The following is a 57,671-nucleotide window of genomic DNA, read 5'->3' on the forward strand; positions in this document are numbered from 1 at the left end:
CTCAATTCCTCGGGAGAGAACCCAGGACCCTCGATATATTTGGCTTGCGGCAATGCATTTCTTGAAATATTCGATTGATTGATCCAGCTTCCCGAGTTTCAAAGCGGTATACCCAAGACATTCATAGGGACCGGACACTTCCCACTGATCCTGTACCGTTTCAAAGAGATGTACACTTTCTCTCAGCAATACGGAAGCATCATTGTATCGGTGCTGTTCCAGCCGTATTTTGCCGTATGCATGCAGAGAAGAGGCAAGATTCCATGAGTCATGAGCGCTTCTCGCCAAGTCTGCACTCTGCTGTACAACCGTTTCCGCTTCCTCGATACAATTCTGCTTAATGTGGAGAAAAGCGAGCAAACGCAGGGATGAGGCTAACAGGGAAATCTCTTGTTGTTCACGGGCAATTTCCACACTTCGTGTCGCTGCTTCCATAGCTGTTTTTGTATGGCCCTGTATAAATTGAATAATACTCAATCCATGCCACGCTTTGGCTGAATCCGTACGAAAGGCATGGCTTTCTTCTTCCGTGTACAGAAATCTCTCCAACCAAAACAACCCATCTTTCAACCTGCCTTCGTGAAGCCAGAACCAATACAGATGCGCCGCCATATGAAGACCACTAGGACGGACCTGAACACTTGAATAAGACCATTGAAGTGCAGAACGCAGATTGGCATATTCCCGTCTTACCGCCTCGATGCAGGACTCACGTTCAATGCTCCGAAATTGGGATTCAGCCTGTAGAAGGTACTTCATGTAATACCTCACATGACACTCATAGAGAGCATCTCGCTTGCGATCATCGGATTCTTCACGGAACTTGTCACTCGCATATTCCTTGATGGCCTCCAGCAGAAAATAGCGAATGGAGCCATAGTGCGAGCTGATTTGTGTGGAGACTAGAGACTTGTTAACTAGGCTCGACAAGAGATCAACCACGTCTACCACAGTTATGCGGTCTTCCCGATCGGGTATGTCTGGTTCACAGATGCAGATTCCTTCCACCGCCTCCAGTGTGAAACCTCCTTCGAATACACTAAGCCGTCTTAATAAAAGACGTTCCCTGCCCGTAAGTAGATTATAGCTCCAGTCAATTGTTGAACGTAACGTTTGGTGCCGGGGCGTGGCTGTTCGTTTGCCTACGGTCAGCAGGGTCAGCTGATTCGTCAGACGTTCTTCAATCTGTTCCAGGGTCAGCATATTCATTCGTGCCACAGCAAGCTCAATCGCTAACGGGATGCCCCCAATTTTCTTGCATATCGAAGCAATCCGTTTCAGATGGGGAAGGGAGACCGCAAAATGGGGAGCCTGAATGCTGGCTCGTTCCAGGAACAGTTGTACGGATTCATAGTTTATCAATTCCGTTTCGGAAAGTTCATCCAGTGTGACTTCATCCACGGGAAAAGAAAGCGGAGGGATTCGGTAAACATACTCTTCTGCAATGTTAAGTGGCTCTCGACTGGTCGCCAAAATGGATAACTCTGGTGCCTCTGCCAGAAGAGACTCGGCCACCGTGGCGATGACATCAATGAGATGCTCACAATTATCGAAAATAAATAGCATATTACGGTTGATTGCCGTTTCCAGTACAACTTGTACATCGGGCTGGCTCCCTTGGTTTGACAGCCCCAGCGTGGATAAAAGAAACGGACCCACGTCATGCGCTTCACTGATTGCACCAAATTCAAACATCCAGATGCCTTGCGGAAAACGTTCCGTAAGCGTCGAAGCCAGTTCGACAGCAAGGGACGTTTTGCCGATTCCACCAGATCCAATGATGGAAACTAGCGCGTGGTGAGTTAACTGCTCCGCCAAGGCATCTCTGGATTGATGTCGTCCAACAAAGGTGGATGGCATCTTCCGTAATCGGGCTGGTGCCGTGACCGCGGTACCTCGCTTTTCTTTGCCTGTCTCCGGCTGTATAGCTTTGGTTGTCATCAGCGTATCAAACCAGGCCTTATCAAAATCCTCAAACTCGCGTCTCGTGGCTGAACGCGCTTCCGATAAACGCTTTACAGCCATCCAAAGCTGTTCAGCTTCCTGGCGAGGATCTCCCTTCAGAAACAACCCTTCTTCCCAAAAAACCTGAATAATCTGCTTGAGGTTTCCGATGCTGGGTAGACGATCTCCACTTTCCCATTGCTGTACCGTCCTTGGATCAACACCAACCCGCTTCGCCAGATCCACTTGCCGCATCTTTTTTGACGTCTCTCGTCTGGAAGGTCTCGTACGAATTTTTTTGATCCATTCATGGGGCCAATCTTTTGCGTATTTACTGTCATCCATTCAATCACCTGAATTTCATAGTTTGAGCAACTTGAACACACGAACAAACACGAACTTATGTACATTCGTGCTCTGGATTGTAGCAGATAAAATAATCCATATCAACATAAACAAAACAAGGAGGTAACACTGATGCCTTTAACTCGCATTGTTACACTGAAGGGTCGTCCGAGTAAAGAGAAAACGCAGATCGGGGAAGTTGTCTTGCAAACTGTCGTGGATAAACTGCATGTACCTGCAAACGATCGGTTTTTGATTATTGAAGAACTGGATCGCGAAAATTTGAGTTTTGATCCAACGTGTCTCGACATTGAAAGAAGTGATGGATTTCTTATCATTCAAATCACTTTGAACATCGGTCGTTCTGATGAAGTGAAAAAAGATTTTTACGCGGCACTTGCCGAGCAGTTGCATCAGAAGATTGGTATTCGTAAAGAGGATGTATTCATCAATCTTATTGAGGTTACGAAAGAAAACTGGTCGTATGGCAATGGTCTTGGTCCATTCCTCGCCTAACTCATTACCCATCATAAATTTCGTTTATATAAGAAAGGAAGTCATAACCATGTCAACATTATTATATATTACTGCTCACCCTGGTAACCCGGAAGCATCCTACAGCCTTGCTGCCGGCGAACAATTTGTACAAGCTTATCGCGAAAGCCACCCACAGGATGAGGTTATTCATGTGGATCTGTATCGACGCAACATTCCGTACATTGATGCTGACGTATTGGAAGCGTGGGGCAAGCTGCAAACGGGCGGTACGTTCAATCAACTGACAGTGGAACAGCAGCAAAAAGTAACTCAGTTAAATGAACTCCTGGAGGAGTTCGTGACCGCAGACAAATATGTGTTCGTGACACCGATGTGGAATTTCTCATATCCTCCGGTGATGAAAGCATACATTGATTCCTTCTGTGTCAGAGCTAAAACATTCAAATACACCGAAAACGGCCCGGTCGGCCTGCTCAAAAACAAAAAAGCGTTCCACATCCAAGCTAGTGGCGGCGTGTACTCCGCAGGTCCTGTCGCTGATCGGGAGAACGGCAGCCGTCACCTGAAAACCGTACTGAATTTTGTGGGAATTACTGACGTGGATCATCTATACATCGAGGGTATATCTTCAGCAGGAGAGCGTGCGCCTCAGATCAAAGCCGAAGCCATTGGACAAGCACGTACAGCAGCGCAAAACTTCTAAGCAATGATGAAGCATGTATCGTAAAACATGTTTGCATACATCTCCGGCTCACGTTTGTCATTCAAAATCTGTTCGGTACGTCTCCGCAGCTATTCAGCATACTGTTTGCCCTGAACGGACTGGGACTAATCATTGCAGGTCAGATTACAGGGCGAGTGTCAGTGAGCATTAGCGGGCAAACTCTGTTTATAAGCGGAATTACGCTGGCAACTGTGAGCGGTTTAATCTTATTCATTGTGCTGATCAGTGGTGGGGGATTGTATGCCGTTTGCATACCTCTATTTTTCACCGTTTCCAGCGTCGTATCGTAACCACAACCGGTTTCTCCCTTGCGATGCAAAACTATGTACAAGCGGCACCTTTGACCGGCCTCGGTGGGGGTAAATCGGCCATACCCATGGTCCTAATTATTGTGTTATCTAACATGGTTGCAGTTGCGTGTTATATGATCTTCACCCGCAGAAAACCCGGCAACAATCAATGAATTCAAGGAGGAAGCATAATGAAGGTAACCTATCATGGACATTCTGTTGTAAAAATTGAGACCCTCGGGAAAATCATTCTGATCGATCCGTTTATTACAGGGAACGCCAATACGGACCTGGATGTATCCACGGTAAAGACGGATGTGATTCTGTTAACCCATGGGCACGGCGATCATGTGGGAGATACCGTAGAGATTGCCAAACGTAACAACGCGCTGGTTATTGCTTCGGCAGAACTGGCGGACCTGCTCGGATGGGAAGGCGTACGTACACATGCAATGAGCATCGGAGGAGCGTATACATTTGACTTTGGGAAAGTAAAATTGACACAAGCTTTTCATAGTTCAAGTTATGTATACAAAGAAACAAAAACAATTATTTATACGGGGATGCCCACGGGAATACTGTTTACCGCCGAAGGCAAAACGCTGTTTCATGCCGGGGACACAGGCCTGTTTTACGATATGAAGGTGATTGGAGAACGCAATGCAATTGACCTGGCTTTTCTACCCATCGGGGACAATCACACTATGGGTCCAGAAGACGCCGCAGTGGCTACAGAATGGCTTCAGGCCAAACAGGTTGTACCGATCCATTTCGACACGTTTCCGTTCATTAAGCAAGACCCCCATTTCTTTGTTTCGTTACTGCCGACCGGGGTAGGGGTAGTTCTTGAAGCTGGTGAGGGAATTGAACTTTAACGCTGATCATTTTGACTTTATCACGAAATAATCGGCCGAAAACAAGAAAACAAAGAAGTCCATCTTATACGATTATCAAGAGATATTTTTGAATAGCCCAGTAAGGTAGGGGGGGGATTTCAATTATCCGCTCTTTCGAACAGATTGAAGACGCGTTGCGTCATAGCACACAGCAGGATGAATATATATTGGATGGTACGCTGGTGATTGAGGAGTATATAGACGACGGGGAAGAATACAGCGTTGAGGTGCTGACGACTAATGGAAGGCACGAAGTGCTTGCAATCACAACCAAAGAGGTGGTAATGCCTTATTTCATAGAGGCTGGTCACCTGTTACCCGCACCTTTGAAAATGGAAGATCGAGAGGCTATTCAAGAAACGGTATGCAGTTTACTCACTTCCATTGGACATCTTGAAGGCCTCTCACATACAGAAATCAAGCTGCGGCGAGGCATACCGTACATTATCGAGTCTCACACACGATACGGTGGCAATCAAATTTGGGATATGGTTCGGCTAACCACAGGCGTCAACATGCAGCGTGCTACCGTGTGTCATTTGCTCGACATTCCTTATGTGAAAGAGAAGGTGAAATATCCGTTCTGCTGCATAAAATTGTTGCAGCCACAAGTGGAAGGAAAGGTCGTCATTATGAGCGTCAATGGAGTAAACGAGGCGGAGCATATGGATGGAATCCATCGAATCCAGTTTAGATGTAGGAGAACACTCGGAGCTCGTCCCGGCGACTAGCAACAAAAACTATATAGGATATTTTTTGGGAGGGGGGAGTACCCCCGAAGAAGCAGCGGCATCGGTAGAGCATGCGCTTTCATTAATCCGAATTGAAACAGCCTCCATCCAGCAGGTTCAATCTATCTGAGCACAACTTGCACGAGACTGTTCATTTGTATCGGGTCTGCCCAAGGGCAGACTCTTTTTTTGTACAAGAAAAAGTCCATCTTATAATCGTCAGCTTGGTTTTTTTTGTGAAAATATGGTCCAAAGGTCCTTTGTTCTGAACCAATTAATAAAAATATATAAAAAAGATAGAGAATTCCTTATCAAAGATATTGGATTTTGGTACTCAATTTTATTGTTTATCGCACAAATTTTAGTTGACTCGCTAGTACACAACTTTATTGTCTGAAGAGAGGTGTCATATTTAATGAAAAAAAATTCAGATTATACGAGAAAAATCATCATAATTGACAAAGAAGAAGTTATACAAATTATTGATTGTATAAATACTCATTTTTAGAGTTGTGGATATTCTCATGAAATATGAAAATTAGGGCAGATCTAATAACTTCGAGTCAATGAGTTCTCATTAATTATGAAAATGATCCTCAAATAATGCATGTATTCTGCTGTTGTTTTCTCATTAATTATGACACCACACATGTGAGTAACTATTAGAAGAGGAATTACTGAATAAAAATTATCTGCAATTATAATTAAGATTAATTGTAGTATGCACCGAGTCTAAACGGGAGAAATAGTTTGTTTAATAATTACTAGTTTGTAAGATGTCATACTTGTTGGAAACATGTGATGATATTTTCCTTGAATTTATTGGATCGCTAAAGCAGCCTCCTTTTGTTTCCGAATATTTCATAGCTCTCTATGCTGTAATCAAAACCATGCGCAGTCATTTGCGCGTGGTTTTTTACGTAAAAACATTTACAATATACATTTGATTGTTTTCCCCTGAATGATTAATATAATGGACAATGTCATAAACCTGCCGTATTAAAAATAGAGATGAGGATTGCTATGAATAAAGCAAAGATTCTTATTATTGAAGATGATGCCCCGATTGCCGACTTGCTTTCGTACGGGCTTTCTATGGAGGGGTTCCAGACACGCACAGCGGCCAGCGGAGCAGCGGGAATGCATGAGTTGCAGTCGTTTCAGCCCGATTTGCTGCTGCTGGATTGGATGCTGCCTGACCAGAGCGGTCTAGATATTTGCAAAAAGGTGACTATGGACTATAACATACCGATTTGCATGATTACGGCCAAATCGGATATTACCGATAAGATTCTCGGTCTTGAATTCGGTGCCGATGATTATATTACCAAGCCTTTTGATCTGCGCGAAGTTGTTGCACGCATTCGAACCATTTTGCGCAGAGTGGAGCAGGCGAGCAGCCCGGACAGGGAAGAAGCCGCGAAAGCCGTCATTAGGTTTGAAAATATTGAAGTGATCGAAGAAGAACGGCTTGTCCAAAAAGAGGGCCGTCCCGTTGAATTGACCCCCAAGGAATTTGACCTGCTTATGATGCTGGTTAAACATCCGGGCAGAAACTTTACACGTTCCGAACTGCTTGATCTGGTATGGGGTTATCATTTTGCCGGAGATACCCGTACGGTTGATACGCATATCCAAAGACTCCGCAAAAAGCTGGATGCCACTGGATGCATTACTACCGTCTTCGGAATCGGGTACAAATTCAAAAAAATGGGTGGATAAGCATGATACGTAAAATCAGCATCAAATTTCTGATCGGTTTTTTTCTGATTTTTTCGTTTTCTTTTGTCGTGCTTAATCAGACAGTCAAGGAATTTATCCGGACAAGCAATCAGAATTTGGTTACCTCCGAACTGATCGGACTGAAAAACAATAGCAATGTGTATGTGCGCCAGGCTTTCCTGATTAACCATTTCAGCAGCAATGAGCTGTATTTTGGAGAGATTGCCAGGGAGATAGCAACTGATCTGAACCATACCACGGACAGCAGTGTTGGCGTATATACGGTGAAAGGCAAATTGCTTTATGCCCCGGACAGCTCCTTATTTCAGCAGCAAATGCAAAGCGATCTACAGCAGGCGATTGATGGCAATACAGCGTACAGCATTACTTATGATCGTAATAAGACGACTGTCCTTTTCTCCTATCCGGTTGTTATAGACGGTTCAAAGGTGGGCATACTGCGTTTTTACAAAGATTTCAGCTCACTCTACGAACAAACCGGACAGATTCGGCAGATTACTCTCTATATTGCCTTGGCGATTTTTGCGGCAGCCTTTCTGTTTTCCTATATTCTTTCCAGGCATATTACCATCCCGCTGACCAGACTGACGCAAGCATCCACCGAGGTGAAAAACGGGAATCTGGATATCCGCCTTCATTTTAAACGCAGGGATGAAATTGGCCGATTGGCCGAAAATTTTAATGATATGATTGATCAAATTAGTAGACAGATTCATATTATTGAGAAGGACCGGGACCATTTAAAGCAGCTTCACCAGCAGGAAAAGCGCTTTTTTGACAATATTACTCACGAACTGAAAACGCCATTAACCTCCATTTTAGGATATGCAGAGCTGATCAGGCTGAACGGTGAGAAAGATCGTGTTTTTTTTGATAAAGGAATGAATCATATTATCGAGGAGAGCAGGCGCCTGCATGCGATGGTGCTAAAACTGCTGGAAGTTTCACGCAAAAATATCATGATCAATGAGCTTGATCGGGTGGATATCGGGCTGATCCTACGGGATGTGTGTGAATCGATGGTGATCCGGGCACAGCGCTATAAAAAGACCATTGAATATGAGATTAGTGAGGAATTGATCATGTTGGCCGATGGGGACAGAATCAGACAGCTGTTCATCAATTTGATAGATAATGCGATAAAATACAGTTTGCCGTTTTCGGCAGTATCGGTAAAAGCGGTGCGGTCAGAAGAAAAGATCCGCTTGATCTTCAGCAATCCAAGCGATCCGATTGAGGCAGAACATCTGTCACGCTTGTTACAACCATTTTATCCGGCTTATTCCGACAGCGCGGAAGAAGGCAGTGTAGGCTTGGGTCTCAGTATTGTGAAATCCATCGTTGAAGAATTTGCAGGTTCCATCATGATTACAAACGAGCATAATGAAACAATCGTAACGGTGGAATTTAAAGCTCTGGAAACCGCGGGGAACGGAGAATGAATAATGGGCAATAAATATAAATATTTTGTAATGCTGCTGGTCGTATCTCTTGTGGTATTACTGTTGTCAGGATGCGGTTCAGAACCAAAAACAGAGACCGTCGTCATCACCGACAGCAATGAAGTTTCCAGTGCCGATCAAAGCTCTCGGCCGTTTCAGGTCCAAAGAATATATCGGCTTCCGGATCGTTTTGTGAATACGGGGCAGCTGCTGGGCTGGTCGTCTGCAGATGCTGTCATCGCTTCGTTCGGAGCCATGACCATACTGAAGCGAGGCACGCTGGAACGTTTAACTTATCCGTATGAGCAGAGCAAGGCCATACCCGGAATCGGCAATGTAACTTCCAATACTATACTTTCTCCCGATGGTAAATATATTTGCGAATTTTCTCGTTCTTCCTCGGAGACAACCTTAAAGCTTATTTCCTTGCAGGATGGCAAAGAAAAGGAAATAGACAGGATCAGTACCAGAAACGATTCTTATGTACAATATGTTTCCTGGTCTGCCAACAGTTCGTATATCGGCTACCTGGTAGAAAACCCGGTTGATAATGGAGCTGATAGCCTGTACATCTACGATATGGGGGCTCAAACTTCCAGCAAATATCAGTTAAAAGGTATCCTAAAGGGAGACACGCTTTTGAGTGTTAACCTTGCAAATGATGGTCGCAGCGTACTGCTGCAGTTATTTCGTGCAAAACAAGGTCAGAAAAAGGTGCTAACCATGGGGAAGGTTTCCGGGAAGAATATTGAGTTTCAATACGAGCGTCAGTTTGGTGGAGATTCAGTAGCCTGGATGAATAACGACCAGTTTGTGTTTCTCGGAACGGATAGTTCATTGTACGAATATGATCAGCGAAACGGCGAGCTCTCCGTCATTCTGGAAAAAGTGCTTGATTTTGAATTCTCGCCTGACAGGAAAAATATCGCATACACCGTGTATGATCAAAATGTCACTTACGTAGGCAAGGTGCAAGGAAGAAATATACTGTACAACGAACCGGTGTATCGCGGAATTTTGCCGACGCATATGTACTGGAATCCGAACAATAAAAGTGTACTGCTTCAAGGACAAAAGCAATTGGATTCCTCGCAGACTGCGCCAACGGATTCTCCTAGCAAGGAGTCATTGATCATTGAATTGAAATAGTGATTAGGATCGCCATATTTGTATATGTCAAAAACCTTATTTCGGTTGTTCAGCCGGAATAAGGTTTTTCTTTTTGCAACCGTTGTGACAATTTGTTTACATGTTGATCAAACTTTAGCGACATCTTTTTTCTATAGTAAGTAAATGAAGCAAGATCTATTAGCCTATAAGGACAAGGAATGGACCATAGTGAATGGAAACCGGAATCTGCACCTGAATCAACCCATAAAACGTTATATGACCGGTCTGGATGGGCTAAGGGCCATCTCCGTGCTTGCTGTTATTGCTTATCATCTTCATTTCAGATGGGCAGAGGGTGGGCTGCTGGGAGTGGAGATTTTCTTCGTCCTGTCAGGATATCTGATTACGGATCAGATCCTTTTTGAATGGAGGACGCGCAGCGGTTTTTCTATTGTGCAATTCTGGATAAGACGAATGCGCAGACTACTGCCAGCAATGATCTTTATGATGACTGCAGTGGCATTGTGGTTTTTAATTACCGATTTCTCCAGACTGCAGGAATTAAGAGGGAATTTTGTATCCTCGCTTTTTTACGTAAACAACTGGTATCTCATTTTTCATCATGTTTCCTATTTTGAGAGCTTTGGCCCGCCTTCTCCAATCGGGCACCTCTGGTCGCTTTCCATTGAGGAACAGTTTTACGTAATCTGGCCGCTTGTTCTACTGATCGGTCTGTGCCTTGCACCGCGACGAGGCAGACTGATGTTATACATTCTGGGTTGCGCCGCCGTATCCGCCATAGCAATGGCCGTTATATACGAACCCGGAACAGATCCAAGTAGGGTGTATTACGGGACGGACACGCGGGCGTTTGCCATTTTAATCGGAGCGGCTCTGGCGGTAATCTGGCCCAGCTGGAGACTGAGCGACAATGTATCTTCTTCGTCCCGGACCATGCTGGATATGACTGGCGTGCTGGGCATTGTAATGCTGTTTATCCTGATCGGTCAGACCAACCAGTTTGATGATTCGCTGTATCGCGGCGGTTTTCTTTATTTATCACTCATTACTGCAGTTGTTATTGCTGTACTTGTTCATCCGGCCAATCGACTGGAACGATTGCTCGGCTGCCGGCCTCTAAGCTGGATCGGTAAGCGATCTTACAGTCTGTATATATGGCATTATCCGGTCATTATTTTATCAAGTCCCGCGGTAAGTACCGAAGATGCCAGCTATATGCGCATTGCTCTGCAGGTAATGGTCAGTTTCATAATGGCGGGTCTTTCCTACAGATACATCGAAGAGCCCATCCGCCGCGGGACCTTTGGGACCAGCCTAAAATCACTCCGCAGATCAGGCGCTGGCAGCCAACTAGGTCTTGTCGTAATTGTTATCGCCATCATTCTGGTCCTGACATCATGGAAGACGGATTCACCAGATCCTGTACCCGATGCGCCAGCAACTGTAAGCCGGGAATCCGTCCAGACAGAAACGCTGCAATCCGGCTGTTCCGCTGAAAATCATTCCGCTGAAAATACAGGCCATTCCGCAGAAGGAGAGGGGGTCACGGCGATTGGAGATTCTGTCATTCTGGATGCCGCCCCGTTTCTGGAAAAACAGCTTCCCGGTATCATCATAGATGGCAAGGTGGGACGGCAAATGTCACAGGCCGAGGATGTGCTTGATGGCCTGCGGGCACAGGGCAAACTTGGCCATAAAATTATTATTGAACTCGGCACCAACGGCGTTTTTAACCAGAGTCAACTGAAGTCCTTGCTGGCTTCACTGCAGGATTCCCGGCACATTTATCTGATAACGACCAGAGTACCGAGAGGGTGGCAGAATACCGTAAATGACAATCTACGTGAAATTGCTGGTGAATTTCAAAATGTCCGGCTTATCGACTGGTATTCGGCCAGCGAAAACCGCAACGATCTGTTTTATGACGATGGTGTTCATCTGAAACCAGAAGGCGCTCAGTATTATGCCTCGTTTTTGATTGATGCTATCAAACAAGATAAAACCTACTAGCATGTTAAAGGGAAGGATGAACTAGGTATGAACAAAAAAAATGGATGGATGGTAAAAACATTAGGGGGTTTTATGGTTATCCTTATCGCTTTAGGAGCCATCGGCCTCCATATGCACGCAAAGCAAAATTCGGATGATAACGAATCACGCAGCAAGGATTCTTCTCTATACAATCTTGATGCGATGCAGCCCGCTGCACAAAAGCGTGCGGCTTCCAGCACCAGCGGAGAACAAGCTCAACCATCCGCTTCCTTAAACGGCGAGGGCGTCACGATGATTGGAGATTCGGTTACGGTCGGAATTGAGCCTTATTTAAAAGAGCAGCTTCCGAATATGACGGTTGACGGCAAGGTTGGCCGGCAGATGTCTCAAGCTATAAAAGTCATTAATGAATTGTCCGCCCAAGGCAAACTGGGAGACCAGGTCATTATCGAACTCGGCACCAACGGTCCGTTTAGCAAAGACCAACTGCGCGACGTACTGCAATCCCTTTCTGGAGCCAGACAGGTAATCTTGGTCACCACCCGGGTGCCGAAAGGCTGGCAAGACACGGCGAATGACACGATTGCACAGGTCGCTGGTGAATACAGTAACGTCAGCGTGGTGGACTGGTATTCGGCTAGTGTAGGCAAAGATGAATATTTTTATAGAGATGGCGTCCATTTAAAACCAGATGGTAGCCGATACTACACTTCACTTCTCGTAGCAGCCTTGCAAAAATCTTAAATACAGAAAGGGGCAGGGGCGTTCATCATCCAGAAAGGAAGAATGACATGACACAGAGGAAAAAGAGGATATTGACTGTAACATTGTTACTTGTGGTCGCTGCTGTAATCTTTGTCTTTTACTATTTCTTGTCCATTTACAAAGGATTAGAAGGACTTAACAAAACACCGGCAAACTCCTCGTTCATTAAAGTAAGCACCGATAATGCCGAAGCTCTGGAAGCTCCGGAGTGGGAGGGAACCGAGCCTGTCAACATTCTGCTGATGGGTGTGGATGCCCGTGGAAGTGACAAGGGCGAGGTACCCAGATCCGACAGCATGTTGGTCGTTTCATTGAATCCTGCCAATAAGCATATTCATGTATTTTCGATTCTTCGAGACACTTATACGGATATTCCCGGGTACGGCAAAAATCGAATTAATACCGCTGTTACGCATGGGCCAGATACGGCGATGAAAGCAGTCAGCGAATTGCTGGGGGTGCCTGTTCATTTTTATGTATATACGGATTTCCAGGGGTTTATTAAACTCGTGGATGCTGTAGGCGGACTCGATTTTTATGTCGAAAAGGATATGTACTATGAGAGCAAAGCCGATCAGCATGAGTATGATATTAATTTAAAGCAGGGACAGCAGCATTTCGACGGCAAAACGGCGCTTCAATATGTCCGTTTTCGTCATGATGCCATGTCCGATTATTCCAGAACAAAAAGACAGCGGCAATTGATTACGGCATTAGCCGAGAAGGTAAAAACAACGACTTCCATTATGAAGTTTCCTTCCATTCTAGAGGAAATCAGTCCGTATATCGATACCAATTTGTCAGTCTCTGATATGTGGAATTTGGCTTCGGTAGGGTATCAAAGTACATTACAGGGAAATGAACAAATACCGCCAATGAAGCTGTTAAAAGAAACCTATGTTGGCAGAGCGGCTGTTCTGGACGTAAAAAGTCGAACGGATTTGAAGCAATTTGTGCAAAGTATCATAAACTCCGACGCTTCTAACTCGATTACAGACAATCCTTCCGAACAAAAGTAGAAAACAGATTTTGAATAGGATTGGACAATATATAAAATCATCATTTGCCGGACAATAGTCTGTTAAATGCTCTTTGTGAATAAAGAAGAGTACAACATGGTCTTTCGGTTATAAATAGGGGGAAAAAGAATGGGTACAAAACCGATAGTAAAGTTCTGCTTGGCGTTAACCATATCCGCCGCCATGCTTCTGGAGATCACTGCTCCGCACATGGCTATGGCTGATGCTGCACAGCGTGCAAAAAGCACGTTATTGAACGATAAACAGAGTCAACCAACAAAAACAATTTCAACGCAAGGTGAAAATACCAGGACACTGAAATTGGATAACAATGTAGCATCCATGACGAAGAAAAGAACAATTAAAGCTAGATTTAAACTTCCGAAGGGGACCAATATAAAGAAAATACGCTGGACATATGGTGGAAAGCCATTATCGGAATGGAAATCGTATAAGAATGGCGATTATAATGGCGCTCCCTTTATCACCGTTACTCAGGTCAAAGCAGAAAACGGAGAAGTCACTGCCAATATCAATTTCGGTCTTACTTACGGTACGGAGAATCTTGCCGAACCGAGTCTGCAGCGTCCACTGTACGCATCATTGATGGGAACCTATGAACTGGCTGCAGTAGTCAACGGAAAAACTGTTGCCCGTGCTCCCATGAAACTGGTCCCGTACGACAGCTTCCGCACGTATGACGAACTGAAGCCGGAGATTGATGCGATTACGGCACAGGCAGCTCAAAAAAACAACAGATACATTAAAACGATGTCGATCGGCAAATCCGTGGAAGGCCGCGATATTTATATGACTGTGCTTGCCAAAGATAAAGCAACGATTGACAAATATCAGAATGTAACTCATCCTGACATGCTGAATCATCCTGCAAAGCTGGAGAACGATATTAAATCCGGTGCATTCGGAGATTATCAAGTGCCCATCTGGATCAACAATATTCATCCAAATGAAGCGCCGGGCTTTGATGCGATTATCAATTATTTTAAGACCATGGCCCTCGATAAAAATGTTACGTACAAAACTACCTCGTCCAATGGAAAATCGAGTACGGTAACTCTGAATTTGGATGATGCGCTTGATCATGTATTTTTCCTGTTCCTGTATACGGAGAATCCGGATGGAAGGGTTCATACCGAACGTTCTAATGCTGAATATTTTGACTTGAATCGGGATAATTCATATCAAACTCAGCCTGAAACACGCAGTATAACAGAGCAAATCGCCAGATGGTCGCCGATTTCTTTCCTAGATCTGCATGGGTTTGATAAGAATTTTCTGATTGAGCCTACCACACCGCCTCACAATCCGAATATTGAATACGATTTGCTTATGGATAACATGGTAGAACAGGCAAAAGTGATGGGTGAAGCAGGTATTGCAAACACGAAGTATGATTACTACCATATTCCTTATGAAGAACATCGTAAAACGGCCGAAAATCCTAAATATGTTTCCAAAGGAACTGCTTCGGGATGGGACGATGCGTCTCCAGCCTATACAGCTGTCTTCGCCATGCACCATGGTGCAATGGGACATACGCTGGAAACACCTGAATCGAATGAGGAGTCGACCAAAGCATTGTACTATAGTGTCGCTGCAGCAACCGATTATGTTATGGAAAAGAAAGAAAAGTTATTTTTGAACCAGCTGAAAATATATGAACGTGGAATTAATAATATGGATGATCATGCCGTAGATCGGTATCTAGTCAATGCAAAAAATCAAGTCATTGGCCGCCCGCGTCACGGTAATAAGAATTTTTTCCCTGAATATTACGTTTTGCCGACTGATAAAAGTCTTCAAAAAAATCCGTTGGAAGCCTACCGGATGATTGAATATTTTATCCGCAATGGAGTAAAGGTTGAACGCTCGACAAAAGCTGTAAGTGCTGCTGGCAAGACCTACCCTGCAGGTTCATTTATCATAAATATGCATCAGGCCACACACGGCATTGCAAACATGGTTTTATATGATGGTATTGACGTCTCAGATTATGCTTCCGTAGCTGGCGAGATTGTACAGGACTTTCCAGTCCTACGAGGATTTGAATGTGATGCGATTAGAGAAGCCGGAGTGTTTGCGGGCAAAACTTCTCCGGTGACTTCCGTATCGATTCCGGCAACACAAATGCCGAATCATTCTGCCTATGTTTTAATCCGAAACACCAATAACGATGTCATCAAAACGGTTAATGAATTGCTTAAATCCGGCAAAGTGGTTACAATGCTATCCAAAAGCGGAACAGGATATGAAGCGGGCGACTTTGCAGTGGCTTATGATGATCTGCACCCGCTGGCCTCGAAGTATTATCTTGATGTAACGGCATTCGGCAATAATAGACCTGTTGGCAAAGTTCTTAAACCTTCTACGGTAGCCGCTCTCGGTGAACCAGCTTATGTGCTCAAAAATCTCGGTTTTAAAGTGACCGATGATCAGCAACATGCCGATGTGCTGGTGAATACATTCGATTCCGATAAACTTGTCGAGAAAGGAAAGCCTTACATTGCTTATGGAAATATGGGAATGGATAACGTGAAAAACTCAATTCCTCAATTTGCATTTGCTGGACCGACATGGGAAAGATACGAAGGGGTGTTCCTAGCGAATGTCAAACAGGATAATGTAATTACAGCCCCTTACGCTAACGAAGAATACTTCTATACCGTTACAGGTTCTTACATTACAAAACTACCTAAAGCAGCAAAAGTTCTTGCGACCATAAGTAATAAAGAAAACTTCTTCAAAGCGGGCTGGTGGCCAGGTCACGATGCCGCAAGAGGAAAGATCATGGCCTTCACCTATAAGGAAAACAAAAAGAATCTTACTGTTTTCTCCAATGATCTAACCAATGGCGCTCATTCACAGCAGCAATTCCGACTACTGGCCAATTCAATTTTTAATGCCGTCGCCGAAAAATACTGAGTGACTTTTAATAATATTGCAAACAACCTTATTCCAGTGATCAACTGCGAATAAGGTTGTTTTTTGCGATAAAACGGTTTCGCCTACTGTGACATTTTGTTTACAACTTGATCAAACTTTAGCGACATCTGCAGGATATATTGGACTATAGCGTGACATCAATCCTCTGCATAACCAGGTTGATAAAAATGTGAATTCAGTATTTTCAGGGAGGAATGCAAGTTGCTAAGCAGTATAAAGCTGATGAGCAGATTCGTCAGAGAGTATGAGGGAGAGGAAAATATTAAAAAACGGGCTTCTTCCGTAAACAGCCAGTTGAATGAAAATCAAGTAGATGAAAAGACGGTTGCTAATAAATTGGATGAAAAAGCAGTAGATACAGCAGGTATATCCAATACATCCTACGACGGTACACAAAGCGATATTCCTTCTCGAAGCTCTGTAGAAGAGTCGAGGAGAAGGCGGGGCACCGGGCGTCTTGTAGCACTTGATGCAGCACGAGGACTGGCGGTGCTGGGAATGTACTTGCAGCACTTCGGATCGAACCCAAACATTTCTGCGATTGTTTCCGGAAACACGACACTATTATTCGTATTGTGCGGGGGTATATCTTATTCCATTATGGCACAGCGCATGATGGAGCGGGGAGCGGATACGGCCGCTTTCCGTGCGCGAATGCTGGCACGCGCCGTATTTGTTGATATTATCGGGTATTTGCTTATTATGCTGAACACTCCATATGGTGTCATTTTGCCTGCCTATGCAGCTATGTTTGTGTTGGCACTAATGTTATTTCGCCGTTCGACCCGCACAATTGTTACAACAGCAGCAGTTTTGCTCGTGACGGCTCCGCCGCTAATGATTCTTGGATCAAGCATTTTCTCGAAAGCTTATCTTCTTAGTGATATCGCGGGAGGTCCGATGTCTGCTCTCGCCTTGACTCCTGCATTTGTTGCCGGCATGGCCATTGGCCGCTTTGACCTTACCAGGATACGCACAGCTCTCATACTCGCAGGCAGCGGTATTGTTATGCTTGTGATAGGCAAAACGCTGGCCACTTTTGTGCTTCCAGGTTGGAGCCTTCGTTTTGAACAATGGCTGATCAGCGCACAGGGAATTGCTCCTATGCAGCCGGATGAATACGCAATTTGGCCGCTTAACACGGAACCACCGATGTGGCATATGCTTTTGCAGTCGGCTCCGCACACCGCTTCGTCATTCCAGACGATTATAGGCCTGGGAATCTCGTTTCTGGTATTGGGACTAGCATGCTTCGTGGCGAAGAAATTTTCCGCTGTATTAATGCCTTTTGCGGCAGTCGGGCGCGTGGCGCTGACCATGTATGCCATTCAGTTTGTGGTGGTCTGGATTCTTGATCTGATAGGAATCGGGCATAGTCTCGAAGGCGTTCCGTTCGGCGACCTGATTATCGGAGTGGCGGCACTACTGCTGGGCTGGCTGATTGCGCTGCTTCCTGCCGGCCCGCTTGAAGGACTGATGCGCCGTTTTGACCGAGTATTCAGTCCTACCCAACCAGTCTCACAAACAGTAAAGTAGATAGCCTTCTTGATACTCTATATTTATAGTCATAGAAAGTGCCGGGTTATAATTAAAACGGACTGATCAAACAGGATACCAGATAAAGAGAATACAGTCCGATTTTCGGTATTCATCGGCTCTGATCATGGTGCCTAAATAAACTGAGCTATAAGATGATCAATGAACAGAATTGAAAAAGAGAAACTAATCATGAAAATAATAGAAAATATTAATATTTAATTTCTCGGAAGGGGTGGGTTCGATTGTGAACCCACCCATTTTCCATTGAACACAGCTATGGTTCCTTCTGTAAACAAAATCACTAATTTGTCCGATACATACATAAGGATGATTTACTGTTAAATATACCCTTGAAAATTATGATTTCACATATCATTAAAATTAGACTTCGGTTTAAGATAACCAACTACTTGAGACGTGCAGCCTATGTAAATGTGACGACTAGAAAGGAGATAGAGCGTGAATCGTGAAGAGGTTTTTCGACATTTTAAAAATGAGATCTATGAACCCCTAAAGCATCGAATGTTATTCGCATTGGAAGTCTATTTCCAAAATCATAAGCATGCCTTGGCTAAGGCATTTTGCAATTCACTGGAGCAGATATTTGAGAAAGTCAAGTTGATGCAGCAAGAAGGTGATAAACACGCCTTGGGATATATATCTTATTCCATGCTTCGTACCGAATTAGCAAACGGAAGGGCGACCTATTTAGTGGAGGCGATGGATAAAAGATGGTTTATGGATCTCCATACTTGTCGAGATACCTATAATGCAGATTGGGCATTTCGCTATTTGAACGAGTGGGAGATGGAATTAAGTAAGCAGGCTAAGAAATACGGTGGAAGAATCGGATCAGATGATATTCAGAGGATGAAATTGCACGTGGCAGTACATGTTCATCAATATATCATTGCTTTGGCGCGTTTTAGTATCACAGAAGAATGGTTCGATGATATTCAGTTTGCTCATGAAATAGAGTTGGAAGATGTATTCGAACTGAGAGTCGGAGAATATTTAGATCGAAGTGAAGTCATTTATAAACGAGATGTGCGTGTCAAAGATTCCATTGTGATTAAAGACTGGCTAGAGGAAAAAAAGCCCTACGACTACATACATGAAGTTTTCCGCAAGATCGATGGGTCTCAAGGAAATTATGAGAGAATACGTCTGCAATATGCCGATTTGAGTGAAAGTTCTTTTATCAATAGTGTTTTTACAGGAGGAAATTTGATTGGCTCCTGTTGGAATAAAGCATGTTTAATAGAAGCTGACTTTAGCGATTGTTTGATTCAAGAAGCACGTTTTGAAAAAGCCAACTTAAGAGGAACGTCTTTTCGAGATGCAGTAGCTGTATCTGGAATATACCAGTCTGAACGATGGGAAAGACCTGGTTTTCAACCCGTAAGTTTTGCAGGAGCAGATCTTACAGGAGCCAAATTTCAGGGCGCTTACTTACAGAATGCTGATTTCACCGGGGCTATATTGCAGGGGGCCGACTTCATTGGTGCAGCTATAGAGGGGGCCTGTTTCAAAGGGGCGGTGCTGGATGGAACCCGATTTAGTTTAGGGATGCATCCAGTTGCCCGGGATCTAACTTCATTTGGATGAAACCATGTGGGACAGACGCAATGGAAGGGACGTGGCATAGTGGAGTATTTTCTTTGTCAACATGATGATCGGATGTTGTATTCTGCTGTTCCCGTATGGGACGAAGAAGCCAATGCAGAGATGGTAAGTATAAATGATTGGACGGAATGGCCCCCTTCTTATGCCGCACAGTTTAAGGAGAAAGGTCACGATTATACGGTTTATCCTGATATTCTGATGGGTTCGAGGATGATGGTATCTGATTCTGTACATGAGTTGTTACAGGTCTATACGCCGAGCCTCTTCAGTCGTATGGCTTTGTTTCGGGATATGGAACGTTCTCAGCAAAAGTTGTACTGGATGATTCAGCCCCCTTTAGTGAACTGTGTAGGTGAGCTAAGTACATTTCATCCCGGAGGAACATTGATGAAGTTGGTAGTAGATCGAGAGCGCACCGAGGGAAGGCCCTTATTGCAAGTTCAAGGTTTGCGTGAAACCTGTACATTAGTAAATTTGGCATTAGCAGAAAGTCTGTTGCGGAGGGGAACGAGTGGTATCTCCTTTCAGGAAGTCGATATGCAGTAACGAAATGGGAGGAGATATTTGTGGAACATCTGGATAAGAAAATTGTTTCTTTGCTACATACGGTAACATCAGAAAATGACGAAAATAATCCATCCTTAACTGAGGATGGAGCTTTAAGTCACGCACACGATAAGGAGCCGTTTGGGCAAACATTACAAACATTCATGCAGCTTGAAGGGGAAAGTCTGGTTTTTGCTCAGCGGTATTTAGTGGATGAACGCATCAGTATAACAATGCCAAAGAGCTTTCGGGATATGCCAATTGATGAGCAGCTATTAAAATATCCTTCTCACCATCGCCCAGATTTTATTTTCACTAATGAGGCAGGCACGATTAACTTAACCTTCAAGCATACCGAAAGCCCGTTGCAAATAGAAGAGTTGGAGGACTTTACGGATGAGATGGCTCAGGTGGTAAAACAAACCCAGAAGTTGACCGAATGGTTTGGCCATGAAGTGTTGGAGGTAGGAGAGAATCGAATAGGATACTGCGAATTCATGACGCCAGTATGGAATGCTCGTATGTATAATTTATCTTTTTTTACAGTATTGGAAGGACGGGCGCTAATGTGTGCGTTTAACTGTACGGAAGAAGAAATAGTGAGCTGGAAGCCCGTTGCCCGCAGTATGCTGCTAACATTGAAAATCGAACCCGAGCGAAAGGAAAGTAACTCTTATGACATTAACTAACATTACATATGATCGGCTGCAAATTACACCATTTGAATTGGTGAGTATTCAGGAATTGCGTATGACCAAGCGGTTGAATGAGCATACCCGGCTCTCTTTTACAGCTATTTTACCTGAAGAATTACAGGACAGTTATGTTCAATTGATCGAAGCCGATTCCCCGGTTTGTGTATCACAATTGGATGAGGCAGGAACACCAACACCGCTATTTAACGGAACGGTACTTCATATGGAAGTCAGAGCTGTCCGAGATGTGTATTACCTGGAGGTCGAAGCTATATCACACACGTATAAACTGGATATTCGCAAAAAAGACAGGTCCTTTCAAGATAAAAATATGAAGGTAGAGGAATTGCTGCGGGCTGTAGGTGGGAATTATCCCGGTTTTGACATTATTGATTCGGCTACAGGGGGAGCAGCTTTAGGTCGCATAGCGGTCCAATATCGTGAAACAGATTGGGAGTTCCTAAAGCGGATCGCTTCGCGTTATCATACTTCACTCACGCCTGCCTCTGTGTTTGATGTGCCGAAGTGTTATTTTGGTGTTGAGGAGACCCCGTCAGGACTTGATTTAACGAATTATCATTATACCGTCAGTAAACGAGTTGCGGATTATCGTTATTTTAACGGCAATGATACAGCACATGTAAACGAGCATGATTTTATTGATTATCTGGTTGAGGCGGAGCAAGTTTTGGAGTTAGGCAGCACCGTTACCTTTAAAGGTAAAAGCTTGTACGTGTACAAGGTAGATACTCACATGCAAAAGGGTGTACTGCAGCACGTGTATACCTTAACTTCTCACAAGGGGTTGAGGCACAAGGAAGTCTTTAACGAACAGCTTATCGGTCTGTCTTTACCGGGTAAAGTCATTCAGGTAGAGCGAGATCGTATCAAATTACATTTGAATATAGATGCCGTTCAAGACCCTACGAAGGCCCACTGGTTCACGTATGTTTCTCCTTATACTGCGGAAGGACATAGCGGATGGTACGTGATGCCTGAGTTGGGAGATACCGTGCTACTCTATTTCCCTGCCCATCGGGAAGAAGAAGGCATGGCAAGTACATCTTTGCGCCAAAAGAATCAGAGTGTAGAGCAGCATGCTCTTGCAAATCCCGACATCAAATTGTTTCGGACCGCCCACGGCAAGGAAATCAAATTAACTCCCGATGAAATTGTAATCACCAGTAAGGAGGGGGCTGTGTATATTCAGTTAAATGAGAAAGATGGTATTCATATTGTAAGCGACAAACAGATTCATTTCTCCGCAGGAGGAAATATCTCCATTCATTCTGGTAGTAAAGTGAAAATCACGGCAGGGAATGAAATTCAAATGACTAGCAAAGGCAGCACCGTATCGCTGGGCGGAATGACAAATGTTCTGGGCAGTGAAGTGAAGACGAACTAGGAAAGGAATGAAAGGGGGAATAGAAGAATGGCAAATAAGCCTCATTCCGATAAGGAACCTATTCAAGCTGGACGGGGAAGTAAACAAGGATATGTTGTTGCTGGAGCGATCTTAAGCTGCAGCTTTGGTACGCAACCGACACGTCTCAAACGTCCGTTCAGTCACGGAGTATATGTAAAAGATAAAGCGCAAATGAACGTTAGAGATTACTTGCCAGGAACCAATATCAGCAATTTCGGTCGTTGCTCCTGTCCAGCTAATCCAGCGGTCAAAAGTAGTGACATGGTGGATATCTACGGGGTGAAAAAAGCGAACTGTGTTCCGGTCATCACCGGACCCTGGATCGGCGGCAAAAGTGATGTGCTTGTGGAGGGAGAACCAGCCTTGCTGGATCAATGCTCGAATGCGTGCCTATACGGGGGAATGATTCGGATTACAGACGATGGCCAGACGCTGGAGTAAGGAGGTACAAGTTGAATCACACACAAACGATGTTAACGTATACGGAGTTGGAATGTACAGGTCCATATCCTCTTCAAACAATAAGCGAACTGCGTATTGAACGAAAATTAAATGACCATGCCCGGTTAAAGATCAGTGGATGGTTAGATGAAGAGCAGAGAGATCATTACATAGAACAGGATCAGGATAACGAACCGGTCATTATCCGTACCAAAACAGAGAATGGTCAGCCTGAACGCATTTTGTTCCATGGTTTACTGGTCCATGCAGAAACACGGATGGTGCGTGGCATCTATTATGTGGAGCTTGAAGCCGTTTCTCATACGATTCAGTTGGATATCACACCTGTAACGCGGTCTTATCAGGATACCTTAATGCCCTACGGAAATTTGATCAAGCAAATCATTCAGAAGCACAATCAGGCCGATGTTATTGATAACATAACAGATAGTACTATCTTACATGAATTTACTTTACAATATCGAGAGACGGATTGGGCCTTTCTCAAACGGATGGCTTCCCGGTTTGGAACGGTGTTGATCCCAGAGATCTCATTGAATGGACCTAAATTCTGGTTTGGTATGCCTGAGGGGCAGTACGTTGAGATGAAGCATCCGGTTTACCGTACTCGACGTAGTTTTGATCCGAAAAGGATAGCGGAATTCAGCTATATGATGGAGAGTGAAACGCTTGCCAGGCCCGGAGACCTCACGAATTGGAATGGTGAGCAATGGATGGTGGCAGAAGTCACTTCTGAATTGCGGAAAGGGTTGCTATTACACGAATATGAACTGGTTCACGAACAGGGAATTCAGCAAACAGAGATTTTGTGCCCCCACCTCACAGGAGCTTCATTCGAAGGACGTGTAATAGAAGCCAAATCAGGCCGAATCCGTGTTCATCTTACAGTGGATGAAAAACAAGATCGGGATAAGGCGTGGTGGTTTCCGTATGCCAGTAGTTATACCGCCGAAGGACATAGCGGTTGGTACGTCATGCCGGAACGAGGAGATACAGTATCTGTCCGCTTCCCTACAGAGCAGGAGGCGGATGGATATGCGGCAAGTTCCATACGACAAGGGCGAAGCTCGTCCCCCAAGCTCACTGATCCAGCCACCAAGTATTGGGGGACTCCTCATGGCAAGGACATCAAGCTGAGTGCCAGTGAATTGAAGGTGACGGCTAAATCGGAACAGGTTCACATTTCAATGAATGGTTCGGGTATTCAGGTCGTCAGTGAACATGAATTGTCATTGTCGGCAGGTAAGACGCTCTCCTTGCATGCAGACGGGGAGCTGAATATTCAAGCTGCCGAGGCTATTTATTTCAAAGCGGGCAGCAGTAGCTTGGTGTTGGATGGGGAAACAGATATACGGTCCGCTAAAGTACAGCTTGAAGGCACGGTTAAAAGATCGGTTTTTGTTGCTGATTTAGCACCGATTTGGGAACCACCACTAATGTCTATGAAAGCTTATGCGGAGGCGCAGGCGGCAAAAAGTGCAGCAAACAGCAGTACAGGGGGAAGCTCCAATTCAAGCGTTACATCGAAAGATGGGGGAGCCGTTAAGTCAGCCGTAAACACTCCAAATTCACCGAAGGCTAGTCTACTCGATGGCGTATTGGGATTAGCCCAGAAAGTATGTGATGTGGCTGCGTCTATTCCTGTATTGGGTGCCATACCGAAAGCAGCAAGTCAAAAAATAGCTTCGATTCGTTCCGAAGTGGCTTCCTCTGGACCGTCATCCATAGTTAAATATGCGGCAGCAGGATTGTCCATGATTGCCAGCGTCCCTTCCCATGGTTGGGGAGTGGTGTTGGGGAAGACGGCCAAGGTTGCTGCTCAAACCTTACATGCACACGCGGAGGAACAGAGAGCCCGTGAACGGCATGCGACGATGGATTTTCTCGGCAAGGTATGGACGAGTGCCAGAGGGTATGGAGAAGTACAATCCATACATGACTTCATCAACTATGTAAAGGGAGTCAATCAGGCTTCCGTACAAGCCTATAGCGATATTCCTTCTGATATACGGGAACGCTGGTATCAAAGAAATGTGGATCAACAGTTTGAAAAGGCGCTGGATGCTTATTATAATAATCAAGATCTCTCCACAGATATAGTCGCATTAATGGAACATCAGCGGCAGACGGACAACCATTTTCGATATAGTGACAGAGCTTTGATGAGTTCCAAGTATCGGGATGATATGAAAGGATACACGACGGAACAGAAGAAATATCTAATTGATTTTCTGAATTCAATTGACGATTATAGAAAAGAGTACGGGCCGTATAGGGAAAGTCCTTTTATGAAAGACCTGAATGAGACTGAGCGGATTGTGCTCAATGAAATCAAAAAATCTGCTCATGAAAATGTAGAGGCGACATGGGAGCGAATACGTAACTTTCCTAATCTAGATATTCGTCAAATGGTGGCCGATAACTTCCAAGGAAAACAAGACGTAGCAGATAAAATAGTTAAAGTCATAACGGATCCAGATGCTGCTTATGAAAAAACGATAAACAGATCCAAACAAGAAAATGCCCATTTGTTAGTAGATACAGCATTTGCTTTTATTGTTGGAATGAAAGGAAAGAAGCATTCTAAAGATGACGGTGCTTCACCAGGAGGATCGCATAAGAAGGATGATCACACTTCTGAGGGGCCAGAATCTATACCACCTGAGAAATTATTAGGAATTAAACATGCTAATATGAAGCCCAGAGATGCACTTAATGATTTGATTTCATTAGATATAAGGATAGCTAAAAAAACACAGAATCCAGTACGTAGGCATCTTACCAGGGATGAAAAGAGAATAGCTAATCAGCACTTAAATGATCTTGTAGCCCGCAAAAATGGAGATTCAGCTGCAGCGCAAAGATTATCTGATTTTAGAGATCATCCCCGTGACGATGGATGGAATAGCCTTGATCTCGTCGAAGAAAACACAGGGTCATCGAATAAAATGAGGCTTCTTTATAAGGAAGTAAATGGTGTTATAGAGTGGAAAATTATTCAGAATCATTTATAAATTGAAGTGAAATACCCTTTGATGAAATCAGGGAAAGAGAGAGGGAAGGATATATGGTAAAAAAAATTATGGAGTTGATAACCAACGCTTCAGTAGATGGAGATGATGGTATTTTAGTAGTTGCTTTGAAGTTGCTAAAGAATCAATGTAATTTAGAAGAATTAGAAGGTGACTACTATATTCAGCTTGTTAATATGATTTCTTTAGTTAAGGTGGAAAGCACAAAGGCACTTTTAATTGAGACCATTGTTGAGTCTCCTGATTATGTCACTGGAAATGAATTCTTAGATGAATATGTAGGACTTTTATCACGAGGCGCGACTAACGTTGAGGAAGCAGCAAGATGTTTAGGTGCATTTACCGCTGCGGGCTCTACTAACAATGAAATATTTTTGCAGCTAGCTGAGAACTTAGATCATGAGTTCGCCATCGAAATATTAGTTTCAATGGGCCGCTCTAAATGGGGGGATGTACCTAGCCATCTAGAGTCATTCGCTCGACGGGTTCAAATAGCACAAAGAATAAGATATCGTTCAGCGGTAATTGGAGCTTTCTTGTTAATTGTGCATCCGTTGTGTTCAGAATATGCTCATATCAGTTCGTTATCTTTTGGATATCCATTTACTGAATCTGCTGTGAACGATTGGGCGTGGGTAACTCCAAAAAACACAGAAAAAATAGTAGCAAAGAAAATAGTAACTCCAAAGGAAGCAGATGTATTGGTGAAATTAGGTGGCTTATTACGAAGTAATGTGAATTTAAATTTAAGAGAAACTAAAAAACTTTATGCAGAATTTTTTGAAGATAAGAATCCGTTTGATGTTATTTATACTTTGCCAGAGTAGTTTCAATTTTAGGGGAGGCAGATTGGCAAATCAAGTGCAGCGAATTTTTTGAATGACTTATGAGCCGTTTTCTAAAAATCACACTAGTCTGCAAGATAGAAAGGCACACTTTTGATGACAGGTCACAGCTTTATAGTGTTACTAAAAGATACATGGGATACCTGGCCACAGGGAAGGGGAGTAGATGCTCATTCAACGGTTTTTGAATTATGGCAGTAAGGAAGATTTTTTTGTAAAGGTTAAGGTTGACATGTTATTTACTAGATCTCTTTAGAAAAGAGCGACGGTATTGACTTTGGCGTAGAATGACGCTTTCGTCGATATCGTCGCTTTTTTAGGTTAAAAAGTGGGCAGTAGAATTAAGCCAACCTCTTTTTAAACTTTTTTTTGTTTTTTTCTCCTTTTGAAAAAAACAACTTATAGCAACAAAAAGCGTATGGTATCATTACTAGTGCTTTATTCCGCAAATAAAACGGTTCTTTAGAATCAAACTTTACTTGAGAATTAAGGGAAATGTGGAATGAGGCGAGCTGCTATTAATATCTTCATTTTATGATAGTTATATACGATTAAATAAATTTATTTTTGGAAATCCCCTTTACTTTCCTCCACTTCAGAAGGCAAACTCATTTAGTGAAAACTACCTCAAGGAAATTTTTGATAAATATATGTTATGTATAGCTGAAAAAGCTGTTAATGTGAAAGGGGTGTCAGCTTGTTTAATAGGGTTTATACAAGCGGGGATTAGTGAAAAAGAAATAATTAAGAAGTTGGAGGAGAACTTAGAGAAAGAACACTTAATAAGTGTTCTCTCAAGAATGTACATCAATTATTTTGCTAATTCTGTAGAAGCCAAATCTTACTTAATGAAGGAAGTACAAGAGGCCTATTATATAAGCCAGCGTTCTGGAATCGTCGCTCAATTTTTATTATTAGTGCATCCACACGTTCGGAAATATGCGGGAATAAGTCAGATCACTTTCTTATATGATTCATACAGAGGTGTGTATGAAGATTGCTGGCCAAGAGGGTTACTTCCTAATATGAAAGACACGCTTATTAAGTCAAAGGTGTTGTCATCAAAGGAAGTAAGTATTTTAGAACAGTTGGATAGGTTAATCAACATGCAAGAAGAATTAGATTCGATGGAAGTCAGAAAATTGTATGAAGATTTTTTCGAAGGTAAAGATCCACTTGATGATATGTTCCTGTGGTTAAGCGGATTTAGCCCACCTTATTTAGAAGATGCTGGTTTTGTGGTAAATACCAATTTCGAATGAACCTGTCATTCGACTAATAACACACTGCATTTGCATACTGGTTCGGTGACGACGGATTGTAATATTTAAAATATTGTATGGGTTTTGACCATTCCATTTAAGCTTGATACAATAGGTTAAACTAAGTGGAGATACTTCAATATAGAATGGTGTGGTCTAAACTTGCAACATGAAAACGAACTTTTGGATGTATGGTTGTCTTTGTCTCACATCCATTCCACTTTAAATGATAAGTTAGAACAAGCTCTGCTACAAAATTATGATTTATCCTTGAAGGAGTTTTATGTGTTGGGTTTTATATCCAATTCCGAGGAAAAAAAATTACGACTGCAGCAACTTCAAGAATTGGTGGGATTAAGTCAAAGTGCGACATCGAGACTCGTAGTGAGAATGGAAGCCAAAAACTGCGGGGCTTTACAAAGATATACATGCGAGGATGATCGACGAGGTGTGTATACTCGGATTACGGAATTAGGTGAAAATAAATTCGAGCGTGCACTTCAAACCTTTAATCAGGTGTTACAATCAGAACTTCAGAAAGATGGAGTGAAGTCACAATTTCAAACTCTTACGCAAAAGCTATTTTAGACTTTGCAACCTGTGTATATCGTTCTTAGTTTCCTTAGGGTAATATGTGGCTTGAACGTTGTGCCACGAAAGGCTCTTTACAGGGGCTTAGTTTATTACCCTAGACGATTCAATAGAAATGTTATGATTGGAAAGTGAACATTTACATGATTGTGCATGCATGTTTTAATTAAGCTCCCAACCATGTGCGCATAGAAACGCCCTTCCGAAACTCCTCCTCATAAGGAGGAGTTTTATCGTCTGGAACCGCCGCCAGCCCCCTTTGCTTAAGAAACTGAGGCCGTATTGCGCTTTTCCTTGGCGTTGCCGCGGTCGCGACGACTTAGCAGAAATCCGACCAGAGATGCCGTGGATTGCTGGAAAATCATCCCGAGTACAACAGGCAGTGCTACCGGGGCCGGGAAATAGGTGATGGCCAGCACAGCTCCCGCGCTAATATTACGCATGCCGCCGTTAAAGACAAGCGCCGTACGGTCTGCATTATTCCACCGCATCAGCCCTGATATCAGATAACCGATCGCATATCCAGTGGAAGCAAGGACGACTATGGATAGGCATACTCCAACAAGCTTGAGATTAAAATCGACCAGATAAGGCGCGATGACAGATCCGTTAATCATGACGACAAGAGCCATAGCCAGCTTGGAGAACGGGCCTAGCCGAGGTCCCCATACCTGCTTGATCTTCCCTTTAGTCCATTCGTTCAATACCATGCCGATTAGCGAAGGAACGACAATCATCCAGAACAGACTCTGCATCATCGCCCAGGTATCGAGATGCACATCCGCTCCGATCAGCAGGGACATGATGCCCGGCACGGCGAATGGGGCCAAAATCGTATCAATTAGAATGATCGCCAATGTCAGCGCCGTGTTGCCTTTATAGATGTTGACCCACACGAAGCTGGAAATACCTGTAGGGATAGCTGCACCAAGAATAAGTCCAGTGATCGTATAAGGATCATTACTGAAGGCCAGATGCCCCAGCATCATGGCGAGAAGCGGCATGGCCAGGTGAAGAATAAACAGACAGGCGATCAGCGGACCAGGATGCTTTATCACATGGACAAAATCCTTAAACCCCATACTGATGCTGCCCGCGAAGGTCATGAATGCAAACAGCCAGGGAGAGAGTTCGGTATATTGTGACAACGGCGTACCGATCAGGACGCCAATTAAAATGCTGATTGGTGTAATTAGCGGCATAGCTGCATTTAGTCTTCGATTCAACGTGAGGAGCATACAAAACTTCCTTTTTTAACCTTAAGTATAGACCTTGCACCCCTGATTCGTAAATGATCTGTGACCTTGCGGTAGCCCGATAGAAGCAAATTTGAACGCTCCTGATGAACATAGATCAACCCTTCAAATTATTTCGATATTCCAAAGGAGAGCAGCCCATTATTTTTTTGAATAGCCTGGAGAAGTAGTAAGGGTCCCTAAAACCGAGTTGTATGCTAATTTCTTTAATAGAAGCATTCGTCAAATCCAAAAGCTGACTGGCCCTCTGTATCTTCATTCTTAAATAGTAATCGACAGGAGAGTAGCCGGTGGATTGCTTGAATATCAAGTTCAGATGCTGCTTGGATACCTGAACATGCCGACTAAGCTCCTCAAGCGAAAGGGTGGATTCCAATTGTTCACTCATATAGCGTGTTGCCTTATCCACATGACTCTGGTACGTACTGTCTTCCTTGCGAAATGCAACCGATACAACAAAACTCAGCAGATAACGGATAGTTTGCGATACTTGAACTAAATGTATGCTGGAGTATGATTTGTTCAGTAAAAGGTCGTAACACTGATGAAATAGCTCCAGTAGTTTGACTTCATCACTGGAGGCCATTGAAATATACGTTTTAAAAGGCTCAAATAATGCCATAAAATCATCAGCTTGGTCCCCTTTAAGATGAAACCAGTAAATCGTCCAAGGATCTCCATCGTCAGCCCCATAAGCATGTGGCATGTCCCTGGGAATGTACGCAAAGCTTCGCTCCGTCATGTCAATCGTTAGGCCATCCTTTGTTCGTATCCAACCTTTTCCGCTGGCACAGTAGATGAATATATGAGAGTCACATCCGTGCATTCTTTCACGAAAATGATGGCGGGCATGGCTGAAGCAGCCTATGTCCGTAATATATAGATTTTTTGTAAGCGGATTCATATTTAATTTATCCAGCATATAGGGTGGAAGGACATATAACTTTTCACCCTCAAATCCATCAGCTTTCTTATTCATAATCTATCCATCTCCTAGCCTTAGGCGGCTCTAATGATGAAATACGTATATAATCCATCATAAACAGTGGATTGTCAATTGTCTGTAATGTCGCTTACTTGTAAGCTCTGAATATAAGAGCGACTATGAGGGAGTGATGGAATTGAGCATCTTCGACGCTAAGGCACGCGTGTGGGAGGAAACCGTGCAGATCCCCACATATGGAATTGGCAAACCCGACAAAAATCCAATGTTTCTGGAGAAACGTGTCTACCAGGGAAGTTCTGGTCGAGTGTATCCGCATCCGGTAATTGATAAAATTGAGGATGAGAAGAAGCTTGAATATTACCAAATGGTTTTTCTGGAAAATAAATATTTACGCATTGAGATCATGCCGGAACTGGGAGGCCGCATTTATCGTGCGGTCGACAAGACCAACGGTTACGATTTTGTTTATTATAACAGGGTCATCAAACCAGCGCTTGTGGGCTTATTGGGGCCGTGGATATCTGGAGGCATTGAGTTCAACTGGCCTCAGCATCACCGTCCCAACACTTACGGACCCGTTGAATACAAGTTGGAAGAACATGAGGACGGAAGCGCAACGGTATGGGTGAGCGAAATTGATCGTATGTTCGGCACGAAAGTAACAGCTGGATTTACACTCCAACCGGATAAAGCATACCTTAAAGTTGGGGCCCAGCTATACAACCGGACTGCCGAGCCTCAAACGTTTCTATGGTGGGCCAATCCAGCCGTAGCGGTACATGAGCACACACAATCTGTTTTTCCTCCAGACGTATCAGCCGTGTTCGACCATGGAAAGCGAGATGTATCCCGTTTCCCGATCGCTACAGGCACTTATTATAAAATGGATTATTCTGAAGGCGTAGATATCTCCCGATACAAAAATATTCCTGTCCCCACTTCATATATGGCCTATAAATCGGATTACAATTTCATAGGTGGTTACGACCATATGAAACAAGCCGGGCTTTTGCATGTGGCCAACCATCATATCTCTCCCGGAAAAAAGCAATGGACATGGGGAAATGGCGAATTTGGCCAAGCATGGGACCGGAATCTAACAGACGAAGATGGTCCCTACATCGAGTTGATGACGGGGGTATATACCGATAACCAACCAGATTTCACTTGGCTTCAGCCGTATGAAGAAAAATCGTTCTCGCAGTATTTTATGCCTTACAAACATATTGGTATGGTCAAAAACGCTTCAATTGACGCAGCCGTTAATTTGGAATTAAATCGCAGCGAAGGGACAGCACAGATTGGAGTCTATGTAACTTCGTCATTTCGTGACGCTGTTGTGAAATTAAGTAGTCAGCGGAAAGTTTATATCCAAGAAACCTTAGATCTGACACCTAATAAGGCCTTTATGCAGAAGACAGTTATTTTGGCTGAGGATGAGGATTATGAACTATGCTTAACCGTCAAAGACGCGACCGGAAGGGAGTTGATTAGCTATCAGCCGAAGAAAAAGGAAGTTGAACAGATGCCGGCTGCTGCCGCCCCCCTGCCAGAACCGGAGGAATTAAGAACGAACGAAGAATTGTATTTAGCAGGACAACACTTGGAGCAATACCGTCATGCTACCTTTGAACCCGAGGCGTATTATCTTGAGGGCCTGAAAAGAGATGAAAATGACAGCCGTATAAATGTGGCATATGGTACGTTGTTTCTTCGTAGAGGATTGTATTCAGAAAGTGAAGAGTGCTTTCGTAAAGCTATCTCGCGGGTAACCTGGCGTAACTCTAATCCCTATGATGGTGAGGCCTACTACCAGCTTGGTTTGTCGCTAAAACACCAAGAGCGGATGGATGAGGCGTTTGCTGCATTTTATAAATCAGTATGGAGTGCGGCATGGCAAGACAGCGGGTACTTCTCACTGGCACAGATTGCGACAGAAAAAGGGAACTATGAAGAAGCGTTGGAACTCGTGGAGCGCTCGACAATCCGAAATGCTCGCAACTACAAAGCACGCAACCTGAAGTCGGCTATTCTTCGTAAGCTTGGCAGCTACGAAGCGGCAATAGCCTATTCCAAGGAAACGATTAAGCTCGATATCGCCGATTTTGGAGCTTACCGTGAGCAAGCATTATCATTAGAGGCTCTCGGGTTACGAGATGATGCTAAAACGGTCTTCGAAGAGCTGGAAAAATGGATGCGTGGAGATGTGCATAATTATATAGCAGTAGCATCGGACTATGCAGCGGCGGGACTCTATGAGGATGCAGTATGTGTGTTGGAAAAAGCTCCAGAGCAGGCGAAAACATACCCTATGCTGCATTACGTTCAGGCCTTCTGCTATGCTAAAATCGGCAAGTATGAGCAGGCGAATAATGCTCTCGCGCAGGCCGCAGTTGCAGTTCCCGACTACTGCTTTCCTAACAGTCTGTTGGAGTTGGATGTGTTACAATTTGCAATTCGAACGAGACCGGGGGATGGAAAGGCGCATTATTACTTAGGTAATTTACTCTATGACAAGAAACGGCATTGGGATGCCATTTCCAGCTGGGAAACGTCTCGTTCCATTGACGATACTTACCCCGTTGTTCACCGTAATCTTGCTCTTGGATATTTTAACAAACAAGGCCAAGTAAAGAAGGCTCGCCATTCGTTAGAGCAGGCCTTTGCGTGCAATACTTCAGACGCGCGTGTTCTTTATGAGCTTGACCAGCTGTATAAGAAGCTGAACATCAAGCCCAACGACAGATTGAACCTAATGGAGAGTTATCCGGGAATCATAAAGCTTCGCGATGATCTGTTTTTGGAATATGTAACCGTTCACAATACGATGAAGCAGCATAAAATAGCGTTGTCCTTGCTGACAGGGAGAATATTTCATCCATGGGAAGGCGGAGAGGGGAAGGTAACTGGACAGTATAGGCTTGCCAAGGTAGAGCTTGCGAAGTCCGACCTGAGGTCTGGGCAGATTGAGCAGGCTGTAAAAGGGCTGCGGGAGGCTCTAGTGTATCCAGAGAATCTTGGCGAAGGTAAGCTAGAGGGTTCCCGAGATAACGATATCTACTATTATTTGGGCTGCGCGTATGAGCTATTGAAATTAACAGATGAGGCAAGGCAGGCTTTTTCCACGGCCTCTCAAGGACAGGGGGAACCCATTAACGCCATGTATTATAACGATCAACAGCCGGATATGATATTTTACCAAGGATTGGCCTGGCAGAAACTTGGTTATGCGAAGGAAGGCAATCGTCGATTCAACAAGCTCATTGATTACGCCGAAAGGCACTTGTTCGAACCCGTGAAAATGGATTATTTTGCGGTTTCGTTACCCGACTTTCTCATCTTTGAAGATGACCTGAATAATCGTAATCAGGTTCATTGTACTTATATGAAAGCACTTGGTTTGCTTGGATTAGGACGACAGGACGAAGCTATCTTGCATTTTGAATCGGTGCTTAAGCTGGAAGCTAACCATCAAGGAGCATTGAACCATATGGACTGGAGCTGGGAGGGGAAATCAAATGAGTAATCTCATGAGAAATGTACCGCGCAAATTGACGATCACCATGTGGGACTTTTCTTGGTATACAATGACGCAAGAAGGTGAGCCCTACAGCGATCTTGAAGCCCGTTTTAAAGAAGCGGTCGAAAGAGGGTACAATACGATCCGAATATGTGCTATGCCATTCATGTTGTTTACAGCGGATGGCAAACGTCCTGGACCCTTGGAGTTTGCTAACCTTGGGGAAGTAGGTCAGCGTACGCGTTGGTATAACTGTCGTGGCGGCGCAGTGCTGGACGGGCATGCTCATTTACTTGAACTGTTTAAACAAGCAAAGGCTCATAACTGTTACATTATGTTATCCTCTTGGGAATATCAGCAGAGTCCCAGCTTTCTGGCTCATGCTGAGCTTAGAGATGAATTAGCTGCAATACCTCCTAAGGAGAGATTCATGGCCATTGCAAAATCAATGGATCAGTTGATCCGTTTCGTCACAGCAGAAGGCTATAGGAACCAGATCATCTATACAGAGTTGCATAACGAAGTGGAATTTGGGCAGTTAAACGCTGTTGGGACGTCTGAAGGCATAGCCGAAACGAATGTACCAGCGCTTATTGAAGCCATGCAGCCCTATGTAGAAGAAGCGATTGAATATCTTCGCCAATGTCATCCCGATATTATGATGACGGCAAGCTATACGTTAAATGAAGCCTACCCTAAAGCTTACGTCGCGCGCAATATGCAGGTTGCCCATTTTCATCTTTATATTAAAGGGGTGCTCAATGAGCTTATGGAAGCGGCAGGGCTTTATGATGAGTTGGCGCCGTTCCCCAATCCATTCGTACAATCCCTATTAAGAGAAGATGCTCCTCCATTTGCAAAGTGGACCCTGCCTCCGGAGCAGAATTGGCGGATGGAAGGCAATCCAGTCGGCATGAGGCTTATTTATTTACACGACTGGGTAGATCCCGACCAATGGGATTTATTTTTGTACGATCGGTATGGAGACCATAAAATTGCCATGTTGCAGAAGGCCGACACCCGTTTAGAAGAAATTCATGAATGGACTCGTCATTCCGGTATTCCAATAGTCATAGGAGAAGGTTATGTAGGCTACACGCCGCTGTATGCCCAATTTGAAGAAGGCCCAGTCGGCAAATTTATCGCTGAATATGTGTTGCGAAAAGGAATGGCACTTGGGTTCTGGGGAATGACCCTCTGCTCTAACTGTGCTCCCCATCATCCATTCTGGAATGATATCGCTTGGCAGCGCAAATGGAATCAATTTATCTTGAATTCAGATTAACGAGTGAGGGGAGTGAACTCCATGAGAAACTATCGGGTTACAGTCAAAGACGATCAAAAGCATATTGTTAAAGGACATATCAAACTTGGCGGCACCAATCCCAAAGGAGAGGAAATCGGATTCACCAACTATTTTATGGAGAAGGATGGAGAGCCCTTTTTCGGTATTTGTGGTGAATTCCATTATGCCCGTTATGATGAACGCTATTGGGAAGACGAAATTATTAAAATAAAAATGGGCGGCGTAAACATCATTGCCACTTATATTTTTTGGAACCTACATGAAGAAGTTGAAGGTATTTTTGATTGGAGTGGGAACAAAAATCTTCGTCGTTTCATCGAGTTGTGCGGCAAGCATCAGGTATACTCCATGATTCGGATCGGACCCTTTGATCATGGGGAAATTCGAAACGGCGGTATGCCGGATTGGTTATTCGGTCGACCATTTGAGGTTCGTTCTAATGATGAGGGGTATCTGTTCTATACAAGAAGAATGTATAACGAAATCGGTACCCAGGTTAAAGGGTTGTTATATAAGGAGGGGGGGCCAATTATCGGCACCCAAATCGAAAACGAGCATAATCATTCATCTGCCCAGTGGGCCTTGACTGTAGGAATTAATGATATGTGGTTAAACAGTGGAAGTGACGGTAACTCGCATATGTTAAAACTTAAAGAAATAGCTCTGGAAGCAGGGATTGATACTCCGATCTATACGTGCACAGGATGGGGAGGAGCGACAACTCCTGTACCTGATATGCTGCCATTATGGGGCGGGTATGCCTATTGGCCATGGATCTACTACGAAGAGGGACGGTTGGAGGGGATGAACGAGCATCCTGCGACACCGGAATACATTTTCCGAGACAAGCATAATAACAAGATTCCAAAGAGCTACAATTTTGAGCCTCAATACGCGCCTGAAGACTATCCGTACGCTTGCTGTGAAATGGGTGGCGGCATGGTTCAGTTTTATAAATATCGATTCGCATTTCCCTACCGTAGTGTTCCAGCGATGACTGTCATGAAGGTTGCAGAAGGCTGTAACCTGATCGGATACTACATGTATCATGGGGGTTCCAATCCTCGAGGTAAGGTTAACCCGTTCACAAATGATCTAGCCACTCCTAAAATATCCTATGATTTCAACGCTATGATCGGCGAATTCGGCCAAGTAAGGGAATCATACCAAAGAACAAAGCTGCAGCATTACTTTTTTTCAACGTTCCAAAAGCAATTCTCACTAACAAAGACAATTCTGCCAGGGGATACGTCCCAGATGGACCCTTATGATGTGGATACGTTACGATATGCAGTGCGATCCAGTGCCGGATCGGGTTACCTGTTTCTAAATAATTTTCAAGACCATGTCGAAAATTACGACCTGTGCGATTTTAATGTGAGTATTGAGCTACCCGAGGAAACAATTGTAATCCCTAGCCAAGGTGAACTGACGTTAGGACGTGATAGTTTTGCCATATTGCCATTTAACTTCAATTTAGATGGAATGAAACTCAAATATGCTACGGCACAGCTGATAACAAGGATAGAAGAGGATGGAGAAGCATATTATTTTTTCTTTGTACCAGAGGGCATGCAAGGAAGGTATGTAATGGAGTCAAAAGATATAATCAGTGCCACAATCGACAAAGGTTCGATAGAGCAATTGGATGGGAACACGATCATTAAGGTTGCTGAAGAGGAGGATAGTCTCATCCATCTGGTATCTGAAAGTGGTCAAAAAGTTGCCATCTATACGATGACTGATGAGCAAAGTCTTACATTTTGGAAGGTAAACATGCAAGGCCGGGACAGAGTCATTTTGACAAATGCCAATGTACTTGTATCTGAGGGCGATCTAAGGCTGGAATCAACGGACCAAGAAATGGTAACCCTGAGTGTATTCCCGGATTTTGACGCCTCATTCACATCGATTTCCGGTGGAGAACTGCTTGAAATAACAGAAAACAATGTATTCAAAACATATCGTTTAAAGGCTCCTAAGAAAGAAATTCATTTCAATTTGAAAAGGATAAATAACGATAAATTTACCCTTGATTTCGAATTAGATGCCTTTCACGGAATCAAGGAAGCTCTGCTGCGTATCCATTATACTGGAGATATCGGTTATGCTTTTATTGATGGCGAATTGATCAACGATAATTTCTGCAACCATACGACCTGGGAAATAGGTTTGAAAGCATTTGAGCATCGGCTCATCGAGCAAGGGTTGTACGTATATGTTTCTTCCATTCGAAAAGGTAAGGTTCTCAATAGCAATACGACCATGGCTGGCTGGAAAGAGACGACAAAGGAAAGTATTGTAGATATCGGTTCGGTTAGCCTTGTGCCTGTATATGAAATCAAAATCACCATATAACCCAGAAGGTTACATGGTGATTCCTTTCCAGACTAATTTCACATAAAGTAAGGGGCCAGTGAATACATGAGTATTTTTTATTTTCTTAATGTGTTTTTAGTAGATACCGGCTTTTTTCGATGTTTGTTTGATCCCGTTGCTTCCGTTAACTACAGTTTTTCCCCAATCCGTCAGATTGCCATTAGGTCCTGTTACAAGATCAAGGTAGGAAAGGTTGGAACTATTACCATACCAGGACCAGGCTAACCAGCCTACTCCTTTGGATTGGCCATATCTCATGATTTCTGTCTCGTCGACGTCTGCTCCCTGGTGGTAACCGCCAAATTCACCAATAATCAGAGGAAGTCCTTGATTCAGAACGTTATCAATATTGGTTCGAACAGTTTGAACATCTTTACCCGCGAACTCATACATATGGATGGAGAATACCGTATTCTTCAAAGAATCAGCTGCAAATACAGATTTACCAAAGTCATTGATAGACTGAGGATATTGTCCCCATCCGGCACAATCGACGATGAGCGTATTTTTGATACCTGCGTTTCTCAACTTGGGAATCGCTTGCTTGTATCCATCAGCCCAACCACTTCCATTCCAAGAACCATACCATTCGTTCGCAATGTTTACGATAACCCGGTCTTCCTTGCCGATCAGAGCATCCTTTATGCTAATCCAGTAGTTCACAGCTGCATCCAAAGACGCATAGTCGTCTTTGCCTGTAGCATCATGAACTTCAAGTACAGCAATCATTTTATGGTTGGAGACAAGAGAGATAATATTTTTCACGGAATTAATGTCATCCTTGGTGTACTGGTTTCCGTCAGAAAGGACAATTCGGACGGTATTAGCACCTGTCTGGGCAATTGCCGGGATAGCTGTATAAAGATCATTTTTGTACCATGTGTGAGCATGATTGACGCCTCTCATAACAAATGGCTTGCCTGTAGAATCATACAATTTGGTACCGCTTACATAAAATCCTGAAGCAGCTTCTACCTTGGAGAAAACTCCTCCTAAACCAATCATGATGAGCAAGCCGACCAGTCCAGACAATAATGCTTTTCTTAACAATACCTTCATTTTTATTCCTCCCTAAATATATTATTCAACTTCCTGCTATACAGAGATGAAGTAGGTATGTAAGTGTGTAAATAGCAGTAAGCTAAACACAAATTAATCGTTTTCAATTTGGAGAAAAGTTATTTTTGTTATTCTATCATTTGAATTTTTGTTATTCAATTAATTTTTTTAGTTATTTTTTGTGTTTTCTAATCATAAACACATAGATTTATTATTTAAGTGAGATTTTCTATGGTATCATTGTATTTATTGCTTATATTTGTTTGAAATTTAGTTTGTTTCAATAAAACTAACCTAACTTTTTTGCTTTAATATATCTGATTTATGTAGATAAACCTAACGTTGTACTTGGCTAATTATCTTGAACAAAGGCGAGATCTAATCGGACAGCAATACCTAAGCTTCACCGCGATATTAAATTATAGTATGATATTCTTGTGAAAAATTTTACCAGAGTGAATAGGGGCAAGCTGATGAGAAAACCAATCATTGCAGTCGATATGGACGATACCATCTGTCATCTCGTCAAACGAGCCATATACCATAACAATAGTGAATTTCCCACTCATACGCTTCGGTATGAAGAAATGTTAGATTGGAACACCGATCATCTACGTCATCCCAAGAGCACGCATGATGTATTTTATGGGCGACCGGGTTTGTTTGAGGAACTTGAACTGTATGACGAGTATGTTGTAGAAGAGATGGAGAAGCTTTGCAATGATTTTGATGTCATTATTGTGACAGCGGCAGAACCCAAGACCGTCGTAGAGAAATGGAACTGGCTTCAAAGACATATGCCATTCATTCCGATTGAGAACTTTTTCCCATGTAAACGAAAGAACCTGATTAACTATGATCTCCTGATTGATGATGGTCCTCATAATTTAGTGCCTGCGCTAGAGGAGGGGAAAAAGGTGCTTTGCATTCCTCATCCATGGAATCTGAGAGTAAGAGAGCAATATGAGTTCCCCGTCATGACATCCTGGCAAGGAGCAAAAGAACGAATCGACTCCATTTTAGGAGTTCTGTATAAATAATAGAACCATTCGTAAAACAGCTGGCTCCTTTGGAACTGGCTATTTTGCTAGAAAGAATAGCACTTATGATTGAAATAAAATGGTACAATTGATATGCATTATCCATGAGGAGGGAACGTGTATGACCATGACTATGGGTCAGATTGTGAATCATCTGACCAAGGGAATAAGCATACCCAACACCACCGTAGATCTACTGGACCCAGGATATATAGATACTGAGGTGCAAGGAATTGTAACCGCTTTCTCCGCTTCGCAGTATGTGATAGAACAAGCTATTTCTCTAGGTGCAAATTTTATCATTACGCATGAAGGCATCTTTTATAGTCATCAGAGAATGCATGAATGTTTACTACATGATCCTGTTTTTTTGCAAAAATCTCGCCTCATTGCCGATGCAGGTATAGGCATTTATCGGTTTCATGACGCCATACATCGTTATCAACCGGATGGAGTGATGGTTGGGCTTCTTCAGGCGCTTGGCTGGCACAACTACATTGTGAAACAACAGCCGACGGCCGCCATTTTGACTATTCCGGCTATGGAGGTTAAGGAGATCGCTGAATATATCAAAGCCAAACTACATATTCGTTATGTACGGGTGGCTGGTGAGGTTTCCATGCCATGTGAACGAGTGGGAATCTCAGTAGGATACAGGGGAGGTGGTGAACTAGCCATTCCATTATTTCTAAATGAAAATGTGGATTTAGTCATTGCCGGTGAGGGCCCAGAATGGGAAACACCAGAATATGTTAAAGATGCTGTCTATCAAGGGCAAAGTAAAGCACTTATCATGCTGGGACATGCTGAAAGTGAAGCACCTGGGATGAAGTATCTCGCAGATGTACTTTCCGCCCAATTTCCAATGCTCCCCGTACACTTTATAGAAGATCGCCCGGTGTTTCAAATATTGTAATGAGAACACGTCTTTTGTGATGGTCATCCAGCACTGCTGTTATATCCGTTCATCCACTTTATGAAATGGAGGCAAGATGATGGGAAGCAGAGTGATTATGCCGTTCAAAACGGACTGGAAGTTTATAGAGGGTAATTACGCAGGTGCTGAGAAAATGGACTACAACGATGAGCATTGGCGACTCCTTCAAGTCCCTCATGATTGGAGCATTGAAAAGTCCTTTGATCCGCATATGCTGTATGGTGGCAATCAAGCTTATTTGCCGAGATGGTCTGTCGGGTGGTACAGAAAGCATTTTAATGTGAAGCCCTCCTCTCCAAAACAGCGCGTATACATACAATTTGATGGCATTCACAGTAACAGTGAGGTTTGGATCAATGGGCATTTTGTGGGCAAGCGACCCTATGGATATGTTAGCTTTCAATATGATTTGACTCCATATATTCGGTGGGATGAGGAGAATGTGATTGCCGTCAAAGTGGACAATACGATTCTTTCACCTGATAGATGGTATTCGGGGGCCGGTATTTATCGTAATGTTTGGCTGATTTGTACGGATTATATTCATATAACCGAATGGGGGACTTACATTACCACACCTGAAATTTCGCCAGATGAAGCCAAGGTGACTGCCAGAATCCAGGTCACTAATCATCACGCGCATGCCGTAGAGTGTACGATTATGACTGAAATGCTGGACCCACAGGGACAGATCAAAGGAAAAGTGGAAAACCGAGTAACTCTTTCGGGCTGTGAAACGGGGGAAATAGAGCAAAAAGCGCGACTTTTAGAGCCAGAACTATGGTCACCGGACAACCCAGTGCTCTACGAAGCTCAGACGACGATCTATTGCGACAATACAGAGGTGGATCGTTATTGTACTCCGTTTGGTATAAGAGAAATGAAGCTGGATACACAAAAAGGTTTATTGCTGAATGGAAGTAATTTAAAGCTAAAGGGAGTGTGCATTCACCATGATTTAGGCTGTCTGGGGGCTGCTTACCATGATACAGCCATGAAGAGAAGGCTGCAGAGGCTGAAAGAAATGGGCTGTAACTCAATTCGTTTTGCTCATAACCCGATGGCGCCCGAATTATTAGATTTATGTGATCAGATGGGGTTCTTGGTGGTTGATGAAGCTTTTGACAAATGGAAGTCTCTTTTCTATGAGCATTTATATGATGAGTGGTGGGAAAAAGATCTGGAAGCAATGTTGCTCAGGGACAGGAATCATCCCAGTGTTTTCATGTGGAGCGTTGGGAATGAAGTGGAAAACCAAGGTCAGCCATCCATGCTCAAAATGTTGGAGCAGCTCGTGGGTTTCTGCCATGAAAAAGACCCAACCCGACCGGTTACATGTGCGCTTGAGCCGCATAATACACCGATCAGCTTGCGTGAGGGTTCGATTGAGGCCAAAGTGGAGCATACCAAACAGCTGGCACAACGAGTGGATGTTCTGGGGGTAAACTATCAGGAGCAGTGGTATGAGCACTATAGAGCGGCCATGCCGGATACGCTTATCCTTGGAACAGAAACATTCCCATACTATCGGGGTAAGGATAACCGGGTTAAAGGTTATTTGCCTATGAATCCCTGGTTTGATGTCGCTAATCATGATTATGTGATCGGTCAATTTGTTTGGAGTGGAATTGACTATTTGGGAGAAACGAGCTATCCCTCCAAAGGGTGGTCTTCGGGTCTGATTGATACTTGCGGATTCCGCAAACCAGTATCTTATCTCCAACAAAGTTTATGGTCTGATCAGCCTATTGTGCACATAGCCGCATTTAACGAACATATGAAATCGGAATTTAATCCGACATGGACGATGCACTGGAAATCTCCGGCTATGGAAGATCACTGGACATTTCCTGAATACGGTGGAAAATTGATACGGTTGGTTACTTTCACTAATTGTGAGAGTGTGGAATTGATCGTGAATGATGAATCATACGGTGAGAGGAAGCTAGTGGATTACCCTAATCATCTAATCCTATGGGAGCTTCCCTATACACCGGGCAAAATCCGGGCTGTGGGTCGTAATGGAAACGAGAAGGTTTGTGAGCATGAACTGACCACTGCCGGGGCTCCTTATGCTCTAAAGTTGGAGGCCGATCGGACGGTTCTACCTGCTGATGGGCATGAGATATCTCATGTGGAAGTAACGGTCATAGACCCAAACGGGATCATCGTACCTAACCAGGATTTTGATGTAATCTTTAAACTGCAGGGAGATGGTCGTATCCTTGGAATAGACAATGGGGATCTCACCAGCGATGAATCCTTTAAGGGGAATGAGAGACATACACACAGAGGAAGGTGTCTCGTTGTTGTACAATCCGGTTATGTGGCTGGTGAGTTGTTGCTTCAAGCGTCAGCAGATGGGGGGTTGCTGGGAGAAACCAGACTGAAAATAGAAGAAGAACCCAAATGATAATTCAAGGCTGATTCAGTATAGAGCTTGTATAGTTTAATTAAAAGGTCTGAACAGGTGGTGAATGCTTATGCCCTACCTGCTCAGACCTTTTTTAATATGTTTACAGCAGACGGTCAATAGCGATCTATGACTATAATTCTCTTTTTGACAAATAGTTTGGATACGAATAGAATGACTAATTATAATATAACTTATTAAAAGATTAATAAAAAGTGGTGATAAGGAGATAAGTAAATGCCAGTAGAACCCTCCATGAATCCCAGGGTAATTCGTAACATTTTATTTTTGTTATTCGCTTTACCGGGTGTAGCTTTTGCTTCCTGGGTGTCTCGAACGCCTATTATCCGGGATATTTTACATGTCTCGACTGCCGAAATGGGAATTATAATTTTTGGATTAGCCGCAGGTTCTTTAGTGGGACTACTTAGTGCGGGAAACATTATTTCTCGTATAGGTGCACGGGCGGTCATTTTGGTAAGTGCGATTTTGATTGTGATCGGTTTTGTCATTGTAGGGTTGGGAACTGCATTTTCGCTCACGAGCATCGTATTTGCTGGTTTGGTCATCTTTGGAGGTGGCTATGGGACAGCGGAAGTAGCTCTTAATGTCGAAGGTTCTGCGGTAGAAAATCAATTGCAAAAAACGCTTTTGCCTGCTTTTCACGGTTCATTTAGTATGGGGACACTTGTAGGTGCGGTTATTGGCTCTGGAGCAGCGGCACTACACATACCTGTTGTGGTCCATTTTGGAGCTATGGCTGTCATGATTGCAGCGGTAACTTTCTATTTTTATCGTTTTCTGCCCCGCGATACAGGTATAGAGAAAGAAGTACCTACTCAAAAGGTCGGATCTAATCTCAAGGTGCAGCTTGGTGTATGGAAAGAAAGACGGATTTTACTAATCGGTATCATCGTGTTAGGTATGGCGTTTGCAGAAGGGTCTGCGAATGACTGGCTGCCGCTAACGATGGTAGATGGTTATGGCGTGGATTCTTTAACAGGTTCCTATATGTATGGACTATTTGTGGCAGCGATGACCATTGGACGTTTTACTGGCGGATTCATACTGGATAAATACGGCCGTGTCCCTGTGTTGAAAGGGAGTGCTGTCCTGGCTGCTATCGGTATCATTCTAGTGATCTGGGGACAGCATTACCTCATGGCCGGACTGGGCGTCGTATTATGGGGGTTTGGAGCCTCACTTGGTTTTCCTGTGGGCTTATCTGCTGCCGGAGACGATCCTCGTGGTGCAGCTATCCGGGTTGGAGCCGTAGCCACGATCGGTTACATTGCCTTTTTAGTAGGCCCTCCAAGCTTAGGGTTTTTAGGTGAACATGTTGGACTTCTACATGCCTTGATTGTAGTGCTTGTTGGCGTTATTGTTGCTGGCTTGATATCGGGCGCAGCCCAACCTATTGGGATGAAAGAAAAAAATCAGATTAAAATATAAAGGGGATTGTCCCATGACTATGAAAACGGAAAAACAAAAGATGATGAATGGAGAACTTTATGTAGCTGCTGATCCTCAATTAACAAATGAAAGAGAGTATGCGAGAAGATGTGTACGTCTCTTTAATCAGACGGCAGAGACGGATCGTGAGTACCGTGAAAAGTTACTTAAGGAGCTTTTCGGATCAACTGGTGAAAATATAGGTATGGAACCCAACATACGCTGTGACTACGGATACAATATCCATGTTGGGGAAAATTTCTACGCCAACTTTGACTGTACCATTTTGGATGTTTGCGAAGTGCGCATTGGAGATAATTGTTTCATGGCTCCAGGAGTCCATATTTACACAGCGACTCATCCCATAGATCCGTTTGAACGAATCGCTGGCCCAGAGTATGGGAAACCTGTAACGATTGGCAACAATGTATGGATCGGCGGTAGAGCAGTTATTAATCCCGGTGTTACGATAGGTAATAATGTCGTAGTAGCATCAGGAGCAGTAGTAACCAAGGATGTTCCAGATCATGTGGTTGTAGCTGGAAATCCAGCACGAGTGATAAAGCAAATTAAAATCTCCTAAACAGCATACAGGCAAATCATTTAATATTTGTACCGATGATCCTATTAAAAGCGCTCCTTATTTTAATAGGATCATTTAATTTAAAGACTTGTATACTTATGGTCTTTAAGATTGAACTATACAGAGTAATAAATAATCATATTCACCCGAACCAGGGTTTCTCCTAGATTATAGTAAATGTGTGGGCGGTCTGCTTTAAAGCGGATCGAATCTCCAGCTTTAACCGTGTATATTTCCTCACTGACTTTTACCACCATCTCACCCTCAAATACCGTAATAAATTCTTCTGTACCTTCACGATGCGGCGCTGAACTCAGTTCTCCGCCTGCTTCAATCTCTACGGTGTAGACCTCAAAATTTCTACTGCCTTCATAGGGGAAAAACGGATACAACCGATATTGATTATTTTCTTCAAGCATTTGTACTTTGCTTTTAGGAACGACTACCGCATCTGAAGGTGGCTCATTAATCAGAGCAGTGAAAGAGATTTTCAAGCCGTTCGCAATTTTCCATACGGTTGTAATCGAGGGATTAGATTCTCCCCGCTCAATCTGACCGAGCATCGTTTTACTGATCCCCGTCAGATCAGCTAATTTATCTAAACTTAATTTTCGTTCATTTCTTAGATATTTCAAATTTTTACTTAAAATTAGATTAATATTCTCCATAATTCTTCGCTCCTATTGTGCTTTATAAAGAACATATTGTACAATCACAAAGTACAAATGTACGTTGCAACGTACATTTCATTCAATTATAACATACGGGAGTTGATTGTTGCATGCCGTTTATTCCGTTCCTTTCTTATGCACTTGTTACCAGCTTTACGCCAGGTCCCAACAATATTATGTCTTTAGACAGTGCCAGGCGGTTGGGTTTGAAAAAAGCATTCCCATTCTTGCTGGGAGTAACAGCAGGCTGTTTCGCGATTATGCTGTTAGCCTGCTATTTTAATCTTGCTTTGTATCATTTTTTGCCACGGGTTAAGATCTGGATGAATGTTCTCGGCAGTCTGTATATGCTTTATCTGGCGGTGAAAATTGCAAAGAGCAAATCCTCTACGGAGGATAATGATCACAATGAGGGATATTCCTTCAAATCAGGACTGTTGCTGCAATTTATCAATTTAAAAATCATTTTGTATGGTATTACGGTCATTTCAACGTTTGTAATGCCTTATGGTGTATCGTATATAGAGCTTATTACGATTTCATTACTCCTGACCTGTATTGGTTTTGTAGCTGTAGTGAGCTGGGCGATTTTTGGCGCTGTGTTTCAACGTTTCTTGAATAAGCATGAGCGTTCCTTCAATATCATAATGTCCTTATTGCTCCTTTATAGTGCACTATCGATATGGATGTAAATGAGTACCTTATTCATCATAGAAAAGAAAGGTTCCTGACTATAGGCAGGAGCCTTTTTTTCGTGTGAATTGAGCTTATTCTACGAGTCATAACATACAATCGGACAGAATGGATGAGTCTCCTGATCATTTAGCTGCAAAACGGGTATTACCTTAATAGATAAAGCTGTTGACATCTTGTATATACATGACTTAATCTTGTATATACAAGATGTTGAAAGCGTTATATTATTTTTTGCGCTACTTCATTTCGCAAGAAAGGAATGAGCATGAATGGAAGCAATGAACAAGACTTTAATTCCTCAAGATAAAGACTGGTGGCGTAAATCAGTAGTCTATCAGGTTTATCCCAAAAGTTTTAACGATACGACGGGCAAAGGAACCGGTGATATAAGAGGACTGACGCAAAAGCTGGATTATTTGCAAAAACTGGGTGTCGATATTGTCTGGTTGCAGCCTGTATATGTCTCACCACAACGTGATAACGGGTATGATGTAGCCGATTATTGCCAGATTAACCCCGATTATGGAACAATGCAGGATTTTGAAGAATTAAGCGAGGGCATCCGGGCGCGTGGGATGTACTTAATGATCGACATCGTGGTTAACCATTCTTCCACAGAACATGCCTGGTTTCAGGAGGCACGGCTTTCTAAGGATAGTGAGTATAGAGACTACTACATCTGGCGTGATCCAGCACCCGATGGTGGACCTCCAAACAATTGGGTTTCCAAATTTGGTGGACCTGCTTGGCAATATGACGAGGCAACAGGCCAATATTTCCTGACACTATTTGATAAGACTCAGGCGGATCTAAACTGGGAAAATCCCAAAGTCCGTCAGGAAGTTGTCAATCTGCTGGAATTTTGGGCTGAGAAGGGAGTTAGTGGTTTCCGACTGGATGTCATTAATTTGATTTCCAAGGATCAGCAATTCTCGGACGATGATAGAAGCACGGCTCCTGGCGACGGACGTAAGTATTATACGGACGGTCCACATGTGCATGAATACATCCATGAGTTACATGAGAAAGTATTTGCCAAACAGAATAGCGTCACTGTGGGTGAGATGTCCTCCACCTCACTGGATCACTGCATCCGTTATTCCAATCCAGAGAGAAAAGAATTGTCCATGACCTTTAATTTTCATCATTTGAAGGTGGATTACCCAAATGGACAGAAGTGGGAATTGATGCCATATGATTTTGAAATGCTGAAAAAGCTATTCTCGGATTGGCAAACGGGCATGCAACAGGGCGGTGGCTGGAGTGCATTGTTTTTTAATAATCATGATCAGCCAAGGGCAATCTCTCGCTTTTTGGATGATGGCGAATATCATGCGGAAAGCGCCAAGCTGCTGGCAACCACGCTACATGGTCTTCAAGGAACGCCTTATATATTTCAGGGTGAAGAGATTGGGATGGCCAACCCGCAGTGGGCAGACATTGAAGAGTTTCGGGATGTTGAATCTCTGAATATGTATCGTATCTTACAGGAGCAAGGCAAAAGTGCAGAAGAAGCATTGAATATCATTCGAGAGCGGTCTCGTGATAATTCGAGAACACCGATGCAGTGGGATGGTACTCGCAATGCGGGCTTCACTTCAGGTACTCCCTGGATTAAGGTAGATGAACGATATCCACAGATTAATGTTCAGGCTCAGTTAGAGGACCCGAACTCTATCTATCACCATTACCGTAAGCTAATTCAACTGCGTAAGACGGTGCAAGTCATTACCGATGGGAATTATCTACGCCTGGACGAAGCTCATCCTCAGGTCTATGCCTATCAACGCAGCAATGAAGAGGAGACTTTGATCGTCATCTCCAATTTTAGCGGACAGAATACGCAATTCCGTATACCGGATTCATTTTATTCATCATTAGAAAATCAAGCGTTGGATGCGGCTGAGCTCTTAATTGGTAATACTCAGCACGCCCCGGAGCTAAAACAAGTGATCTCTTTGACCCCATATGCTTCCTATATGTGGATTGTTCGTAGACTTAGTGAATAGTATGGAGACATCTAGTAGCACCCCGGGCACGTTATCTTTGATAACCGGGGTTGCTGCTTTAAAATGAGCGAACGTTAAGGGAGTGGGCTAAATGGCGATTGAAAGATCACAGGTAGAAGACATTATAAAAGCCGTTGGTGGCAAAGACAACATAGAGGCCTCTACGCATTGCGTAACTCGTCTGCGATTTGCCCTTTATGATGATAAGCTGGTAGACAAAGATGCACTCGAACAAAATGATCTGGTCAAAGGCCAATTTTCTTCACAAGGACAGTATCAGGTCGTAATTGGCCCAGGTCTGGTGGATAAGGTATATGACGAAATGATCTCCATTACAGGAGGTAGTCGGGCTTCTAAAGACGATGTCAAAAATGCGGCAAGCAAAAAACAAAATCCAATTCAGCGTGCCATCAAGACGCTGGCAGATATTTTTATCCCTATCTTGCCCGCAATCGTGACTGCAGGCTTATTGCTTGGAATAAATAATATTTTGACTGGTAAGGGAATCTTCTTCGAAGGAATGGCTCTGGTTCAGGTCTATCCTCAATGGACCGACTTTGCTGCTATCATTAACACCATTGCCAGCACCGCATTTACATTTCTACCTGCCTTAATTGGATGGTCGGCCGTTGTCAGGTTTGGCGGCAGTCCTTTACTCGGGATCGTACTGGGTCTGATTCTGGTTCATCCGGATCTGCTAAGTGCATACGGTTATGCGGATGCGGTTACAAAGGGCACCGTTCCGGTTTGGAATTTGTTTGGGTGGGAAGTGAACAAGATTGGTTATCAAGGACAGGTTTTACCCGTTTTAGTATCCGCTTACGTGCTCGCGCACATTGAGAAATTCCTAAATAAAAAGATAGCGGATTCATTTAAGCTGTTACTCGTAGCACCGATTACATTATTAATAACGGGATTTCTGGCTTTTACAGTGATCGGTCCGGTTACTTTTATGATTGGTAATGCCATTACGTCTGGTCTTGTATACGTTTTCGATTTGGCTCCTGCGCTGGGAGGCCTGATTTATGGAGGCTTGTACTCCTTGCTCGTGATTACGGGAATGCACCATACTTTCCTGGCGGTGGACGTGCAATTAATTGGTACGCAGGGTGGAACATTCCTTTGGCCGATGCTGGCGCTGTCCAATATCGCTCAGGGTGCCGGAGCACTGGCAATGATGCTGGTATTGAAGGAGCAAAAGGGAAAAGGATTGGCTCTTACCTCTTCAGTGTCTGCATTTCTGGGTGTAACCGAGCCTGCCATATTCGGAGTGAATATCCGATATAAATATCCGTTTGTATTCGCAATGATCGGTTCCGGTATTGCAGGTATATTGCTCACCGTAAATCATGTGATGGCTTCTTCCATTGGTGTGGGCGGGATTCCAGGCTTCTTGTCTATTTTCCCAAACAACTGGGGTGTATTCTTCATCGGGATGGCGATCGTGTTAATTGTGCCGTTTGCTTTAACTTTAATGTATGACAAATTGTTAACTAAGCGCCGTCAGGCTGCACCAGCCGATGATTCCGTACGGAAAGATTCGCTTCCGCGAAATACCGCACTAGATGTGCTTGAAGTGAGGACTCCCGTACGGGGACGTGTTGTACCGTTGGAACAAGTTCCTGACCCGGCTTTTGCCGAACGGCAGATGGGGCAAGGAATTGCAGTGGAACCGAAGGATGGCAAAATTCTTGCCCCTTTCAGTGGGCAAGTCATTCACATCATGGTGAAAAGCAAGCATGCCTTGATTTTAGAGCATCCGACAGGTGTACAGATTCTGGTACATGTGGGAATTAACACGGTGTCCCTGAAGGGGGAAGGATTCACCATGCATGTGGAGACAGGTCAAACCGTAAAGCAAGGACAACTATTGATGGAATTTGACCGTGAGCTGATTCAGAAATCGGGATACCCCATTATTACACCAGTCATTGTCCCGGATGGTCAGAGCATGATTGAATCGGTTGAGGAACTGCCAGGTGAGGCAGAAGATTTGCAGTATACCTTAATGAGAATTCATTTGAATTCTTCATCAGACAATACGAATTAAGTCAGATTCATCGTACAGCCTATTTTAGTGAACAGGAAGTGAAAGGATGCTACAATGAACGTGGTGATGAAAATTGACAAAGAATATATTTTTGCAAATTTATCAGGAGTACTCGGGACGAATCCAGACAGGCGAATTGGCTCCAGGCACGAAAATGCCATCTGAAAATGAACTGGCCCGAGAGTATAACACTTCTCGCGAAACCGTACGTAAGGCACTTCACTTGCTTGCACAAAATGGGTATATCCATAAAATAAAGGCTAAAGGATCTTTTGTTCTGGATATTGGACGGATGGATTTCCCTATAGGAGGCTTGGTCAGTTTCAAGGAAATGTCTGAACGGATTGGGCGTACATCACGAACAATTGTACATGAAAATCATTTAATTCCAGTTCCAGATGACATAGCCAATCATCTTGAGATTAACAAAGACAAGTATTTGGTCTGGAAAGTTATTCGTGCGCGTGAGATTGAGGGTGAATGCGTCATACTGGATAAAGATTACTTTCGATCAGACATTGTACCTGTGCTTACCGAGGAAATTAGTCGTGGGTCCATCTACGAATATTTGGAGGGAGAGCTCCATCTTCAAATCAGTTATGCCAAAAAAGTGGTTTCCGTAGAAAATGCAGACGAAGAAGATCATAGGCTGATGGACCTTCAGAACTACACTCATGTGGTCGTAGTACGTAACTATGTTTATCTGGAGGACACCACCTTGTTCCAGTATACCGAGTCAAGGCATCGGTTGGACAAATTCCAATTTGTCGACTTTGCCAGACGTTCCCACGGTGAAGAGAAAAGAACTGATTTTTTTAAATAACGATCAATAAAACAGTTAAGAAACCCCGTCTTTTGAAGACGAGGGTTTCTTTTTTACCTTGGATGCAGCTGCTGAGCAGCTTGTATACTGGCATTTGAGGGATTTGAATTTGCGTTTTATCCAAAAGCTGTTTTTAGAATATTAAAAGGTTATATACTGTTTAGAATACAATTCCATGATCAATGCAATGGGAATGAGGTGTATGTTATTTATGTATAGAGTGGCTATCTGCGATGATGAGCACAAGCACAGAGAACTTGTTAAAAATATGCTGATTACTTTGTCGTTAAAGACCAATATAGAATTTAAAGTTGAATTATTCGACTCAGGAGAACAGCTGGTATCTCATTATCAAAACCATGAATCTCCATTCCATATCTTAATATTGGATGTTGAAATGAATGGCATAAACGGAATTCAAACCGCCCAAAAAATAAGGAATTTAAATCATCTAGATGAACAGATTGTTTTTTTAACGAGCTACCCTGAATATATGGTGGAAAGTTTTGACGTAGTTACATTTCAATATTTAATAAAACCGATTGCTCCCCATATCTTTGAGGAAAAAATGATAAAGCTGTGTCAATATTTTCAATCTCTCGATAAAAAATTCGTTATTATCAAGTCAGCTTATGAGGAAGTGCTTTTAAAATATGATGATATCATTAGTATTGAAGTGGTCAAAAGCTTAACCATAAAAAACAAACTGCATTTTGTAACCTCTACTCAAACCTATGATAGCAAAGGGATTCTTTCGGACTATGCTTCAGCATTAAAAGAACATAATTTTCTACAAATTCATCGTTCGATTATTATAAACTTAATTCATGTGAAAAAATTTGCTGGCGGTGATGTTTTGATGTCAAATGATGTGAAGTTACCTATTGGGCGTTCTAAAATAAAAGAAGTTAAAGATCTATATACCAAATTTATGATCATGAAGATGCATTAATATGATGGAATATAGCTACCTGCTTCTTAACCTATGTGTTGTACTGGTGATGTGCTTTCAAGTGAATTTTTACTTTAACTCCGTTTTTGATAAGTCCAATCGAAAGCCAAATAGATTCATATATTTCATTATTTTCGGGTTGCTGAACATCATATATTTAAGTGTTTATCTGTCTCCTACGCTATCCTCGATTTTGGCATTACTTGTCATATTTAGTTTAGCGCACTCGTATACAGTGGAAATAAAGACAAAGATCATTTTTTCTATCCTTTATGCTGTATTGATAACCATCGTTAATTTTATATCTCTTTATATTTTATATGCTGTAGGCTCCGTTAAAATTAGCAACTTTAGCCATTTGGGTGGGCAAGATCACTTGATATCCTCTAAGGTTATGTTACTCAGCTGCATTATCATGTTTGCTGTCATTCAGATTATACGGCTATTTGCCAAACGCAGAACCTTCCCTTTGCAGCATCGTTACTATATTTTATTTTTAATCGTTCCCATCATAAGTTTATACCAGGTCAATGTTTTATCTGTTTATAGTGAAAAGAATATGTATTATTTTGGTTCTATTATTAGCTTTATTTTTTTAAATGTTTTTATCATATATATTTTCGATAATATCATTGAAAAATTTCAATTAATGCATGAAAATGCTCAATTACAACATCAGATGGACTACCAAGATGCTAACTACGAAAAAACGGTTTACAGCTTCAAAAATATGAAAAGAATCATTCATGATACACACCAACAGTTTTTGTATATTGAAGAATGTATCAAGAGAAATGAATTGGCTGAGGCGAGTGAACATATTAAGGTTACATTAAATAAAATCGAAGGAGCCTATCAAAGGGTTAATACCGGTAATCTGGTTATAGATGCTCTTGTCACAAATAGTCTTAATATTGCTCAGGCCAATGGCATCAAGGTAGATACTCAGCTTAACTTGTATTCACAAAAAGTAAATATTGAACGTTATGACTTGTGTGTCGCTCTGGGCAATATGCTGGATAATGCCATAGAAGCATCTAAAAAGGTCAAGATTGCGGATGATAGGTACATTCTTATTAAAATACATTCCAATGAGTCCGCGCTTTTCATTCACATCCTGAATCATGTGGAGAATGAAGTGGCTCATTTGCATAGTCAAAAATCAAACCCGGATGTACATGGCATTGGCTTGACCAATATATCCAGAATATGTGACAAATACGGTGGGAATATGACCATTGAAACAAAAAATAAAGTATTCTATAATATGGTTTTATTGCCATTTTATAAGGACAATTCTTAGACATCTTGCTGTTTAGGGATTGTTTTTTTCGTTTCAGGGTGACTTTTCTATATAGAATCCTCGTTCATAGTATGATCAGTCCAGTAATAATCTGGGAACCCATAAGAGGAGGAAATATGGAATGAAGAAAATAATAGCTGTGTTCATTTCGGCTATGCTTTTTGTACTGCCGATGACGAATGCTTTTGCTCAAGACAATCCTGAACCCATTAAGGAAAAGGCTCGCAATCTGGCCTCGGAGCTGGTATCCAAATACGGTGCTAGCGGTGTGCAGTATGCCATTAGGGACCATGGAAACATCGTATTATCGGATAGCGTGGGTGTAAAGAATAAAGCAACCAACGAGCCAATCACCAAGGATACGATGTTCGGTATAGGCTCTACAAGCAAAATGTATGTATCTGCTGCAACGATGATGCTGGTGGATACCCATAAGGTAGATATTGATCAGCCGCTAACAACATACATTAAGGACTTTACAATGGCTGATGAAAGGTACAAACAAATTACACCACGTATGCTGTTAAATCATTCGTCGGGTCTTTACGGTGCCCACTATAAAAATAGTATGTTATTTAATGACAATGATACAGAAAATCATGATGAGCTATTGCTGAGATTACGATCAGAAACTTTAAAATCCAACCCCGGCGAATATTCTGTATATAGTAATGATAGTTTTCAATTGCTTGAAATATTGGTTGAACGGGTGAGTGGTCTAAGTTATACCGAATTTCTGGCAAAGCATATTAGTGCCCCTTTGGGTTTGAACTCTACGAAAACACCACTCGATCAGTTTGACAGACAAAAGCTGTCCAAAACTTATTTTCCTGCGATTGAGGGGGCCTTACCCGTTGAAAATGCCAATGTCATCGGGACAGGGGGCTTATACTCTACCGCAGAAGAGGTGGCTATGTTTTCAGAAGTATTAATGGGGAACAGACCCGATATTTTATCTGCACAATCGGCGAAGTCCATGCAAAGTCATGAATATCGAAAAGGAATATGGGTACCTGAAGAGACAAACAGCTTTAATTATGGGCTTGGCTGGGATGCGGTTCAGTTGGCACCGTTTAGTGATTACGGAATAACTGCGCTATCCAAGGGTGGGGATACTGTTTTGTATCACTCTACTTTGATCACCATACCAGAGCATCAAATTTCTATGGCTGTGCTTTCATCTGGAGGGTCTTCCATCTTAGATAGTATTTTTGCTTCTAACGTTTTATTGGAAGTTTTAAAAGATAAGGGCATCATTAAAGACATCATACCGGATAAAACATTTGAGGCTCCTGTAAAAGTGGAAATGCCATCTGATTTACTTTCTTATTCGGGATTATACGGTTCTGTGGGTACAACCATCAATGTAGAGATTAAAAACGGTGAGTTTGATTTACCTGCTTTTTTGGATGGATTCGTCCCGGCGCAAAAATATGTGTATACAGGTGATGGACAATTCAAAAGCAGTGATGGCAGTGTAGCCGTAAGCTTTGACAAACAAAAAAACGGGAAAACGTATATTAAGGCTAACATTTATTTAAACTTTCCGGGATTAGGACAAATGGTTATGGTGATTTATGAATATCAAAAGCTTGATGCCAATCCTCTAAATAATACAGTTAAAAAGGCATGGGAAAATAGAAACGGGAAAAATTATTATGCTTTGGACGAAAAGATATCTTCCATATTTTATCTGGCCCCCTCATTTATAACAAAAAAAATATCCGTTGATCATGATGGATACGCAAGTGGTACTAAAATTGTGGATGAGAATAAAGCAGTAAATGCCGTTGAGATTCCTGTTATGAGTGGAAGAGATGCATTTGATCTGAATTTTTATACCAAGGATGGTTCGGAGTATTTAACCATAGATGGACAATCCTATATCAGTGAAGATGCTGTTAAACCTATCTTGGGAGGAAAATCAGTGTACACCATACCATCTAATGGCCAAGCCACATGGTATAAAATAGATAAAAACTCAGCCAATAAAACGATGACCGTTGATTTTCCAAAAAGCGGAGGCTTCGCTGTCTATGATGAAAACGGTGCGGTTGTACAATTTTCAACTGCTAGCAATAACTCGGTTGTACTGCCCAAAGGTGGCTTGATCGTTTTAGGTGGCCATGCAGGGGATGTATTTAAAATCAATTTGAATTAAGCGTGTAGCCGCTTCTGGAAATTCAGGAGCGACCGTTGCAGTGTTGGATGGTTATGAAGACAACCGCGAATCTTAAGTCGAATTGGCTTTTATATAAGGCCAATTCGACTCTTTCATTCGGCAGATGAGCCTAAATCCGTAATAGATAATTTTATATCGAAGGTTACGGGTATTTTGCTGAATTTGTAATCCCAATCATCCTTTACTTTTTTCCACACTTGAGGCTGCTCAATATTTAAACGTTCGCCAAAACTGGCGACATCGACTTTATATTCTGATTGTAATTTGTGCATAAGAGACTTAATCCTTCTAGTCACTTCTTTTTCAAATTCTTTCTCAGCCTCTTTCATGTTTCGTGTCTCTGTCGGGTTCACTTTCTCATCCCAGTTTTCGATTAAACGTCCTTTGGATTCAATTTTTACGTGAAACGAGATATCGTTACCCTCGGTCACCTTCGCTGTTATTTTGCTTTTTACCGATTTGATCTCATAAGTTATAGCTTCATTCCGCTTGTCATACGTTTTGACAGCTCCGCCCTCAACATCACCTTTAATCCATGCAATGCTCTCTACGTCTTGTTGTCCCAAACTACCGATCCAGTGACCGGTGTCTCCTTTAATAACACCAGCACCCGAAAATTCTAATTCCCCATCGGATTCAGAAATGTTTTGCAATATATAGCTTTTTTTGGAGTGCATCAACCCATCCAATTCAGACAAATTGACTCCCCTCATCACCTTGCTGGTTCTGAAATGATTACGAAGCATATACAGAATATGAATGGATGGGACCTCGTCCTTATATTTGGTAACTAAGGTATCAGCTGCACGTTCCTTACTTAAGAAAACAAAACAACTCGGACGAATATCATTATCACGAAGCACAAAATCCATCAATTGCTGCATCGTCTGTTGTTCTGCCAATTTGGTGGAAACCACCATGACCTTTAGATGGTGACCAATAATCGGGCGATCCAGACGGAGGGATAATTGCCGGAAGATTTCAAGTAAAGAATCCCCGGTGGCAGCTATATTAATATAGTTTGGCCCTTGTCCACCACCTTGTTTTGCCGTGTTTCCAAAAGTCTTTTTGGGGACGATTTGCACAGTGGCAGTAATTTTATTTTTCTTGAAGTAACGGCTGCCTTCCTTTTCCAGGTCCTTTTCCACTGTGCTGGGCTCACCCTTATCCAGAGCCAGTCCTGTATACATGCTTAGTTCTTCTATTTCTCTGCTGCTCCAGCAACCGGCTTGAGTTACCAGGAGAATGAAGGCAAGCAGCAAAGATAGGATTTGTTGCCTATACATTTTGCTTCATTCCCTTCTTCCTGATCATGAAAACGATGGAGAGAAGTACCGGGACCAGAAAAAATAAAATGATTCCCATGTATCCGATCGCATCGCCTAGGCTAAACACTTCCATCATACGAACAGGAGTCATTGTGGAGATAAAGATAATTGGGATTAAGCCGAAAATCGCATAACGATATTTAAGGCCAAATACCTGTGAGACACCTAAGGATGCATTGAAGAAAAAACTGCAGAAATTACAAAACATTTGCATCATCCAGATTACCAGCAACGGAAACTCAAGACGTTCAAAAAGAA

General features: G+C 42.9%; 44 protein-coding genes (2 of these 44 running past the window's edge). 37 read left to right on the forward strand and 7 right to left on the reverse strand.

The genetic code is table 11. The features are described 5' to 3' along the window. Window positions 1-2,289, reverse strand: partial view of a helix-turn-helix domain-containing protein gene (locus tag BM358_RS15755; RefSeq protein WP_028541111.1) — the 5' portion only. The gene continues 240 nt to the left of window position 1, outside the view; the window shows 2,289 of its 2,529 coding nt (coding positions 1-2,289); the start codon lies at window positions 2,287-2,289; its stop codon lies off the left edge, out of view. A gap of 132 nt (window positions 2,290-2,421) precedes the next feature. Between BM358_RS15755 and BM358_RS15760 the strand changes: the two genes are divergently transcribed. The 22 genes from BM358_RS15760 (at window position 2,422) to BM358_RS15865 (ending at window position 28,505) form a co-directional block, all read left to right on the forward strand. Next, entirely contained in the window at window positions 2,422-2,805 is a 384-nt protein-coding gene (locus BM358_RS15760) for a tautomerase family protein (protein ID WP_023986848.1), read from the forward strand. A gap of 49 nt (window positions 2,806-2,854) precedes the next feature. After that, window positions 2,855-3,490, forward strand: coding sequence for an FMN-dependent NADH-azoreductase (locus tag BM358_RS15765; RefSeq protein ID WP_023986849.1), 636 nt, complete (start codon window positions 2,855-2,857; stop codon window positions 3,488-3,490). Between the two features lie 502 nt (window positions 3,491-3,992). Then, window positions 3,993-4,676: a metal-dependent hydrolase gene (locus BM358_RS15775; RefSeq protein ID WP_028541110.1), complete on the forward strand. Its 684-nt coding sequence runs from the start codon at window positions 3,993-3,995 to the stop codon at window positions 4,674-4,676. 143 nt (window positions 4,677-4,819) lie between these two features. Continuing rightward, a complete protein-coding gene (locus tag BM358_RS15780; RefSeq protein ID WP_256253374.1) occupies window positions 4,820-5,428 on the forward strand; it encodes an ATP-grasp domain-containing protein in 609 nt (202 codons plus the stop codon). Further along, window positions 5,367-5,558, forward strand: coding sequence for a hypothetical protein (locus tag BM358_RS27200; RefSeq protein ID WP_053324559.1), 192 nt, complete (start codon window positions 5,367-5,369; stop codon window positions 5,556-5,558). Before BM358_RS15780 ends, BM358_RS27200 begins: the two co-directional genes overlap by 62 nt. Window positions 5,559-6,451: 893 nt before the next feature. Next, complete coding sequence (locus BM358_RS15785; protein ID WP_028541108.1) at window positions 6,452-7,150, forward strand: response regulator transcription factor; 699 nt, start codon at window positions 6,452-6,454, stop codon at window positions 7,148-7,150. A gap of 2 nt (window positions 7,151-7,152) precedes the next feature. After that, window positions 7,153-8,613, forward strand: coding sequence for a sensor histidine kinase (locus BM358_RS15790; protein WP_028541107.1), 1,461 nt, complete (start codon window positions 7,153-7,155; stop codon window positions 8,611-8,613). Window positions 8,614-8,616: 3 nt separating this feature from the next. Further along, a complete protein-coding gene (locus tag BM358_RS15795) occupies window positions 8,617-9,762 on the forward strand; it encodes a hypothetical protein (RefSeq protein WP_028541106.1) in 1,146 nt (381 codons plus the stop codon). Between the two features lie 189 nt (window positions 9,763-9,951). After that, window positions 9,952-11,754, forward strand: coding sequence for an acyltransferase family protein (locus tag BM358_RS15800; protein ID WP_028541105.1), 1,803 nt, complete (start codon window positions 9,952-9,954; stop codon window positions 11,752-11,754). Window positions 11,755-11,781: 27 nt separating this feature from the next. Continuing rightward, window positions 11,782-12,480, forward strand: a complete 699-nt coding sequence (locus BM358_RS15805; protein WP_028541104.1) for an SGNH/GDSL hydrolase family protein — start codon at window positions 11,782-11,784, stop codon at window positions 12,478-12,480. Window positions 12,481-12,527: 47 nt separating this feature from the next. After that, the gene (locus BM358_RS15810; protein WP_028541103.1) at window positions 12,528-13,520 is read left to right on the forward strand and encodes an LCP family protein; all 993 of its coding nucleotides are present in this window, start codon (window positions 12,528-12,530) and stop codon (window positions 13,518-13,520) included. Window positions 13,521-13,649: 129 nt separating this feature from the next. Next, window positions 13,650-16,463, forward strand: coding sequence for a M14 family metallopeptidase (locus tag BM358_RS15815; protein WP_028541102.1), 2,814 nt, complete (start codon window positions 13,650-13,652; stop codon window positions 16,461-16,463). Window positions 16,464-16,685: 222 nt separating this feature from the next. Further along, complete coding sequence (locus BM358_RS15820; protein WP_028541101.1) at window positions 16,686-18,020, forward strand: DUF418 domain-containing protein; 1,335 nt, start codon at window positions 16,686-16,688, stop codon at window positions 18,018-18,020. Window positions 18,021-18,482: 462 nt separating this feature from the next. After that, window positions 18,483-19,631 carry a pentapeptide repeat-containing protein gene (locus tag BM358_RS15825; protein ID WP_028541100.1) on the forward strand — a complete coding sequence of 383 codons (1,149 nt, stop codon included), beginning with the start codon at window positions 18,483-18,485 and terminating at the stop codon, window positions 19,629-19,631. Window positions 19,632-19,637: 6 nt separating this feature from the next. Then, on the forward strand, window positions 19,638-20,195 hold the full coding sequence (locus BM358_RS15830; RefSeq protein WP_028541099.1) for a hypothetical protein: 558 nt from the start codon (window positions 19,638-19,640) through the stop codon (window positions 20,193-20,195). 20 nt (window positions 20,196-20,215) lie between these two features. Continuing rightward, window positions 20,216-20,884, forward strand: coding sequence for a hypothetical protein (locus BM358_RS15835; protein WP_028541098.1), 669 nt, complete (start codon window positions 20,216-20,218; stop codon window positions 20,882-20,884). Continuing rightward, window positions 20,871-22,295: a phage baseplate assembly protein V gene (locus BM358_RS15840; RefSeq protein WP_028541097.1), complete on the forward strand. Its 1,425-nt coding sequence runs from the start codon at window positions 20,871-20,873 to the stop codon at window positions 22,293-22,295. The genes BM358_RS15835 and BM358_RS15840 overlap by 14 nt, the downstream gene beginning before the upstream one ends. Before the next feature lie 27 nt (window positions 22,296-22,322). Beyond that, window positions 22,323-22,757 (forward strand): DUF4280 domain-containing protein, encoded by a 435-nt coding sequence (locus BM358_RS15845; RefSeq protein ID WP_028541096.1) that lies wholly within the window; start codon window positions 22,323-22,325, stop codon window positions 22,755-22,757. A gap of 11 nt (window positions 22,758-22,768) precedes the next feature. Next, on the forward strand, window positions 22,769-25,792 hold the full coding sequence (locus tag BM358_RS15850) for a phage baseplate assembly protein V (protein ID WP_028541095.1): 3,024 nt from the start codon (window positions 22,769-22,771) through the stop codon (window positions 25,790-25,792). 53 nt (window positions 25,793-25,845) lie between these two features. Continuing rightward, window positions 25,846-26,637, forward strand: a complete 792-nt coding sequence (locus BM358_RS15855) for a hypothetical protein (RefSeq protein ID WP_028541094.1) — start codon at window positions 25,846-25,848, stop codon at window positions 26,635-26,637. A 668-nt stretch (window positions 26,638-27,305) separates the two neighbouring features. Continuing rightward, on the forward strand, window positions 27,306-27,917 hold the full coding sequence (locus tag BM358_RS15860; protein WP_231517150.1) for a hypothetical protein: 612 nt from the start codon (window positions 27,306-27,308) through the stop codon (window positions 27,915-27,917). Window positions 27,918-28,079: 162 nt separating this feature from the next. Then, window positions 28,080-28,505, forward strand: coding sequence for a MarR family winged helix-turn-helix transcriptional regulator (locus BM358_RS15865; RefSeq protein ID WP_028541093.1), 426 nt, complete (start codon window positions 28,080-28,082; stop codon window positions 28,503-28,505). A gap of 266 nt (window positions 28,506-28,771) precedes the next feature. Here the strand turns inward: BM358_RS15865 and BM358_RS15870 are convergent, their stop codons facing one another. Then, on the reverse strand, window positions 28,772-29,746 hold the full coding sequence (locus BM358_RS15870; RefSeq protein WP_023986870.1) for a bile acid:sodium symporter family protein: 975 nt from the start codon (window positions 29,744-29,746) through the stop codon (window positions 28,772-28,774). 115 nt (window positions 29,747-29,861) lie between these two features. Beyond that, the gene (locus BM358_RS15875) at window positions 29,862-30,743 is read right to left on the reverse strand and encodes an AraC family transcriptional regulator (RefSeq protein WP_028541092.1); all 882 of its coding nucleotides are present in this window, start codon (window positions 30,741-30,743) and stop codon (window positions 29,862-29,864) included. 136 nt (window positions 30,744-30,879) lie between these two features. On the opposite strand from BM358_RS15875, the gene BM358_RS15880 reads away from it, so the two are divergent. Genes BM358_RS15880 through BM358_RS15890 form a run of 3 tightly spaced genes read left to right on the forward strand, consistent with a single transcriptional unit; the run spans window position 30,880 to window position 37,894 of the window. Further along, window positions 30,880-34,236 carry a DUF5107 domain-containing protein gene (locus BM358_RS15880; RefSeq protein ID WP_028541091.1) on the forward strand — a complete coding sequence of 1,119 codons (3,357 nt, stop codon included), beginning with the start codon at window positions 30,880-30,882 and terminating at the stop codon, window positions 34,234-34,236. Next, window positions 34,229-35,515 carry a cellulase-like family protein gene (locus BM358_RS15885; RefSeq protein WP_028541090.1) on the forward strand — a complete coding sequence of 429 codons (1,287 nt, stop codon included), beginning with the start codon at window positions 34,229-34,231 and terminating at the stop codon, window positions 35,513-35,515. The genes BM358_RS15880 and BM358_RS15885 overlap by 8 nt, the downstream gene beginning before the upstream one ends. 21 nt (window positions 35,516-35,536) lie before the next feature. Then, on the forward strand, window positions 35,537-37,894 hold the full coding sequence (locus BM358_RS15890) for a beta-galactosidase (RefSeq protein ID WP_028541089.1): 2,358 nt from the start codon (window positions 35,537-35,539) through the stop codon (window positions 37,892-37,894). A 96-nt stretch (window positions 37,895-37,990) separates the two neighbouring features. Here BM358_RS15890 and BM358_RS15895 read toward each other — a convergent pair whose 3' ends face one another. Next, entirely contained in the window at window positions 37,991-38,974 is a 984-nt protein-coding gene (locus tag BM358_RS15895) for a glycoside hydrolase family 5 protein (RefSeq protein WP_028541088.1), read from the reverse strand. 473 nt (window positions 38,975-39,447) lie between these two features. On the opposite strand from BM358_RS15895, the gene BM358_RS15900 reads away from it, so the two are divergent. The 5 genes from BM358_RS15900 (at window position 39,448) to BM358_RS15920 (ending at window position 45,399) form a co-directional block, all read left to right on the forward strand. Next, window positions 39,448-40,014: a 5' nucleotidase, NT5C type gene (locus BM358_RS15900; RefSeq protein ID WP_028541087.1), complete on the forward strand. Its 567-nt coding sequence runs from the start codon at window positions 39,448-39,450 to the stop codon at window positions 40,012-40,014. A 121-nt stretch (window positions 40,015-40,135) separates the two neighbouring features. Then, entirely contained in the window at window positions 40,136-40,930 is a 795-nt protein-coding gene (locus tag BM358_RS15905) for a Nif3-like dinuclear metal center hexameric protein (RefSeq protein WP_028541086.1), read from the forward strand. Window positions 40,931-41,009: 79 nt separating this feature from the next. After that, entirely contained in the window at window positions 41,010-43,364 is a 2,355-nt protein-coding gene (locus BM358_RS15910; RefSeq protein WP_028541085.1) for a glycoside hydrolase family 2 TIM barrel-domain containing protein, read from the forward strand. Window positions 43,365-43,601: 237 nt separating this feature from the next. Then, on the forward strand, window positions 43,602-44,816 hold the full coding sequence (locus tag BM358_RS15915) for an MFS transporter (RefSeq protein ID WP_049828371.1): 1,215 nt from the start codon (window positions 43,602-43,604) through the stop codon (window positions 44,814-44,816). A 13-nt stretch (window positions 44,817-44,829) separates the two neighbouring features. Beyond that, a complete protein-coding gene (locus BM358_RS15920) occupies window positions 44,830-45,399 on the forward strand; it encodes a sugar O-acetyltransferase (RefSeq protein ID WP_028541083.1) in 570 nt (189 codons plus the stop codon). Between the two features lie 116 nt (window positions 45,400-45,515). On the opposite strand, the gene BM358_RS15925 is transcribed toward BM358_RS15920, so the two are convergent. Next, a complete protein-coding gene (locus BM358_RS15925; protein WP_028541082.1) occupies window positions 45,516-46,067 on the reverse strand; it encodes a helix-turn-helix domain-containing protein in 552 nt (183 codons plus the stop codon). A gap of 113 nt (window positions 46,068-46,180) precedes the next feature. Here BM358_RS15925 and BM358_RS15930 point away from each other — a divergent pair, with 113 nt between their 5' ends. The 7 genes from BM358_RS15930 to BM358_RS15960 all read left to right on the forward strand — a co-directional run bounded on the left by BM358_RS15930 (window position 46,181) and on the right by BM358_RS15960 (window position 56,064). After that, window positions 46,181-46,762: a LysE family transporter gene (locus BM358_RS15930; protein ID WP_028541081.1), complete on the forward strand. Its 582-nt coding sequence runs from the start codon at window positions 46,181-46,183 to the stop codon at window positions 46,760-46,762. 273 nt (window positions 46,763-47,035) lie between these two features. Next, window positions 47,036-48,775, forward strand: a complete 1,740-nt coding sequence (treC, locus tag BM358_RS15935) for an alpha,alpha-phosphotrehalase (protein WP_028541080.1) — start codon at window positions 47,036-47,038, stop codon at window positions 48,773-48,775. Window positions 48,776-48,866: 91 nt separating this feature from the next. Beyond that, on the forward strand, window positions 48,867-50,825 hold the full coding sequence (gene treP, locus BM358_RS15940; RefSeq protein ID WP_028541079.1) for a PTS system trehalose-specific EIIBC component: 1,959 nt from the start codon (window positions 48,867-48,869) through the stop codon (window positions 50,823-50,825). Between the two features lie 73 nt (window positions 50,826-50,898). Then, window positions 50,899-51,648, forward strand: a complete 750-nt coding sequence (gene treR / locus BM358_RS15945) for a trehalose operon repressor (RefSeq protein ID WP_028541078.1) — start codon at window positions 50,899-50,901, stop codon at window positions 51,646-51,648. A gap of 211 nt (window positions 51,649-51,859) precedes the next feature. Further along, on the forward strand, window positions 51,860-52,600 hold the full coding sequence (locus BM358_RS15950; protein WP_028541077.1) for a LytR/AlgR family response regulator transcription factor: 741 nt from the start codon (window positions 51,860-51,862) through the stop codon (window positions 52,598-52,600). A gap of 1 nt (window position 52,601) precedes the next feature. After that, the gene (locus BM358_RS15955) at window positions 52,602-53,903 is read left to right on the forward strand and encodes an ATP-binding protein (protein ID WP_028541076.1); all 1,302 of its coding nucleotides are present in this window, start codon (window positions 52,602-52,604) and stop codon (window positions 53,901-53,903) included. Between the two features lie 121 nt (window positions 53,904-54,024). Then, a complete protein-coding gene (locus tag BM358_RS15960) occupies window positions 54,025-56,064 on the forward strand; it encodes a serine hydrolase domain-containing protein (protein ID WP_028541075.1) in 2,040 nt (679 codons plus the stop codon). A 113-nt stretch (window positions 56,065-56,177) separates the two neighbouring features. On the opposite strand, the gene BM358_RS15965 is transcribed toward BM358_RS15960, so the two are convergent. Next, window positions 56,178-57,371 (reverse strand): Ger(x)C family spore germination protein, encoded by a 1,194-nt coding sequence (locus BM358_RS15965; protein ID WP_023986889.1) that lies wholly within the window; start codon window positions 57,369-57,371, stop codon window positions 56,178-56,180. Further along, window positions 57,364-57,671 carry the 3' portion of a GerAB/ArcD/ProY family transporter gene (locus BM358_RS15970; protein ID WP_028541074.1) on the reverse strand. The gene runs 796 nt beyond the window's last position, so 308 of the gene's 1,104 nt are visible here — the last part of the coding sequence; its start codon lies beyond the right edge, outside the window — the gene reads right to left on this strand; the stop codon is at window positions 57,364-57,366. Before BM358_RS15970 ends, BM358_RS15965 begins: the two co-directional genes overlap by 8 nt.

Source organism: Paenibacillus sp. cl130 (assembly GCF_900116035.1).
Classification (GTDB): Bacteria; Bacillota; Bacilli; order Paenibacillales; family Paenibacillaceae; genus Paenibacillus; species Paenibacillus polymyxa_B.

Excerpts from the sequence above, each read along its gene's own strand:
- BM358_RS27200 (WP_053324559.1), top strand. The coding sequence starts at position 5,367 with ATGGAATCCATCGAATCCAGTTTAGATGTAGGAGAACACTCGGAGCTC.
- BM358_RS15840 (WP_028541097.1), top strand. The coding sequence starts at position 20,871 with ATGACATTAACTAACATTACATATGATCGGCTGCAAATTACACCATTT.
- BM358_RS15910 (WP_028541085.1), top strand. The coding sequence starts at position 41,010 with ATGGGAAGCAGAGTGATTATGCCGTTCAAAACGGACTGGAAGTTTATA.
- BM358_RS15885 (WP_028541090.1), top strand. The coding sequence starts at position 34,229 with ATGAGTAATCTCATGAGAAATGTACCGCGCAAATTGACGATCACCATG.
- BM358_RS15875 (WP_028541092.1), bottom strand. The coding sequence starts at position 30,743 with ATGAATAAGAAAGCTGATGGATTTGAGGGTGAAAAGTTATATGTCCTT.
- BM358_RS15930 (WP_028541081.1), top strand. The coding sequence starts at position 46,181 with ATGCCGTTTATTCCGTTCCTTTCTTATGCACTTGTTACCAGCTTTACG.
- BM358_RS15880 (WP_028541091.1), top strand. The coding sequence starts at position 30,880 with ATGGAATTGAGCATCTTCGACGCTAAGGCACGCGTGTGGGAGGAAACC.
- BM358_RS15860 (WP_231517150.1), top strand. The coding sequence starts at position 27,306 with ATGTTATGTATAGCTGAAAAAGCTGTTAATGTGAAAGGGGTGTCAGCT.
- BM358_RS15965 (WP_023986889.1), bottom strand. The coding sequence starts at position 57,371 with ATGTATAGGCAACAAATCCTATCTTTGCTGCTTGCCTTCATTCTCCTG.
- BM358_RS15760 (WP_023986848.1), top strand. The coding sequence starts at position 2,422 with ATGCCTTTAACTCGCATTGTTACACTGAAGGGTCGTCCGAGTAAAGAG.
- BM358_RS15845 (WP_028541096.1), top strand. The coding sequence starts at position 22,323 with ATGGCAAATAAGCCTCATTCCGATAAGGAACCTATTCAAGCTGGACGG.
- BM358_RS15905 (WP_028541086.1), top strand. The coding sequence starts at position 40,136 with ATGACCATGACTATGGGTCAGATTGTGAATCATCTGACCAAGGGAATA.
- BM358_RS15815 (WP_028541102.1), top strand. The coding sequence starts at position 13,650 with ATGGGTACAAAACCGATAGTAAAGTTCTGCTTGGCGTTAACCATATCC.
- BM358_RS15900 (WP_028541087.1), top strand. The coding sequence starts at position 39,448 with ATGAGAAAACCAATCATTGCAGTCGATATGGACGATACCATCTGTCAT.
- BM358_RS15810 (WP_028541103.1), top strand. The coding sequence starts at position 12,528 with ATGACACAGAGGAAAAAGAGGATATTGACTGTAACATTGTTACTTGTG.
- BM358_RS15920 (WP_028541083.1), top strand. The coding sequence starts at position 44,830 with ATGACTATGAAAACGGAAAAACAAAAGATGATGAATGGAGAACTTTAT.
- BM358_RS15915 (WP_049828371.1), top strand. The coding sequence starts at position 43,602 with ATGCCAGTAGAACCCTCCATGAATCCCAGGGTAATTCGTAACATTTTA.
- BM358_RS15790 (WP_028541107.1), top strand. The coding sequence starts at position 7,153 with ATGATACGTAAAATCAGCATCAAATTTCTGATCGGTTTTTTTCTGATT.
- BM358_RS15925 (WP_028541082.1), bottom strand. The coding sequence starts at position 46,067 with ATGGAGAATATTAATCTAATTTTAAGTAAAAATTTGAAATATCTAAGA.
- treC (WP_028541080.1), top strand. The coding sequence starts at position 47,036 with ATGGAAGCAATGAACAAGACTTTAATTCCTCAAGATAAAGACTGGTGG.
- BM358_RS15765 (WP_023986849.1), top strand. The coding sequence starts at position 2,855 with ATGTCAACATTATTATATATTACTGCTCACCCTGGTAACCCGGAAGCA.
- BM358_RS15795 (WP_028541106.1), top strand. The coding sequence starts at position 8,617 with ATGGGCAATAAATATAAATATTTTGTAATGCTGCTGGTCGTATCTCTT.
- treP (WP_028541079.1), top strand. The coding sequence starts at position 48,867 with ATGGCGATTGAAAGATCACAGGTAGAAGACATTATAAAAGCCGTTGGT.
- BM358_RS15895 (WP_028541088.1), bottom strand. The coding sequence starts at position 38,974 with ATGAAGGTATTGTTAAGAAAAGCATTATTGTCTGGACTGGTCGGCTTG.
- BM358_RS15870 (WP_023986870.1), bottom strand. The coding sequence starts at position 29,746 with ATGCTCCTCACGTTGAATCGAAGACTAAATGCAGCTATGCCGCTAATT.
- BM358_RS15950 (WP_028541077.1), top strand. The coding sequence starts at position 51,860 with ATGTATAGAGTGGCTATCTGCGATGATGAGCACAAGCACAGAGAACTT.
- BM358_RS15890 (WP_028541089.1), top strand. The coding sequence starts at position 35,537 with ATGAGAAACTATCGGGTTACAGTCAAAGACGATCAAAAGCATATTGTT.
- BM358_RS15785 (WP_028541108.1), top strand. The coding sequence starts at position 6,452 with ATGAATAAAGCAAAGATTCTTATTATTGAAGATGATGCCCCGATTGCC.
- BM358_RS15805 (WP_028541104.1), top strand. The coding sequence starts at position 11,782 with ATGAACAAAAAAAATGGATGGATGGTAAAAACATTAGGGGGTTTTATG.
- BM358_RS15775 (WP_028541110.1), top strand. The coding sequence starts at position 3,993 with ATGAAGGTAACCTATCATGGACATTCTGTTGTAAAAATTGAGACCCTC.
- BM358_RS15955 (WP_028541076.1), top strand. The coding sequence starts at position 52,602 with ATGATGGAATATAGCTACCTGCTTCTTAACCTATGTGTTGTACTGGTG.
- BM358_RS15960 (WP_028541075.1), top strand. The coding sequence starts at position 54,025 with ATGAAGAAAATAATAGCTGTGTTCATTTCGGCTATGCTTTTTGTACTG.
- BM358_RS15855 (WP_028541094.1), top strand. The coding sequence starts at position 25,846 with ATGGTAAAAAAAATTATGGAGTTGATAACCAACGCTTCAGTAGATGGA.